We start from the raw sequence: 57671 nt of genomic DNA, 5'->3' as shown, positions 1-57671 counted from the left end.
GCGCCCTTTCGCGCGATGAACCTCGGCAAGCGGAGGTCGGGCAGGAAATCGCGCGCATGAAGCTGGTGATCGTCGGCGGCGTGGCAGGCGGGGCGTCCTGCGCGGCGCTGCTGCGCCTCGGCATGACGGACTACGAGAAGGTCCTTTGCGGCCAGACCCTGAGCCGCGACGCGGCGTGGACGGACAAGCGCATCAGCGCCCTGGCGATGGCAATCCAGATGGGTGCCACAATCGACGACCTGGCCGAGAGTGAGCTCTGCTACGCGCCGCAATTCGGCAGTGCCAAGGACCCGCTGAACTTCGCGGGCATGATGGCGCGCAGCATCCTCGACGGCGACATGCCGGTCGCGCATGGGGCCGCGCGCGGCGACGGTCTGCTGCTCGACGTGTGTGAAGCGCCGGAACTGGCGGTGGAGAGCGTGCCTGGCGCGCTCCACATCCCGCTCGGCCAGTCGCGCGACCGGATTTCGGAGTGCCGCGGGACCGCGAGATCCAGGTCATCTGCCGCTCCGGGCAGCGCGCCTACTACGCGACGCGTCTGCTGCTGCAGAACGGCTTCCGCGCGCGGACGCTGTCGGGCGGCGTGCTCGCGCGCGCCGTGCTGGAGCCTGGCCCGGCAGGGATCGCTCATGCCCTCGATTGACCCTCGGCGGTGAGCGACCTGCCGCTTCTCGCGCTGAAGCTGTCGCTGCTCGTCTTCATGGCGGGCTCGCTGTTGGAGATGGGGCTCAGGCTGCGGTTGAGCGATGCGCTGTCCGGGCTGCGTGATCGCCGTTTTCTCATCTATGGCGTCGGCTTCGGCTTCGTGATCGGGCCTGCCCTTGCGTGGGCGATGACGCAACTCCTACCGCTCTCGCCGCCACATGCGCTGGGGTTGATGCTGCTTGGGCTCACGCCTTGCGCACCCTTCCTGCCGGTCATGGTGAAGCGCGCGCAGGGCGACGTCGCCTGTGTGCCGGCGATGATGCTGCTCGCCGCCGTCGGCACGGTGGTGTTGATGCCCGTGGCGGTACCGTTGCTGGCCACGGGGCTTACTATCGACGCCTGGGCCATCGCGCGCCCGCTCGTGATCATGGTCCTGGGGCCGCTCGCGCTCGGGATGGTCGTATTCCATGTCGCGCCGCATGTCGCGGCGACGGTACGCCCCCATGTCAGGTCCGTGGCGGCGGGGGCGGCCGTGGTCCTGGTGGTGCTCTGCGGGGTGCTGTTCGGACGTGGCTTCCTGGCGTCCTTCGGCAGCTTTGCCGTCGGCTCGCAGGTGCTGTTCCTGGCAATCATGACGACAGCGGGCTATGGACTGTCGCGTGGTGTCCGGCAGCAACGGCGCAGTGTGCTCGGGCTTGGGCTCTGCACGCGCAACGTGGGCGCCGCCATGGCGCCGCTGCTCTCGGCGCCTGGCGTGGATGATGGTGTAATCGTCATGGTGACCCTCGGCGTGCCGGTGCAGATCGCCTGTGGCCTGATCGCCGCGTGGTGGTTCGCGCGGGTCGCGCGGCGGGCGGCCACGGAGGGAGAGGCAGCATGCCTGTCTGGCTGATTCCTATCGCCTATACCGTGGTGAGCATCGTTTGCGGCCTCGTGCTCCCGCGGCTTGAGCACAGTTATGCCGCGTCATTCGACCTGGGCGTCTCCTCGTCGGCGGTGCTGGCGGCACTCTCGGCGATTTCCTCGGGGATGATGGCGCTGACTGGGATCGTCTTTTCGATCGCCTTCGTGATGTTGCAGTTCAGCGCCATCACCTATTCGCCACGCTTCGCGTCGCGCTTTGCGCGCGATCCGGTCCTGTTCCATGCGCTCGGGATCTTCTTCGCGACCTTCACCTATGCGCTTGCCACGACGATGTGGGTGGATCGGTCCGGCGAGGCCAGGGTGCCGACACTCTCCGCCATCGGCGCGATGGTGATGCTCTTCGCAAGCCTGCTGGCGTTCGGACTGCTGATGCGCCGTCTCGGCGACCTGCAGATCGCCAACACACTGCGCTTCATCGGCGACCAGGGACGAGAGGTGATCCGCCAGACCATCATTGCCGGCGGGGTGCGGGCGGCGGTCGTCCCCGACACCACGACGGCCGATCCGGTCGTGCAGAAGCTGCGACACCAGGGACCGCCCCGCTATGTCCAGGCCTATGACATCCCGGCACTGGTCGCACTCGCCCGCCGCGCAGGCGGGGTGATCGACATGGAGGTCGCGGTCGGCGACATGGTGCTGGACGGATCCGTGGTGCTCCGCGTGCTGGGTGGCACGGGAGGGCTGCCGGATTCGGAACTGCTGCGCGCGGTGCGCCTCGGGAACGACCGCACGTTCGAGCAGGATCCGAAGTATCCGTTGCGCCTTCTGGTCGACATCGCGATCAAGGCGCTCTCCCCGGCCATCAACGACCCGACCACGGCGGTGCAGGCGCTCGACCAGATCGAGGACTTGCTTCGGCGCCTGGCCCGACGGCCGCTCGACATCGGGCGCGTGGCGGACCAGGAAGGCGTGCTTCGCCTGACCTTTCCTTCGCCGAATTGGGGCGACTACCTATCCCTCGCCTTCGACGAGATCCGCGTCTTCGGCGCGACCTCCGTACAGGTGCTGCGACGGTTGCGGTCGGCGCTGCTTGGCCTCGAGGAACTCCTGGACGGCGATGTGCGTGCCGACGAGGTCCGGCGCTACCTGACGCATGTTGATTCGGTGATTGATCGGTCCACCTTTGACGACCAGGATCGGCACGCGGCCCGGCAGGAGGATCCGCAGGGGCTCGGACTGACCCGGTAGCGCATCGCCGTCGTACCCGACTGCCATCACTGGTCCGACAACAGCGTGCGGGTCACGGCGCGGAACGTTGGCGCCTCGACGGTCGACATGGCGGCGGCCCCGCGCATTCAGGTCCGGGTCCTCATCCCCGTAGCAGGTATCGTGGACGCAACGCGGTGACGGTATGGCCAGCCGACCTGGCGTCTGTTCAGCAGAGAGCGGCCGGCCAGCATCGGGGACACCAGTATCGTCAGGATGCCGCCCCACCCCCCGGAGCGTCGTTCCCTGCCATGCGGGCATCGCATCCTGCCTGACCGCCAGCGCGGTGATGGCAACCACCAACGGCAACTGCGCCCCCAGATGCAGCGCGAGGGCGGCGCGCGGATCGGGATCGAGGTCCGTCTGGAAACGGCCCCGGTGCAGACCTTCTTCGACCGCGCGGCGCGCCGTGAGTTCTCGCTGTTCATGATAGGCTTCGGCGTGTACCTGCTTGTCCCCCCGCGCGCCGCACAGCGGCCTTGCCATGACACACAGACGGAGAGACACGCACCATGCTGCGCCGCCGACATCTCCTGACCTGCCTGCCTTTGTTCGCTGCGCCGCGCGGGGTGAGCGCGCAGTTCCTGTCGGGCGGGCGACCGTTGCGCCTGATGGTGCCGTTCAACCCCGGTGGCGCGGCCGACGTCCTGGCGCGACACTATGCCGAGGCCATCACGAGCCAGACCGGCCAACAGGTGGTGGTCGAGAACCGCGGCGCTGCGAATGGCATCCTCGCGGTGGAAGCCGTCGCGCGGTCAGCAAGCGATGGTTCGACGCTCGGCGTGCTGAGCGTCACCTTCTTCGCGGCGCTCCCATTCATGATGGACCGACCGCCGTATGATCCGGTGCGAGACCTCATGCCGGTCGCACGCATCGCCAATTCGACGGTGCTCTGCGTGGTGACGCCGGAGCGTGCGCGCGAACGCGGCTGGACCGACTTCCGCAGCATGATCGAATGGGCCAAGCGGCCCAGTAACCGCGTGACGACGGGTTCGGCGCGGGCGACGCCCTCGCACCTGATCAGCGCCACCATTGCAAGCCGCAGCGGCGCGGATATCCAGCACATCCCCTACCGCGGCGGTGCGCCGGCGGTGAGCGATTTCCTGGCCGGCACCATCGACATGATCTTCGACGCCATGCCGCAGCTCATGCCTCACGTCGCCGCAGGCCGCGCGGTGCCCCTCGCCGTGGGCAGCCGGGAGCGATCACCCTTCTTTCCGCAGGTGCCCGGCATGGGCGAATTCGCCGACCTAAACTTGGCCGCGGTCGATTTGCAGAGCTGGTCCGCTCTCGCCGGCCCGTCATCGATGGCGCCGGCCACCGTTGCGCAACTGTTCGAGGGCATTCGCAAGGCGGGCGAGGCCCCGGGACTCGAGGATCGCCTCAAGGCGTCCGGGCTGGTGCTCTCGGTCTCAAGCAGCCCCGCGGAGGTGCAGACCCAGATTCAGCAGGACACGCCGCGCTGGCGGGAGATGGTGGCAGCCTCAGGCGCGCGGCTCGACTGATGGAGCACCTTGTGACCGGTCGCTTCATCGGCCAACTGGTGCCTTCGTCGAACCGCACGGTCGAGCGCACCACTGAGCGACTGCTGTCCGATTATCCCGGCCTGTCGTCGTGTTACTCGCGCATCGCGTATCGGCCCGATGGCAGCGGCCAGCCCGAGATCGGGTACGATGCGCCAGCCGTGCTGGCTGCGGCAGAGATGCTGGCCCACGCGGAGGTCGAGGCGATCTGCTGGAATGGCACCAAGGGCGCCATCGACGGATTTCAGGTGGACCGGGATCTGTGCGCCACGGCAAGCGCGCGGCTCGGTCTACCTGTCACCAGCGTGTCGCTTGACGTGCTCGAGATCCTGCGACGCCTCGGCGCACGACGGATCGCGCTGGTCTCGCAGGGCACCGTGGCGCGCGCGCAGCGCATCGGCGACCGCTTCGGAGAACAGGGTTTTCCGATGACGGCCGTGCGAGGGCTTGGGCTAGGGTCTAACCTTGAGGCGGCGAGCGTATCCCCCGCGACCCTCGGCGAAGCGATCCGCGGCTGTGTGGCGGAAGCCACGACCGACGCCGTGCTGATCTGGGGTACCAATATGCCAGGCCTGCCCGTGGTGGCGGCGCTCGAGGCGGAATGTGGCGTCGTGGTGATCGATTCCTGTTCCGTCGGAATCTGGGGGTGCCTCAAGGCACTCGGGCTGCCGGGCGCGCCACTGCTGGAGCATGGCAAGATCTTCGGGTTTCTGTAGGTCGTCAGGCGGCTTCCGCTGACGCGGCATGACCGTGACGTTGGCAGGATGGCGGCGACCGTTCGCCTTCAGGACGGCCTGCCCGGACTCCAGGCGTTCAATTGGGTCGAAGGCGCCGACGGTCTTGTCGCTGGCAGGCCAGAGGCCGTTGTTGGTCCGCTCGCCGGCTTCCCGCCTGCGGAAGGAACTCTCGATGGGGGAACGACAGGTGGAGCAGGCGAGCGCCAGGGGCTTCGATGGATGCGCGACCGCCAAGATCCTCTATAACGACAGCATCACCGAGCGGCCGGCGCAGCACCGAACCCACTTGCCAGTGCAACAACCACCAGCGGATCGCGCTCGACGCCCCGCCTACGTCGCCGACTTGCGCCGCCGCCCCCTCACGGCGACGTCGACCTTGGCAGGAGTGAGCGAGTCCCGCTTCACGCCGAGTTCCCGCGCCAGGCTGACAAGAGCCTTCAAGGCCGCCGACGGATTGCGCCGGCCGGGATAGTACAGGCAGAGGCCGGGCAATGGCGGTGTCCAGTCCTCCAGCACGCGAACCACGCGTCCGGCCTCGATGTCGGCGTGAACGTCCTGTTCGAAGAAGTAGCCGAGCCCAATGCCCGCCAGCACCGCGCTTCGCGCGAGGCCGGCGTCGTCCAGCGTGATCGGACCGTTCACATCGATCACGGCAGTCCTCCCACCCTTCTCGAAGTGCCACCGATACAGGGCGCCGTTCGGCAGCCGGGCACGGATGCACGGGTGCTTGAGGAGATCGGACGGGACGCGCGGCCTGGCATGCTTCTCGAAATGCGCCGGCGAAGCGACGACGGCAGATCGCCGAGGACGCCCGAGCGAAACCGCGATCATGTCGGTTGGCACGAGGTCGGCCACCCGCGCGCCGAGATCGAAGCCTTCGGCAACGATGTCGACCAACCGTCCCTCGGTGACGATGTCCACATGCACCTGCGGATAGCGACGCAGGAATTCCAGGATCAGCGGAGACAGGATCTCACGCGCTGCCGTCGCGAAAGCATTGATGCGCAGCGTACCGGACGGCGTCGCCTGCTGCGACCGCACCGCGTCCATGGCGCCGTGGATATCGAGCAGAGCCGGACCGACCTGGTCGACAAAGACGCGGCCGGCATCGGTGAGCGAAACGCTGCGCGTCGTGCGATTGAACAGCCGGACGCCAAGGCTCGCCTCCAGCTTTCCGACAGCGACACTGAGCGCCGTCGCGGACATGCCCAAATCCAGCGCCGCAGCACGGAACGAGGCCCGGCGTGCAATCGCGATGATCGCCTCGAGATCACTGAGCCCGGCGCGATACAGTGTTCCGGTTTTCGGCATACCGCATCCCTCTTTATCCCAGTTATCTGAACAGACGTTCATCGCCAGGTGAAGCGCGGACACCAGTCGCCGCAACCCAGGAGACAGCGCGATGCACCTGCCCTTGCCGATCCAAAGATATTTCGACGCCGATGACCGGAATGACTGCGAAGCCCTGTTGATGGCCTTCGCGCCCGATGCCGTCGTGACGGATGAAGGCCGAACCCACACCGGCCGCCAGGCGATCGAAGCATGGTGGCGCGACGCCAAGGCCAGGGCTCAACACAGGAATGAGCCGATCGCTGCGGTCGAGACGGGCGATACCACCGAAGTTCGTGCCCGCGTGTCGGGGCAGTTTCCGGGCAGTCCGGTCACGCTGACCTTCGCCTTCCTGCTCAAGGGCGGCCGGATCGCAGGGTTGGAGATACGCGCGTGACGAACTTCCTCACGCTTGAAGGCAAGCGCGCGCTCGTCACCTCGGGCACGCGCGGTGCCGGCGCGGCGGCCGTCGCCTTGTTTCGAGACCTCGGCGCGCAGGTGTTGACGACGGCGCGCTCCCGTCCGGACACCATCTCCCCGGAGATGTTCGTCGGCGCCGACCTGACGACGCCGGAGGGGTGCGCGACGCTCGCCACCGCCGTGCGCGATCGCCTGGGCGGCGTCGATATCGTCGTTCACATGCTCGGCGGCTCGTCCAGCCCGGCGGGCGGCTTCGCTGCGCTGAGCGACGCTGCGTGGGCGCGTGAGTTCGACCTCAACCTCATGCCCGCCGTCAGGCTGGACCGTGCCCTGGTGCCGGCGATGGTGGCGCAGGGCCATGGGGTCGTGATCCACGTGTCGTCGATCCAGCGCGTGCTGCCGCTCCCGGAAGCGACGACGGCCTATGCTGCGGCGAAGGCCGCCCTCTCGACCTACAGCAAGGGTCTCTCGAAGGAAGTCTCGCCCAAGGGCGTGCGCGTCCTGCGCGTGGCGCCAGGCTGGATCGAGACCGAGGCCTCCGTGCAGCTGGCCCAGCGACTCGCGACCGAGGCCGGTGCCGATCTCGCCTATGGCAAGCGCATGATCATGGAATCCCTCGGTGGCATCCCGATCGGCCGGCCATCGACGCCGGAGGAGGTTGCCAGCCTCATCGCCTTCCTGGCCTCCGATCGCGCCGCGAGCATCACCGGCACGGAACATGTCATCGACGGTGGTACCGTGCCTACGGTGTGACGCCGGAGCGCAACCTGCGTCGGGGCGGCAACAGGCAGAGCGCCGGGCTGCCGACGCCTGCGCAGCGGTCCGCCTAGCGCCGCTGCCGCAAGCGCCCGCCCGGTGCATCCTCGCCACCCAAGAACGCGGCGATGTCGCGGTTGTTGCGCATGACCGTCTCCCCGGCCGCGACCAGCAGCTCGACATCCTCGCGCGGAAGGGTGAGGCCGGTTGGAATCCGCCGCAGGCGATCCCGCAGCACCGGGTCTGGATGGTCGGCCAACGAGACATGGACCAGCCGGCCTTGCACGTCTTCGCAAGGCCGGCCGTCGATGGTCCTGGCATGGCGACAACGATTGGACCGCTGGCGCTCCACCATGCGATCGACCTCGGCCGCGGTCACCGCCAGCGTCTCGAGGTTGTAGTTGTCGATCTGCGCGCCTGAGACGGCATCGAAGATCTGCACGAGGCCGTTGATCATGCGCTGCCGTGACAGGGCGGGGTCGGTCGCGGATTGCCCATCGACGCTGATGATCAGGATCCGTCGCACAGGCTGCGCGCGTTCGACGAAATCCTGCTCGTCGGTGCCGCCGAGGATGGCGAAGTTCAAGGACGCCCGCAGCGCCAGGTTGTCCGAAATGCCGCCATCCAGCAGATGCAGCCAGGGCGTGCGATCCCGGTCGGCCATCCGGGCGACCACCTCGAGCAGCCGGCGGCGATTGTATTCCGCCAACATGGGCATGACCGACAAATTGACCGGCAGCGGCGCGTCGCAGTCGGGGCCGCGATGGTTCGCCAGCGTGATCGGCGTGAAGAGCAACGGAAAGCCGTTCGAGGCGGCCACCGCGCGCGCCACCGAGAAGCGCGCGAGGTCCGAGCAGATGACATCGAAGGCATGCGGCAGGAACGGGAAGGCGGCGCCGCTGGCGAGATCCGTCGCGCTGATCGACAGGCGCGGGCGACCGCGCGCCATGAGGTCGCGGAAGGTGGCGCCGCGGAAGATGTGGTCGTCATAGACCTCGGTCATGCGATCGTTGGTGCCCACCCCGGGACTCGCGAGCCAGCCCCATTGCCAGGGCAGCAGGTAGGTGCCCCAGACATAGGCAGCGATGTCGCGGTGCAGGAAATCCTGCGGAAAGGTCTCGAAGGACCGCTCACCATACAGCGCGTAATGCGCGGCGGAGAAGCTGCCGCCGGAGACGCCGCCGATCTGGTCGATCTCCGCCAGCAGGGTGGAGGGTGGCCCGCCGAGACGAACCGGAACGTGCCGCATGCCGCGCAGCGCACCGTGGCTGAACGCCGCGGATCGCTTCCCGCCTCCCGAGAAGGCGACGAGAATGAGGATATCCGACCGCCCCCCGGAGGCATTGATCTCCGAGAGGTCGTACCCGGAGTTCCGGGTGCCCTGCTGGAGCGGCGGGTTGATGCCGCGATCCACGTCGCTGCATCCGCACAGCGCCGCGAGCACGGCCAACCGCCAAAGCCGCTTGGTCCAGCGGGTCGATGGCCCCGATATCCGCGCCGGGCGATGGCGCCTGCGGCCGTCGCCAACCTGCTGCGGGATCGGTGCCGCCGGTCGTTCGGTCGCCCTGATCCCGTGTGTTCCGTTCATGGCCTGTCTCGCGATCGAAGGTCACGTCGCTGCCTCGGGGCTCCAGGGCGGCGATGTCCGCCGTTCCGGGGCTGCGGGATGATCCAACCACCCCGCAGCGCCAGTTGTCAGGAACGGCCCCGCCGTCAGGGTCGTCCGACGGGCGCCAGCACGGCACGCTCGTCGGCGGCCTCGATGTCGGAACCGCGAAGCCCGGACGCACTGCGCGCCGATCGTGGCCGCAGCTTGTGCGACTGCCTGATGGCCTCTGCCGCGCGCTCGCCGATGATCGCGCAGGGGGCCTGCGTGTTCCCGGTCGTCACCCGCGGCATGATCGAAGCGTCCGCCACCCGCAGCGCGTCCACGCCATAGACCCTGAGGGCGCCGTCCACGACCGACATCGCGTCGCGCCCCATCTTGGCGGTGCAACTCTGGTGCCAGTAGGTCACGGCAGCGTCGCGGATGTAGTCGTCGAGCGCGTCACCCGTCAGCGCACCCGGCATCGCCTCGCTGCGCACGTAGGGGCGGAAGGCGGGCGCATTGCCCAGCGCACGGCAAATCTCGATGCAGGCGCGTGCCGTCGTCATGTCCGTGGGATCCGACAGGAAGTTCGTGTCCACGGTAACCGCCGCGGAAGGATCCGCACCCTCCAGACGCAACCGCCCTCGACTGACGGGCTGCGCCAGCCCGGCGAACATCGTCCAGCCATGCGCCGGCACACCGCGTGCGGCCGTACGGTCGCTCGGCACCGGGAACTCGACCTGGCAGAACAGGAGGTCCGGCGCATCGAGGTCGGGCCGGCTCTTCCAGTACAGCGTCGCTTCGCTGCCGCTATTCCGCGGCGGGATCGGCTCGGCATATTCCCAGGTGCAGCCGAAGGAAACGTGGTCCTGGAAGTTACGGCCAACGCCCGGCAGGTGCTGCCGCACAGGGATACCCACACGCGCGAGCTCCTCGCGATCGCCGATGCCCGAATGCATCAGCACCTTCGGCGTATGGATCGCGCCGAGCGACAGCACGACCTCGGCAGTCGCGCCCACCGTCGTGACCTGCCCATCGCGCAGGAACTCCACCCCGGTCGCACGACGGCCGTCGAAGACGACGCGACGCACCATCGCACCGGTCAGCACGGTCAGGTTGGGCCGGTCGAGCCACGGGTGGAGATAGGCGCGGTACAGCGAGTGCCGGCGGCCGTCGCGGACCAGCATGTCGCTGATCGCGGCGCCGCCTTCGCCCTCCATCATGCGCCCGTTCGGGTGGTCGAAAACCGGGATGCCGATGTCGCTCGCGGCATCCAGCATGGCGTGCGCGACAGGGCTCGGATCGGCCGCGGGCTGCACCCAGACCGGCCCTCCGGTGCCCCGGAACCGTGGGTCCGGCGCGCCCTGCCAGTTCTCGATGCGACGGTAGATGTCGAGGACGTTCTCGTAGCCCCAGGCCGGGTCGCCTGCCTCCGCGGCAAAGTAGTCCCAGTCGCTCCGGTGGCCGCGCGCCCAGACCATCACGTTGATGCTCGAACCGCCCCCGAGGCCCTTGCCCATCGACAGCGATAGCGCGCGCCCCTTCAGGTGCGGGTTCGGCGCGGCCAGGAATCCCCAGTCCCGCTTGCTGCCGAGATTGGTGGGCCACAAGGCGGGGTTGAGCACGGAGTCCGCCTCGTCGCTGCCGCCGGCCTCGAGCAGCAGCACATGGACCTCCGGGCTTTCTGCCAGGCGTCGCGCGATGACAGAGCCGGACGCGCCAGCACCGCAGACAATGAAGTCGTAGCTGCGCCGCAGGCCGGCCGTCCGCTGCGCCTGGTTGTCGCGCGCGCGCGTGGCAAAGTCCCGATCTTCGGTCGTGACAGTGTCGTTCATGTTTGCATTCCTCGATCTGCGTATCCGAATGCCGCGCGCGCGCGGCCCGACGTGGCGCACGCGGCCATCGATCCACCTGCGCCCGCGCCGGGGCGTTCTCGTGCATCGCGCCGAAGCTGCGCCGCCCGGTGCCGGCCAGGCACCGGCACCGGTGCCCCTTTTGCCGTTGCGTCCCGCGGTCAGCGCGCGGCGCGCTGGGCGGTCCTGGCCGCGTCGTCGATCACGTCGGCCACTACGCCGGGCTGGGTCATGAACACCGCGTGGCTCGCGCCGACGTCGGTCACCTTCGCGCCGATGCGGCTGGCCATGTGGCGCAGCATGCGCAGGTCGAAGGCCTTGTCGTCGGTGGCGATGACTGCCCAGCTCGGCCTCGTTCGCCAGGCGGCCTGGGTCAGCCTGGTGCCGAAGGCCGCCATGGCGATCGGGACCTGGGAATCGTGCATGAAGGCCGCATCGGCATCGCTTGCATCGGCCGCAAAGGCCGCCTTGAAATTCTCCGGCTTGAGGAAGCCGAAGCCGTCCTCCTGCACGTCGATGACGAAGATCGGCGGCGTGGTGAAACCGTCATACTGCTGGCCCGTGGTCTCGCCGGCATCTGGCGAGAGGGCGGAGACGTAGACCAGGCCCGCGACCTTCGGATGCGTGCCGGCTTCGGTGATGACGGTGCCGCCCCAGCTGTGTCCGACCAGGATGGCCGGGCCATCCTGCCGGTTGAGCACGCGACGGGTCGCCGCCACGTCATCGGCCAGCGACGTGAGCGGGTTCTGCACGATGCTGACGCGACAGCCGCGTGCAGTCAGGGTGTCGTAGACGCCCCGCCAGCCGGAGCCATCGGCGAAGGCGCCGTGCACAAGGACGACATTGCGCACGGGCTGCGCGCCGGTGGCCTGGTTGGCCGGCTGCGCCCGGGCCGCGCCGGCGATGGTCGTCGCGGCAGCCGCGGCGACGATGTCGCGACGGGTAGCGGGCATCATGGAAGCTCCTTTCGATCGAACGGGATCCGGGCGTGCGGCGCCGTGGCGCTCAGGCCCGCACGAAGGACAGCAGGTCTGGGTTCACGACATCCGGGTGCGTCGTGCACATGCCGTGCGAGAAGCCGTCGTAGACCTTGAGGGTCCCACGCTTCAGCAGCGGCGCCGCGAGCAGCGCGGAGTTGGCGATCGGCACGATCTGATCGTCGCCACCGTGCATCACCAGCGCGGGCACCTCGATGGCCTTCAGGTCCGCGGTGAAGTCGGTTTCCGAGAAGGCCTTGATGCCATCGTAGTGGGCCTTGGCGCCGCCCATCATGCCCTGGCGCCACCAATTCTGGATCGCGCCTGGCGAGACCTGCGCCCCAGCCCGGTTGAAGCCGTAGAAGGGCCCGCTGGCGACATCGAGGTAGAACTGCGCCCGATTGGCCGCGAGTTGCTGGCGGAAGCCGTCGAATACCTCGATCGGCAGGCCACCCGGGTAGTCCTCGGTCTTCACCATGATTGGCGGCACGGCACCGATGATGACAAGCTTCGCCACGCGGCCATTGCCCTGGCCATGGCGTGCGACATAGCGCGTCGCCTCGCCGCCGCCGGTGGAGTGGCCGATATGGACCGCGTTCCTCAGGTCCAGATGCGCGGTCACTGCGGCGACATCGGCGGCATAGTGGTCCATGTCGTGGCCGTCGCCGACCTGGCTCGAGCGCCCGTGGCCGCGGCGGTCATGCGCGATGACGCGGTAGCCCTCGCGCAGGAAGAACAGCATCTGGGCGTCCCAATCGTCGCCGCTGAGCGGCCAGCCATGGTGGAAGACGATCGGCTGGGCGTCCTTCGGGCCCCAATCCTTGAAGAAGATCTGCGTACCGTCCTGCGTGGTGATCATGCCCATGGTCCCGGCTCCTGCGTGATGTGTTGCGGAATGAAGTCCGGCAGCGGCCTGCGCCGCCCCTCGGCGCGGCAGGCCTGCCGCGATGGCGGCTGACGCAAGGGCAAGCCAGGAGACGAGGCTTCGTCGATCAGGATGGATATCCACGGCCGCATCTCCGACATTGCCCGTGCGCCACCCGGCGACGGCGGAGGGACACTCCCATTTCGGGCGCGCGAATTCCTTGTCGCGCCGCCAAAAACTTCCAAGATCTTCGAAGGCGCGCGGGCCTGCGCGCGTCAGGGCGCGTCGGTGCCGGCGAGCATGATCACGAGGTCCAGGTTGCCGCGCACCATCCTGCAATACGGACAGGCCGCACGCGCTGCGCGCAGCAAGCGCTCTGCTGTTTCGCGCGGAAGCGTCGCGAGATGGCAGTGCAGTTCGACCGCGATGGCGAAGCAGCCTTCATCCCCATGGCCGAAGGCGACGATCGCAGTCACGCGCAACGGGTCGACCGCGCAGCCGATCTGCCGTGCCTCGAGATCGAGGGCGCTGCCGAAGCTGGCGCCGAAGGCCGCGGCGAGGAGTTGCTCGGGATTGGTGCCGGCACCACGGCCGCCGAGCTCCGCAGGATGGTCCAACGTCAGCCGGGGCATGCCACCCGGCGCAGCGGCCTGGCCATCCCGGCCCCCAGTCACCTCAACCGTGGCCGCATACAGAACGTCCAATCCGCACCTCGCCATTGCCGCCGCTTCGGGGCGTGTCGGCCGGCCCCGCCGCATGTAGTCTCCGCCCAGCGAATGATGCCCGCCGCCGCTCGGCCTGACGGAGCGAAGAAGTCCAAATTTTTCCAAATGAGGAGTCGCGATGGCAGTTGCTGCAAAGGCCTTCGCCTTCAATTCCTATCGCCTTGTCCCGGAACGCCGCAGCCTGGTTGGCAACGGCAGGGAGGTGCCGATCCGTGGGCGCGCCTTTGACCTCCTTCTCGCCTTGGTGGAGGGCCGCGACCGTATCCTCTCCAAGGACGAGCTCATGGCCCGGGTCTGGCCTGGCCGCGTGGTCGAGGAAGGCAACCTCACCGTCCATGTCGCCGGCCTGCGCAAGCTGCTCGGCAGCGGCATCATCGCGACGGTATCGGGGCGGGGCTACCGGTTCGTGGCGCCCGTCACGGAAATACTGGCCGAGGATGCCCGGCAGACGCCGCCTGCCGCCGCCGTCCTCGCACCTGCCGAGGCGGTGTCGCAGGAACCGGGTGACACCGCGCCATGGCCGGGCGGCCTGCCGCGTCCCCTGACCCGCCTCATTGGCCGCAACGCTGACGTCGATCGCGTGGAGTCGCGGCTGCGCGAAGCGCGGCTCGTCACGGTCGTCGGGGCTGGCGGCGTGGGCAAGACGCGGCTGGCCCTTGCCGTCGCCGACCGCAACCGCAGCTGCTTCCCGAACGGCGCCTGGCTCGCCGATCTCAGCCCTGTGGAAGACCCTCGTCTCGTTCTGCCCACGATCGCTTCTGCTCTTGGCGTCGACGTCGGCGGAGGGGATGCGCTGCGCGTGGTCAGCGCCTGGCTTGCCGATCGGCGTGGCCTGCTTGTGCTCGATGGGTGCGAGCACCTGCTGCGCCCGGCGGCCGATGCCGCCGAAGCCATCCTGCGCAACTGCCCCGGCATCGTGATCCTCGCGACCAGCCGCGAACCCCTCCGCGCCGAGGGGGAACGTCTGCACCGCCTGCTGCCGCTGGTTGCGGCGGCACCCGAGACGGCTGTCACGGCCGTGCAACTCGCTGATTTCCCGGCCAGCGAACTGTTCGTCGAGCGCACCCGCGCCGCGCTCGGCGAATTCGTCCCCGGCGATGCCGACGCCGGCGAGATCATGAGCATCTGCCGACGGCTGGACGGCATCCCGCTCGCGATCGAACTCGCCGCCCCGGCGCTGCAGGCCATGACGCTGGCGGAGCTTCGCGAGCGACTGGAACGCCATTTCGGGCTGCTCACCGCCGGGCGACGGACGGCGCTGGCGCGACAACAGACCCTCAGGGCGGCGATCGGCTGGAGCATCGACCTGCTGGAGCCCGCGGAACGCGCGCTGCTGCTGCGGCTGTCGGTGTTCGGCGGCAGTTGGACATCGGAATCCGCCGCCTTCGTGATGGGCGGGGCGTCGACGGAGGACGAGGTCTGCCGTCTGATCGCCGCGCTGGTCGACAAGTCGCTGGTGCAGGCGGATCTGACAGGCGTGCAGGCGCGCTATCGCCTGCTGGTCCCGACGCGCTTCTACGCCGCTGAGCGCCTGTCGACGACCGATCTGGCCGAGGCGCGCAGGAACCTGGTTCGGTGGCTGGCGCGGGCCTACGAGCGGGCCGAGGTCGATTGGCCCTTCATGGCCGATGACGACTGGTTCGCGCTCTACGCGCCGGAGATCGAGAACCTGCGCGCCGGTCTCGCCTGGGCCTTCGGGACGGATGGCGACATTCGCCTCGGCGTGGAACTCGCAAGCCTCACCGAGCATGTCTGGGGAGAGCTCTCCCTCACCGGCGAGTTGCATGAGTGGTTCAACCTCGCGATCTCCAGGATCGACGAAGCGACCCCGCCAGATGTCGCCGGCCGGCTGTGGCTGGGTCGCTGCGGCTGGGTCGCGCCTCGGGGGGCGACGGCGCTCGATGCCGCGCGCCGGGCCGTTGCGCTGTTTCGCGCGGCGGGCGCGCGGATCGACCTGGGGCGGGCGCTGTGGCGCCTGGCGTGGCAGCACATCCTTGCCGGTGACATCGGCGACGCTGAGCCCCTGCTCGATGAATCGGAAGACCTGCTTCGCCGTGGCAGGGTGAACAAGGCGCTCGTCTCCTGCCTGAGGGCCCGCGCGGTGGCCCGCATGCGCGCGGACCAGCCTGCCGCCGCCCATGCCAACCTGCAGGAAGCGCTCGCCCTCGCGCGGGACTTGCGCAGCCAGCGCGATGTCGCGCTCACCCTGGGCAGCATGGCCGAACTCCATTGCGCCGAAGGCCGGATCGCAGAGGCCACAAGGGTTGCCCAGGACGCGCTGGACTCCCTTGGGCCGGCGCAGGCGCGCTCTGCCTGGGTGCAACATGTGTCCGGCGCCATCGCATCCTACCGCCTGGTCGAGGGCGACATCGCCGGTGCGCGCCCGATCATCGCGGAGCGGCTGACGGCAGCCCGGCTCATGCGACTGCCGCACGAGGTCCTCGCCAATGTCGAGAGACTGGCGCTGATCGCGGCGCTCGAGGGAAATCCCGAAGCTGCGGCGCTGCTGCTGGGATATGTTCAGTCCTGCCTGGCGCAGAGTTCGGTGCTGCGAAGCTTCGGCTCGCAGGCCGTGCACGAGCGGCTGACGGCGGTCCTGCGAGAGAGCCACCGCTCCCAAGTCGAGCTGGATCGGCAGATCGCGCGTGGCGCCCGGCTCGACGAAGACGAGATCGTGGCGCAAGCCCTGCTGATCACGTTGCGGGCATAGATGCTTGGCCGCTGGCTTCGAAGGCGCGGCCGCCCCTCTCGCATGGCGCGACGTCCGATGTGCGACCGCAGCGCCCCTGCGTTCACTGGCCGCCATCTGGTGGTCGTGCCGTGGCGATGCCCTGAACCGTCAGGGCGACTGGCCGACCGGCAGGGAGCGCGCAACGGACACGCCCGGCAGCGTGGCCGCCGCCACCAGACTGCTCGCCAGCACGATCATCGCCGCCGGCGTCGCCCACAGCCACCAGCCGAGGCCGAGCAGGGTGAAGCCGGAGGCGATCATCTGCCCCCAGCTGGTCACCGCCGGATCACCGAGCCCCACGAAGGCAAGCGCGGCCTCGGTCAGGATCGCCCCGCCGAAGACGATGCCCGCCGTGGCGCCGAGCGGCGCGGCGAGATGCGGCAGCAGGTGCCGCCGCGCCACGTGCAATGGTGTCGCCCCCAGTGCGAAGGCCGCGCGCAGATGCGTGCGTCCAAGCACCGCCATCGTCTCGATCCGCACCAGCCGCGCCACCAGCGGCCAGCGCGTCAGCCCGATGACCAGCGCGAGCGCGACCATCGACCCGCCGAACAGCGCGGCCACCAGGACCGCGACCAGCAGTGTCGGCAGGCTCGCCACGATCTCCGCGCCGCGCATCAGCACTTCATCCAGCACGCCGCGCGCAAGCCCTGCGGCCAGGCCCACCATCACGCCGAGCGCGAGTGCGAGCCCGGTCGCCAGCCCCGCGACCAGAAGCGACGTTCTGCCGCCCTGCAACGCCGCCGCCAACTGGTCGCGCCCCAGGTCATCCGTGCCGAAAGGATGCGCGAAGGACGGCGGTAGCAACGGCGGTTGTCGCGGCAGGTCCGGTAGGGCGCCCACCGGCGCGAACACCAGGCAGGCAAGATAGAGCGTGACCAGCGCCAGCGCGGCCAGTAGCCGGCTCATCCTTCCCGGAGCCGCGGGTCGAGCAGCGGCGCGATCGCATCCGCCAGCAGGTTCGCCAGCCACACGAGCGCACAGGCGGCAACGACGCAGCAGATCACCACCGGATGGTCGCGTGCGACCGCCGCCGATACCGCGAGCCGCCCGAGCCCCGGCAGTGCAAAGGCGGTCTCGATCACCAGCGCGCCGCCGACCAGCCCGCCGATGCGCGCGGCCGTCAGCGTCGCGACCGGCAGCGTGGCATTGGGCAAGGCATGGTGCCAGCGCGCGCCGCCACGGCTGCGGCCGCGCGCCATGGCGGCGGTCACATGCGGCAGGTGCATCTGTTCCTGGACGGAGGCGCGGACCAGCAGTGCCGTGAAGCACAGCTGGTGCAGCGCGAGTGCCGCGACCGGCAGCGCGAGATAGCGCAGCCGCTCGACACCGAGCGCCACGCCGCCCATGGCAGGGTCCCGCGCATCGGCAACGCCCTGCACCGGCAGCACCCCGAGGCCGAGCGCGAAGACGAGCACCAGCCCCTGCGCGACGATGTAGCTCGGCACGGCGTGGAAGGCGGCAAGCGCCGCGACTGGCCAGCGCGCCGCGGACGCGGAGGCCGCGACACCCACCAGCGTGCCGGCGATCGCCGCCACCAACGCCGCCGCCGCGGTCAGCGTCAGTGTCAGCGGCAGGCGCTCGAGGATCAGCGACGCGACAGGCGCCTGTTCGCGCCAGGAGGTGCCGAGGTCGCCGCGCAGTAGCCGGCCCATCCATCCGGCCCAGACCTCGATCGCCGGCCGGTCGAGGCCGAGCCGCGCGGACACTTCCTCGACCTGCCCTGCCGCGGCCTGCTCGCCCAGTAGCCCGACCGCAGGCCCGCCGGGCGCGTGCCAGGCCAGCACGAAGGCGAGGCTGGCCGCCACGAGCACCGCCAGCACGCCGAAGGCCAGCCGGCGCAGCAGGAATCCCGCCACGCGGCGCGCCTCAGCGCCGGCGCCAGGCGCGTTCCGCCACCTGGCCCGACCAGGGCGCGAAATCGGCGAAGTCGTCGCGCCAGGCGGCGGTGAAGTCGGTCTCGACCAGCCACCAATACGGCAGGTCGCGTGCCAGGACCGCCTGCGCCGCGCGGTAGGCCTCGCCGCGCGCGGCATCGTCCTGCAGGGACGCCGCGCGGTCGAACAGCGCGTCCACCTCCGCGTTGCGATAGCCGGCCGCATTCGAGAAGGGCACGTTCCCCACTGCCGCGGAATGCACCATGCGCCGCACGCCGATCTCGGGATCGGTGCCGTTGCAGTAGGAAATCAGCGTCAGGTCGAAGTCGCGCCGCGTGAAGACGGCCTGCGAGAGTGCGGCCGGGTCCATCATCCGCGGGCGCAGCGCGACGCCGAGCGGGGCAAGCTGCTGGCGCAGGATCTCCGACCATCGTGCGAAGGCAGGAAAATGCACGATGTCGAGGCTGACGCGCACACCATCCGCACCGCGCACGAGGCCCGCCGCATCCAGCCGCCGGTTCGCCTCCGCCACGTCCTGCCGCCAGCCTGACAGCCCGCCCGGCGCATGTGCCCATCCGATGCCCGAGGCGATCGGCGCTTCCGCCACGCGGCCTTGGCCGAAAACCACGCGCTCCAGCATCTGCGCACGATCGAGACCGAGCGCGAAGGCTTCGCGCAGTGCCAATGTGCCGGTTGCAGGGCGGTCGAGATTGAAGCCGAGCGTCATGATGCAGTTGGACCCGCCGGGGGCGGAACGCATCTCCGCGAAGGTTACGCCGCGGCCGCGCAGACGCGCCACATCGGGTGGGCTGACACGGGCGAGCATGTCCACCTCACCGGCCAGCAGCGCATTCACCTGTGTATTGGCGTCGGGGATGATGCGGAACACGACGCGGTCGAGCCGCGGCAGTTCGGCGCGGAAATAGTCAGGGTTGCGGGTCAGTACCACCTGGTCGTCGCGCCGCCAGCTGTCGAACCGGAACGGGCCGGTGCCGATGGGGCGCTGGTTGGCGGGATTGGTATTCGGATCCGTACCAGCGAAGAGATGCGCGGGCAGGATCGGCGCCTCCGTCACGTCGAGCTGGCGCAGCAGCGCGGGATGCGGGCGGTGCAGTCGGAACACCACGGTGCGCGAATCGGGTGTCTCGATCGCCGCGACCGCCGGGGCGAGGCCGGCACGAGCGCGCGCATGGAAGCGCAGCAGCAGCTGTTCGAAGCTGACCTTCACGTCCTCCGACGTGAACGGGCGGCCATCGTGCCACCGCACACCGTCGCGCAGTCGGAACGTGGCGGTCAGGCCATCCGGCGCGACCTGCCAGGATTCCGCGAGGTCGGGCACGGGCCCGCCCACTTCGTCCAGCGCCACCAGCCCGTTGAACAGCGAACCGGCCACGGCGTGCAACGGCCCGGCGGTGGAGATGGCGGGGTTGAGGTGGCCCGGGTCGCCCGCGACCGCGATCACGGCGGTGCCGCCGCGCTGCTGGCCTAGGGCAGGCGTGGCGCACAGCAGCGCAAGCAGCAGGGCGAGCGTGCGGCGCGGGATCATGGCGGGCTCCGAAAGGGTGCCCCAGCCTAGCCGGTGGTATGACAAAGTCCAACAAAGCGCATACGCGGTGCTGCCGCGGCGGCCTGCCTGTGGCCAGAGCAGATCCCGGTCGGATGAGAACCGCGGTTCGGACGAAGACGCGCGCGAAAGCAAATTGAAGCGAGCCATGGCAAACGAACACGGCGCCCGTGTCGCTCCGGACGGCGAACATCACGCACCTGATGACGATCACCCTTGGGGACGAGGCCGCCGGCGGGCTCGACGCCGTCATGCAGGTGTGCGGCTGCGCGAACCGATCGGGGGCGATCCGCGACCTGCTGCGCGATGCCGGCGCAGACAAGTGCCCGGTGCGCCCCGTCTGGCCGTGATGCCCCGCATCCATGCCCATCGCCCGCGCGACCTTGGGCGGTGGCTGATTCAGGCGGAGCAGGAACACTGCGCGCCGGGCGCCGCCACGCTGCACACGCATCGCGACCACGACACCAGCCCGAAGGTGGATGCTGCGGCGAGGCGCCACGCACCCGCGCGTGCCGCTTCCGCGCCGGCCCCGCGCGAGAAGAACCCGGTGCACCACGCGGCCGCATGTTGCGCGGCCAACACCTGCAATGACGAGCCCAGCGCATTCCGGCCTTGACGCAGAACAATCCGCGCGGTCGAGTAATGGCAATGAACCAATGCGGCTGGCCGCAACCGGCAGGCGGACTCTTCCTCCTGCAGGGTGCCGGTCAAGGCGCGAAATATCTCGGTTCACTTAACAATAGCGCGCAACAACAGCGGGCATTCAGGGAGAAGACGGATGGATTGGAGCAGGAGAGCGGTTCTGGGCGCCGCCGGCGCAGCCGCGGTGGCGACCAACGCTTCGGCGCAGGCGCAACCGCCGATCAAGATCGGCATCCTCGTCGCACTCGAAGGCGCCTTCGCCGCCGGCGGCGCGGACGGTGTCCGCAATGTCGAACTCGCACTACGGCAGGCGGGGAACACGGCCGGCGGACGGCGCGTCGAGACCATCGTCGCACCGTCCGACACTCGCCCTGACACGGCGGTGCGCCAGGCGCGCAAGCTGATCGAGCAGGACCAGGTCGACTTCATCATCGGACCCCTGTCGGGCTCCGAAGGCATCGCCATGCGCGACTATGCCAAGACCATTCCGAACAAGACTGTCATCAACGGCATTTCCGGTGCGTTGGAGACCACCTGGGTCGATCCCGCGCCGAATTTCTTCCGCTTCAACCTGGATGGCGCGCAGTGGGGTGCGGGGCTCGGCACCTTCGCCCTGCGGAACCGGAACTACCGGCGCATCGCCTCCGTCGCGGCCGACTATTCCTTCGGCTACACGAACTTTCTCGGCTTCGCGGTGGATTACTGCCGCGCCGGCGGCAACATCGTGCAGCGCTTCTGGGTGCCGCTGGGCGCCACCGATTTCGGCGGCGTGATCGCCCAGCTGCCCGACAATGTCGACGCCATCTACCTCGGCCTTGGCGGTACGGATTCGATCAACTTCCTCAACCAGTGGCAGCAGGCCGGCGCGGGCACCAAGATCATCGGCGGGTCGATCATGGCCGACCAGACGGTGCTGACGTCGCGCGGGCGGGCGCGGAACGCGCTGATCGGCGCGCTGACCTCCGGCCCGATCGCCGACGACAATCCCGATCCGGCCTGGCGCAACTATGTCCGCGCCTACCAGGAAGGGTTCCCGGCAGCGCAGCGCCTGGCCAGCCCCTCGCTGTTCGGCGTCGGCTACCACATCGCCACCCTGGCCGCGATCGCCGGGCTGAACGCGGTGAATGGCGACCTCAGCGACGGCCAGACCAAGTTCCGCGCGGCGCTCTCGGCGCTGAAGCTGGCCTCCCCACTGGGCGAGATCACGCTCAACGAGAACCGCCAGGCCACCGGCACGGTCTTCGTGAACGAGGTCGCGGAAGGCCCCGGCGGCACGCTGGTCAACAAGATGGTCGGCAAGACCGACGGCGTGACCCAGACCCTGGGCATGTCGGCGGCGCAGTTCCGTGCCATGGGCCTGCCGTCGCGCACCACGCCGAGCGACTGCGCGGCACTCGCCCGCGGCTGACCAGAAGCGGCACCGCACGCATGGCGGCGACGCAACCGGAGGCGACGGTGCCATGGCGCCGGCGCTTCCGGGCAGCCGCCCTTCGCGTCGACCTGCGCCCTCCGATCGAGCACACATGACCGAGTTCGCGCGCCGCAACCCTTTCTGGTCGCTCGTCATCGCGGTGCTGGCCGCCGTGTTCCTCTGGCTGATCCTGGCCCCCTGGAGCCCAGGGCTCGAGGAAGCGCTCGGCCGCAAGCGTGTGTTCCTCAACGCCATCTTCGGCGGGCTGACGCTTGGCGCGCTGTATTTCCTGGTCGCGTCGGGCTTCACGCTGATCTTCGGGCTGATGCGCAACGTGAATCTCGCGCACGGCTCGCTGTACCTGCTCGGCGGGTATCTCGGCTACACGATCTCGACCGCCACCGACCAGTGGCTGCTGACCTTTCCCGCGGTGTTCATCCTGGTCGCACTGCTCGGCCTGCTGATGCAGCACCAGGTGTTCCGCCGCATGCAGGGCGAGGAACTGCGCCAGACCATGGTGACGATCGGCCTTTCGGTGGTGCTTGCCGATGTCATGCTGTGGATCTGGGGCGGGCAGTCCTACACGATCCAGTCGCCCGACTGGCTGTCGGGCCCGGCCACCCTGCCGATCGTCGCCGGGGTGGGGCGCAACGGGGAGGCGATCTACATGCGCTTCCCGCAGGTGCGAATCGCCATCCTGGTCGCCGCGATCGTCATTGGTGTCGGCATGTGGATCGTGCTGAACCGGACGCGGCTCGGCATGCTGATCCGTGCGGGCGTCGACGACCGCGAGATGCTCACCGCCTCGGGCGTGCGAATCAACTACGTATTCTTGGCGGTCTTCGGCTTCGGGGCGGGCCTGGCGGGAATCGCCGGCATGGTCGGCGGCACCTTTCAGTCGCTGTCGCCGGGCGAGGATACGCGGTTTCTCCTTGCAAGCCTTGTCGTGGTGATCGTCGGCGGCATGGGATCGATCCCGGGTGCGGCGATCGGCGCCCTGATCATCGGTCTGGTCGAACAGATCGGCCTGGTCTACGCGCCGACCTATTCGGTCGTGTTCACCTTCCTGATCATGGCGGTGGTGCTCGCCTTCCGGCCGCAGGGCCTGCTCGGGGCCGGGCGATGACCGACGCGCCCCGCAGACCGGCCATGCAGCCCGGCGCCGAATTCGGCGTGTTCTCCCGCGTGCCCGGCGGCGTCTGGGCCGCCGGCTTCGTGCTGCTGTTCATGCCGCTCGTCGCCGGCAATTTCTGGCTGTTCCAGGTCTTCGGCTGGTCCTTCTGTCTCGGCATCATCGCGCTCTCGCTGATGTTTCTGGCCGGCTATGGCGGCATGGTCAGCCTGATCCAGATGACCGTGGCGGTGCTCGCCGGCTACGTCGTGGCGATCCTGGGGTCCTCGGGCGTCGAGCAGATCAGCCTCGGCCTGGCCTGGTGGCTCTACCTGCCGCTCGCCATCCTCATCGCCACCGCCTTCGCGACCCTGGTCGGCGCCCTGGCGGTGCGGACCGAGGGCATCTACACGATCATGATCACCCTCGCGATCGCCAGCGCCTTCTTCTATTTCACCCGGCAGAACTACGGCATCTTCAACGGCTACAGCGGCTTCAACCTGGTGGTCCCACCGCGGCTGTTCGGGATCGATTGGCGCCAGCCGACAGCTTTCTATTACCTCTCGCTGGCCGGTGCGGTGCTCTGCTACGCGGCGGTGGTCTACGTGTCGCGGTCGCCCTTCGGCCTGGCGCTGCAGGGCGTGCGCGACAATCCGCGCCGCATGGCGTCGCTCGGCTTCAATGTCACGGCGCATCGCATCGCGGCCTATGCGTTTGCCGGGGTGATCGCATCGATCGGCGGCATCCTTCTGGTGTGGCAGACCGCACAGGTCGCCCCCTTCTCCGGGGGCATTTCGGCGGTCATCGATATCCTGATCATCGCCGTGGTCGGCGGCATCCGCCGGCCGATCGGCGCTTTCATCGGCGCCTTCATCTTCGTCCTGCTGTCGACTTTCAGCCCGGACATTCTCTCCGCCTTCGGGCTCTCGAACGAACGCTTCAAGCTGGTGATCGGCATCGGCTTCCTGGCGGTCGTGTTCTTCTCGCCGGATGGCGCGCTGGGCCTGTGGGAGCGCTGGCGCGCCCGTCGGCGCAGCGCGGTCGACCCCCTGACCGGCAAGGCGCTCGCGGAGGGGCGGCCATGAGCGCCGCCGCCGCCGACCGCCTGGGCGCGGTGACATCGGGCAGCGCCCTGGAACTCCGCGGCGTCACCAAGATGTTCGGCGCGCTTGCCGCGATTTCCGACGTGACGATGACCGTCGCACCCGGCGAACGGCGGGCCGTTCTCGGGTCGAACGGTGCGGGCAAGACCACTTTGTTCAACTGCGTCACCGGAGGTTTCCTGCCGACCTCGGGAACGATCCGGCTGTTCGGTGAGGATGTCACCGGCTTTCCCGCCCATGAGCGCATCCGCCGTGGCCTGCGGCGAACTTATCAGATCTCGCTGCTGTTCGGCGGGCTGAGCGTGGCGGACAATGTCTACCTCGCCTGCCGCGGCGTGAACCGCTACCGCTTTTCGCTGCTGCGTCCGCGCAGCGGCGACCCGCTCGTGGCGCGCGCCGAGGAACTGGTCGAGGCGGTGCATCTGACGGCGGCACGCAAACGCCTGGTGAGCGAACTCAGCTACGGCCAGCAGCGGCAGCTCGAGATCGCGCTCGCGCTCGCCGGCGCGCCGCGCCTCATCCTGCTCGACGAACCGGCGGCCGGCCTGTCGCCGACGGAACGCGCGGAGCTTATCGCGATCCTGGGCAACCTGCCCGCGCATATCGGCTTCATCATCATCGAGCATGACATGGACGTGGCGCTGCGCGTCGCGACCAAGGTGACGATGATGCACAACGGCCGCGTCTTCAAGGAAGGCACGCCGGCCGAAATCGAGGAGGATCCACAGGTCCAGGAGCTCTATCTCGGCGACGGGACGCATGCCCATGGCTGAGCGCGCCGGCCCCGCGGCCCTGGAGATCCGCGGCCTCAATGTATTCTACGGCGCGAGCCATGCGCTGCAGGGCGTCGACCTGCGGCTCGAGCGCGGGGCATTGTCGGTCGTCGGCCGCAACGGCATGGGCAAGACCACGCTGTGCAAGGCGATCATGGGGCTGGTGCCGATCGGATCGGGTTCGATCAGCTTCAAAGGCAAGCCGCTCGTCGGGCTCAACCCGGCCGAGATTGCCCGCCTGGGCGTAGGCTATGTGCCGCAGGGGCGCCGGCTGTGGCGCTCGCTCACCGTCGACGAGCATCTGAAGCTTGTCGCGCGGCCCGGTGGCGCCTGGTCGATCGAGCGCATCTACGCGACCTTCCCGCGCCTGGCCGAACGTCGCGGCAATAGCGGCGCGCAGCTGTCGGGCGGCGAGCAGCAGATGCTCGCCATCAGCCGCGCGCTGCTGATGAACCCGCAACTGCTGGTGATGGACGAACCGACGGAGGGTCTCGCGCCCGTCATCGTCGCCCAGGTCGAGGAGATGCTGGTCCGCCTGGCCGAGGACGGCGACATCGACGTCCTGGTGATCGAGCAGAACATCGGCGTTGCCTGCGCCATCGCCGACACCGTTGCCATCATGGTGAATGGCAGGATCAACCGCGCGGCGCCGGCGCGCGAGCTTGCCGCCGACCGCGACCTCCAGCAGCGGCTGCTCGGCGTGGGCCGCCACGCCCACGAGGAGACGCCCGCCGTGGCCACCGTCCCCGCCGGTGCCGAGGCAGCGCCGCCGATGCAGGGCGGTCCGACCCGCATCTACATGGCGAACCCCGTGCCGCCGACGCGCTGGTCGCAGCCGGTCGCGGTCGCCACGATCGAGCGCAACGCCAGGCTGCTGACCGTCCAGCCTGCCGCGGCCGAGGGCGCGCAGCTGGACATCCGGCCGTTGGCCGCACCCGGCGCGGAGGTCGTGCTGGTGGTCGGCACGCTCGACACCAAGGGCGACGAGTTGCGCTTCATGCGCGACATCCTGCGCGAGGCGGGCGTGCCCGTGCGGCTGGTCGACCTGTCGACCACCGGTCGGCACACCGGCGCCGATGTGCCGGCCCACCAGGTGGCCGCTTTCCATCCGCGCGGCGCGGCGGGGGTGCTGACCGGCGACCGCGGCACGGCGGTCGCGGGCATGACGGACGCCTTCGCGCGCTGGCTCGCCCGGCAGGGCGGGATCGCGGGCATCCTCTCGGCCGGTGGGTCGGGCGGCACCGCCATGGTCGCGCCAGCCATGCGCGCGCTTCCCATCGGCGTGCCGAAGCTCATTGTCTCGACGGTCGCGAGCGGCGAGGTGCGCCAATATGTCGGCACGGCCGACATTACCATGATGCACGCGGTCGCTGACGTGCAGGGGCTCAACACCATCACCGAGGAGGTGCTCGGCAACGCGGCCCACGCCATGGTCGGCATGGTCCAGGCGCGCCGATCCGGACGACGCGCGCGGTCCTTGCGGCCCGCGGTGGCGGTGTCGATGTTCGGCGTCACAACGAGCTGCGTGCAGCAGATCGCCGGCGCCCTCAAGGAGGACTGGGACTGCCTGGTCTTCCACGCCACCGGCACCGGCGGGCAGTCTATGGAGCGGCTGATCGACGACCGCCGGGTGGCCGGCGTGATCGACGTGACCACCACCGAGGTCGCCGACATGATGATGGGCGGCGTCTTCGGCTGCACCGAGGACCGCTTCGGCGCCGTGATCCGCACGCGCATGCCCTACATCGGCTCAGTCGGGGCGCTCGACATGGTGAATTTCGGCGCGCCCGGGACGGTGCCCGAGCGATACCACGGCCGCACCCTCTACCAGCACAATCCGCAGGTCACGCTGATGCGCACGACGGCGGAGGAATGCACCAGGATGGGGCGCTGGATCGCCGAGCGGCTGAACCTGATGGAAGGGCCGGTCCGCTTCTTGCTGCCGGAGGGGGGCGTCTCCGCGCTGGATGCGCCAGGCCAGGCCTTCCACGATCCGGTGGCGCGCAACGCGCTTTTCCGCGCCATCGAGACGACGCTCCGCCCAAGCGCGAACCGGCAGCTAATCCGACTGCCGCACAACATCAACGACCCGGCCTTTGCCGCGGCGGTCGTCGAGGCGTTCCGACGCCTGCACGGCGCGCAACGAGGCCCACGCAGGAAAGGCGCGGTGCCATGAGCGCCAGGCAGGAAACCCGATCGCAGATCATGGGGCGCTTCCGCGCCATGATCGCCCGGAACGAGCCCATCGTCGGCGGCGGCGCCGGCACGGGCCTGTCGGCCAAGTGTGAGGAAGCCGGCGGGATCGACCTGATCGTCATCTACAATTCCGGCCGATACCGCATGGCCGGTCGCGGCAGCCTCGCCGGCCTCATGCCCTATGGCGATGCCAACGCAATCGTCATGGAGATGGCGGGCGAGGTGCTGCCGGTCATCAAGCGTACGCCCGTGCTGGCCGGGGTCTGCGCCACCGACCCGTTCCGCCGGATGGAGGTCTTCCTCGATGACGTGAAGCGCATCGGCTTCGCCGGGGTACAGAATTTCCCCACGGTCGGGCTGATCGACGGCACGTTCCGGCAGAACCTCGAGGAGACCGGCATGTCCTACGCGCAGGAGGTCGAGATGATCGCCCTGGCGCGCGAGAAGGACCTGCTGACCACGCCCTATGTCTTCAGCGAGGCCGACGCCGCCGCCATGGCGGGCGCCGGCGCGGACATCATCGTCGTGCATCTCGGGCTGACCACCGGCGGCAGCATCGGCGCCGAGACGGCGCTGAAGCTCGCGGACTGCCCTGCGGTGGTGGATCGCCTCGCGGCCGCGGCGCTGGCAGTAAAGCCTGATGCCATCATCCTGGTGCATGGCGGACCGGTCGCGATGCCGGCGGATGCCGAATTCGTCCTCAAGACCGCCGCGATATGCCATGGCTTCTACGGCGCCTCCTCGATGGAGCGCCTGCCGACCGAGATCGCGTTGACCGAGCAGACCCGCGCCTTCAAGCGCATCACGGGCCGCTGAGCAGCAGGGGGCACGACTATGGACGGGCAATTCATCGGCGGACTGATCCTCTGGCTGATTGTCGCGGTCATCGTCATCGCGATCGTCTACTGGGTAATGCAGCGGCTCTATCGCCGCTCCACCAAGGAAGTCGCCTTCGTGCGCACCGGCCTGCTCGGCGAGAAGGTGGTGATCGACGGCGGCGCCTTCGTCTGGCCGATCGTGCACGACATCACGCCGGTCAACATGAACGTGCTGCCGCTGAAGATCAGCCGCACGAAGACCGAGGCGGTGATCACCAAGGACCGCATGCGCGTCGACCTCGAAGCCGAGTTCTACGTGCGGGTGCGGCCGGAGCACACGGCGGTCTCCATGGCCGCCTCGACGCTCGGGCGCCGGACCCTGGAGCCGGGCCTCCTGCACGAACTTCTGTCGGGCAAATTCGAAAGCGCGTTGCGGGCCATCGCCGCCGAGATGGACATGGCGGGCATGCATGAGAACCGCGCGTCCTACGTGACGCGGGTGCGCGAGACGGCGCAGGTCGACCTCGACAAGAACGGCCTCGAGATCGAGAGCGTCGCGATCCTCGACATCGACCAGACCAGCCTCGAATTCTTCAACCCGTCCAACCGCTTCGACGCCGAGGGCCTCACCGCCCTCATCCGGAACATCGAGAGCAAGCGCAAGGAGCGCAACGACATCGAGCAGGACTCGATGATCCAGATCCGCGCCCGCAACCTCGAAGCCGAGAAGATGGCGCTCGATATCGAACGGGACAGCGAGAGCGCACGCCTCGAGCAGGAGCGCGAGATCGAATTCCGCCGTGCCCAGCAGCGTGCGGAACTCGCACGCGAGCGCGCGACGCGCGACGCCGAGGCCGAGGAGGCGCAGATCGCCTCGCGCGAAACGATCGAGAAGGCACGGATCGCCAACGAACAAATCATCGCCGAGGCGCGCATCGCCTCCGAGCGCGAGGTGCGCGCGCGCGAGATCGCGCGCCAGAAAGCGATCGACGCCGACGAAATCGCCGCGCGCCAGGAGATCGAGACCGCGCGCATCCTGCAGGAACGCGCGGTGCGCGAAGCGCGCATCGCCAACGAGCAGGAGACCGAGACGCGCGAGATCGAGAAGCAGCGGTTGCTCCAGGAGGCGGAGATCGCGGCGCGCGAGGCGACCGAACGCGCCCGCATCGCCCAGGAAAGGGCGGTCGACGAGGCCCGCATCGCCAAGGAGCGCGAGACGCAGGCCCTCGAGATCGAACGCCAGCGCGCCACCGAACAGGCGGACATCGCCGCCCGCGAGGAGACCGAGAAGCGGCGCATGGCGCAGACCCTGCTGCTGAACCAGACCCGCATCTCCGGCGAGGAAGAGGTCCGCAAGCAGGAGATCGAACGGCAGAAGACGCTCGACGAACTCGAGATCGCCTCGCGCGAGACGGTGGAGCGCGCGCGCATCGCCCAGGCCGCGGAGGTCAACCAGGCCCGGATCGCCGAGGACCGGCGCATCCGCGAGCTCGAGATCGAACGCCAGAAGGCTGTGGAGGCCGCCGAGATCGCCGCCGGGGAGGCGACCGAGGCCGCCCGTATCGCGCGCGAGCGAAGCCTGGCCGCCGATCGGATCGCCGCCGAGGAGGCGACACGCTCGCGTGAGATCGTCCGCGAAAGGGCGGTCGAGAGTGCCGAGATCGCGCGGCGCGAAGGCATCGAGAAGGCCAGGATCGCGACCGAGCTGGTGCTCGAGCAGGAACGCATCGCCAGCCAGCGCGTGCGCGAGGTCACCGATATCGAGCGCAAGCGGCTCGTGGAATCCGCCGAGCAGGCACGCGTGGTGGCCCTTGCCGAGGAAAAGGCGAAGGCGACGATGGCCGATGCCAGCGTGCGCCAGGCCCAGATTGCCGCCGAGCGCGACGTCGAGACCGCCGCGGTCGAGCGCGAGCGCACGGTGGAGGCCGCGCGCCTCGAACGCCGCCGCGCACTCGAACAGCTGGAGATCGCGCGCGTGCAGAACCTGCGCGAGGCCGAGATCGTCAGCCGCGAGGACATTGAGCGTGCGCGGATCGCGTCCGAGCGCCAGCTCGACGAGATCCGCATCGACCACGAGACCGTACGCCGCCGCCTCGAGGTCGAGCGCGAGCGGACTGTGGAAGCCGCCCAGATGGATAAGGCGGTTGCCATCTACCGCAAGTCGCTGGAGGAATCTGCGGCGCGGGCCGAGGCCGACGCCGCGCGCGCCCTGGCCGCTGTCGCCGAGGAGAAGGTCCGCACCGTCCATGAGACCGAGGCCGCCAACCGTCGCAAGTCGGTCGATGTCGTGATGGCCGAGAAGGCCGCCGCCGAGGCGCGGCTTGCAGCTGAGGCACAGAAGGTGCGCGCCGCGGTGGAGGCCGAGGCGCAGAAGCTGCTCAACGAGGCCGAAAACGTCCTCACCGACGAGGCGCGGCATTCGCTGTTCCGCCGCAAGCTGCTCGAGCATGTCGAAGGCATCGTCGCCGCCAGCGTCAAGCCGCTGGAGAAGATCCAGGACATCCGCATCGTGCAGCTGGACGGTGTCACCGGTGGCGGGGGCGGCACCGGCGGCGGGTCGCCTACCGATGAGGTGATCAATTCGGCGCTGCGCTACCGCGTGCAGGCCCCGCTGATCGACAACCTGCTGAGCGATATCGGCATCGATGGCGGCAACCTCAGCAAGCAGGGCGGGCTGATCCGCGAGGCCTCCGACATGCAGCGCATTGGCGAAGCCGCGCGCAAGGCCCCCAAGAGCGGGGACAAGTGATGGCGCGGGTCTATGTCAGCTCCGTCATCGATGCGCCGGTCGCGCGGGTCTGGGAGAAGGTGCGCGACTTCAACGCGCTGCCGCGCTGGCTGCCGGCTGTGCGCGAAAGCCGGATCGAGAATGGCGAGCCGTCTGACCGGGTCGGCTGCGTACGAGACTTCAGGTTGCAGAACGGCGATCGCCTGCGCGAACAGCTGCTAGCACTGTCCGACTATGACTACTTCTGCACTTATTCGATCCTCGAGAGCCCGATGCCGCTGACCAACTATGTCGCGACGCTTCGCTTCACGCCGATCACCGATGGCGACCGTGCCTTCGCGGAATGGACCGCCGAGTTCGACTGCGCGCCCGATGCGGCGGACGACCTGGTGACAAACATCGGGCAGAACGTGTTCCTTGCAGGATTCCAGGCGCTTAAGCGCCAGATGGCGTCCTGACCATGCCGCAGGTGGTGAAAAGCACCGTGATTGACGCGCCCGTGGAAGCGGTCTGGGACGTGCTGCGCGATTTCAACGGGCACGATAAGTGGCACCCGCCCGTGGCGGAAAGCCAGATCGAGCGCGGCTGGAGCTCTGATCGCGTCGGCTGCGTGCGCCGTTTCCGGTTGCGCGACGGGTCGGAGCTGCGCGAACGCCTTCTGACGCTGTCGGATGCGGACCTGGCCTATAGCTACTGCCTGCTCGATACGCCGATTCCGCTGTTCAACTATGTCTCCCATGTCCGGCTCGCCCCCGTGACCGATGGCGACCGCACCTTCTGGCACTGGGAGAGCCGCTTCGACACGCCGGCGGGCCGCGAGGCCGAACTTGCCCACATGGTCGGCGAGGACATCTACCAGGGCGGCTTCGACGCCATCCGCGCCTACCTGGCGAAGGGAGCGGCGTGATGGCCGTCATGGTGGAGACCCATCCTACTCTCGGCGACGTGCAGCGCGCGCTCGGGTCGGACGGAACCTATCTCGGTGGCGGCACGCTCGTGATGCGTGAAGTGAACGCCGGCGCGCTGCAGGGTCGTATCCTGCGCACGACGGATCCCGCGCTGCGGCAGATCCGGTCCTCGTTCGACACCGCCGAGATCGGCGCCGGCGTGACCATGGCGATGATCCTGGCGGAACGAGACCTGGCGCACCTGCATCCGGTTGCGCGCGCCGTCGGCGGACCGCAGGTGCGCGTCATGGCGACCGTGGGCGGGAACCTCTTTGCCGCGCACCCCTATGGTGACTTCGCGGTCGCGCTGCTGGCGCTGGGCGCGCGTGTCGTCTCAGTCGGTGGTGCGCAGCGTCCGATTGATGACTTCCTGCGCGAACGCGATCGGGCCGGGCTTGTCGCGACGGTGCAGGTGCCAAGGCCGCGCGAACCGCGTGCCTTCGCCTTCCTCAAGGTCAGCCGGGTGAAGCCGAAGGGCGTATCGGTGCTGTCCATCGCCGCCCACCTGCCGCGCGACGCGGGCCGGCTGCGCGGGGTGCGCATCGCCTTCGGCGCCATGGGCACGACGCCGATCCGCGCGCCTGCCGCGGAACGCGTCCTCGAAGGTGCTACGCCCGATCTCGGCGTTCTCGCGCGCGCCGCGGCGGCCGCGGTCGAAGGGCTCGATCCACCGACCGACGCGCTTGCCTCGGCGTGGTACCGGCGCGAAGTGGCGGGCGTGCATCTGAGGCGCCTCCTGGAGCGGATGCTCTGACATGGCGATGAAGCCCGTCACCTTCACCTTGAACGCCGAAGCGAAGGCAGCCTTTACCGAGGACGGCCAGAACCTGCTCGATTTCCTACGCCGCGGCGTGGGCGACCTGTCGCCGAAATATGGCTGCGGCCAGGGCACCTGCGGCGCCTGTACCGTGCTGGTCGACGGCGAACCGCACCTCTCCTGCCTTGTTCTCGCCGAGGCAATCCAGGGTCGACGCGTCGAGACCACCGCGGGCCTCGGCCAGGCGCGCCCGAATCCGCTGCAGGAAGCCTTCATGGAGCGCTTCGCCGCGCAATGCGGCTATTGCACGCCCGGGATGCTGATGAGCGCGAAGGCGCTGCTCGACCGCAATCCACGACCGAGCCGCGAGGAGGTGATCGAGGCCATCGCCGGCAACCTCTGCCGCTGTACCGGCTACGAGCCGATCATCGCGGCCATTCTAGACGTGGCGGAAGGGAGGATCCGGGCATGAGCGCGTCCGACCAGCCGATGATCGACTTCCGCAAGCAGTTCTTTGCCGACGAGCGCAACGACGACCTGAACGAGATCGGCAAGCCGACGCGCCGGCAGGACATAACCGGCCACGTGACCGGGCGGTCGCCCTTCTACGACGACCATCTGTTCGAAGGGCTGCTGCATATGCGGTGTGCGCGCTCGCCGCATCATGCGGCGCGCATCCGGCGCATCGATGCAGCAACGGCCGAACGCATGCCGGGCGTGGTCCGCGTTCTGACGGGCAAGGACGTGCCGCGCAACCTCAACACGCTGCTCTCGCTGCTCGACTTTGGCATCGACGACGAGCCGCTGCTTTCGACCGACCGCGTGCGCTATCGCGGCGAGCCGGTGGCGGCGGTGATCGCCACCAGCGATGCGCGGGCCCGCGACGCGGTCGCAGCGATCCGGGTCGAATGGGAACCGCTGCCGCACGTCCTCGATGTCGAGGAAGCGGTGAAGCCCGGCGCACCGATCGTGCTCGACATCTACCCGAACAACAAATTCGCCTATCACGGCAAATACGACCACCAGAAGCTGCGCTTCGGCGATGTGGAGGCGGCCTTTCGACAGGCCGATCACATCGTCGACGGCCGCTACCAGATGTCGCCGATCGAACAGGCGCCGATTGAAACCTGCGGCGCCATCGCCGCTCCCGAACAGAACGGCCGCTTCGTCTGCCATACTTCGACCCAGACGCTGTTCTTCTCGCTCGCCACGGCATCGAAGACGCTCGAGACCCCGTCAAGCCGACTGCACTTCATCGGTGGCACCGTGGGCGGCGGCTTCGGCGGCAAGGTGGACAGCATCCACGAACCGCTCGCGGTGCTGGGTGCGATGCTGACCGGCCGCCCCGTGAAGTTCATGTGGGACCGCGAGGAGGAAATGCAGGTCGGCGCGCCGCGTGGCGCCGAACGCTGGTACGTGAAGGACGGCGTGATGCGCGACGGGCGGATCGTCGCGCGGAAATTCACCGGCTACTTCGACTCCGGCGCCTATACCCGGCTGTCCTCCTACGCGATCATCAAGGGCGTGGGGCATCTGCCCGGCCCCTACACCATCCCGAACGTGTCGGCTGACGTGTACTGCGTCTACACCAACCGCACGCCGGCCACCGCCATGCGCGGCTTTGGCATCACCGGCGTCGACTTCGCGATCGAGGCGCATATGGACAAGGTCGCGGAGACGGTCGGGATGAACCCGATCGACCTTCGCATCCTGAACGCCTATCGCGACGGCGACATGAAGGCGCATCGGCGCATTGCGAAGAACTGCGCACTGATCGAATGCTGCCAGGTGGTGGCGGAGAAGGCAGGCGTGAAACTCAGCCCGGCCATGCTGGCCGCGGCGTCCACGCGCGATGGCGGCGGCGAGCGCGCGCGCCTGCCGGCGCATACCGCGACCGACGAGAACGGCCGCGTGCAGGGTTTCCAGGCGAGCTCCTACGCCAAGAAGGGCGCACGCCCGGCAGCTCCGCCCGGTGCACCATCGCTGCCCTACGGCTCCGACCTCGACGCGTCTCGAACCGCGCCGGCACGGCGTAGCGATCCCGCGCCCGCACAGGCTCCACCGACCGCGCCGGCGGCGCCGTCAACCCCGCGCGCCGGCTCCATGCGCTTCTCCTCCCTCTCCGGCTTTCGGAGGCGCTGACCCATGGCGCTGCATCGCGGGCGCGGCTTCGCCGCGATCAACTACCCGATCGGCATGAACCTCGGCGGCGATCCGAGCCAGGCGCTGATCCATTCCAACCCGGACGGCAAATTCACCGTGGCGCTCTCCGCCATCGACCTCGGCCAGGGTATGAAGTCGGTCACGCGGCAGATTGCCGCCGAAACCCTCGGCGTGCCGGTCGAGGATGTCTATGTCGACACCGCCGACAGCGACACCGGTCCGCACGACATGGGCAGCTTCGCCAGCCGCGGCACGCATCGCATGGGCAATGCGGTCATCATGGCGGCACGCGAGGCGCGATCGGTCATGCTGGAGGCCGCAGCGGAAGAACTGGAAGTCGACGCGGCGGACCTGGTCACCGACGGGCGCGGCAACATCCATGTGCGCGGCGCGCCGGGGCGCTCCATCACCACCATGGCGGCGTCGCAGGCCGCGCAGTTCAAGCAGGGCCGCACGATCGCCGGGCGCGGCATCTTCCTGATCCCGCTGAGTGACGTCGATCCCGACACCGGCGAGATGACCCCAGTCAGCACCTTCGCCCACGCCGCCATGCTGGTGGAGGTGGAGGTGGATGACGAGACCGGCGAGGTCACCGTCACCGATATGAAATCCGCCTATGAGGTCGGTCGCGCACTCAACCCGCGCCTGGTGGAACAGCAGCTTCGCGGCGGTGCCTGGATGGGCATGAGCCACGCCGCCTGGGAGACGACCGAACCCTACTACCCGCTGCGCGATCACGGCCCGGTGGACTTCAACACTTACCTCATGCCAGGCCCCGGCGACCTCGCGCCGCACCACATCAGCATCCTGGAACGCCCGGCCGAGGACGGCCCCTATGGCGGCAAGGGACCGGGCGAGATGTGCGCGAACCCCGTCCTGCCGGCGGTGGTGAACGCCATCTACGACGCCGTCGGCGTGCGCATCGACGAACTGCCCGCCACGCCCGAGAAGGTGCTGCGCGGCCTGAAGGCCCAGGGCGGCGCGCGGCCGAAGAAGCGGCTCTGACGCATGCCGGTCAGGCGCTCCATCGCCGGCATCGACAGCCCGGAGGCGCTCGCCGAGGCGATGCGTGCCGCGCAGTACATCGCCGATGAGGGACTCTCCACCGCGGCCTATCTCGCGCTCGCACTCGGCAAGCCGCTGCTGCTGGAAGGCGCGCCGGGCGTGGGCAAGACCGAGGCCGCGAAGGCGCTCTCCGCGGTGCTGGGGCGCGAGATGGTGCGCCTGCAGGCCTATGAGGGCCTCGATGCCTCCGCGGCGATGTACGAGTGGAACTTCCCGCGCCAGATGCTCGCCATCCGCCAGGCGGGCGATGCCTACGTCAACCTCTACGGCGACGACTTCCTGATCGCGCGGCCGATGTTGCTCGCGCTGCAGCGCCCGCGCGAAAGGCTTCTGCTGATCGACGAGATCGACCGCTCCGACCATGAGTTCGAAGCGTTCCTGCTGGAATTCCTGTCCGACTTCAGCCTGTCGATCCCCGAACGCGGCACCATACGTGCATCCGAGCCGCCCGTCGTGGTGCTGACGTCCAACCGCACGCGTGAATTGCACGAAGCGCTGCGACGGCGCTGCGTCTATCACTGGATCGGCTACCCGGACCCACAGCTCGAAGCGCAGATCGTGATGATGCGCGCCTCCTCCGTCGCGCGCGACACGGCGCATCGGGTCGTCGCCGCGGTGGGGAAGCTACGCGCGGAGCCGCTGGCGAAGCCGCCCGGCGTGGCCGAGACGGTGGAATGGGCGGAGGCCGCCACGCTGCTCAACGCACAAGGCGCGCCCTGGCCCACCGCCTTCGCGCGCGCCATCGGCGTCGCGCTGAAGGACCAGGACGACCTGGCCTTCGTTGCGCCGCGGCTCGATCGCATCCTGCAGGGGGCGGCATGACGCCGCGCGCGCTCGATCCCTTCCTCGCCTTCCCACGCGCGCTGCGGGCAGAGGGCTTCCGGGCAGCCCCGGCGCAGACCGAGGACTTCCTTGCCGCGGTCGGGTTGCTCGGCCCGCGATCCATCCAGGACGTCCGCCGCGCGGCGCATGCCGTGTTCGGCCCAGGCCCCGAGCGGCGGCAGGACTTCGACGACATCTTCGACATGATCTTCCTCGGCCGCGCCGTCCTCGCCCCTGGCGAGGCAACCAGCGAGGAAGCACCGCAGGCCTTCGATGCCGGCGAGATGGAGGAGTTGCTGCCGCCGGAGGAAGAAGATCCCTCCGGCAGCGACGCGACCCAGCGTGAGCGCCTGTTCGCCCGCGCCTTCGCGCCGGCCGACGACGCCGCGCTGCTCGCCGCCTTCGCCCGCGCGCTGCCGCGCACGCTGCCGCGCCGGCGGTCACGACGCTTCGAGGCGACGGGCGGTGGCCTCGCCGACCCACGCCGCGCCTTTCGCGACATGGCGCGGCGCGATGGCGAGATCCTGGTCCTGCCGACCCGCCGGCGCCGGTCGCGCCAGCGCCGCGTGCTGGTGCTGCTCGACATTTCGGGCAGCATGAAGGGCGGTACGGCGGCCGCGCTCGGCATCGCGCATGCCATGGTCCGGACTGCCGAGCGCGCCGAGGCCTTCACCCTCGGCACGCGGCTGACGCGCGTGACGCGCGCGCTGCGCCGGCGCGACCGCGACCAGGCGCTCGCACTCGCCTCCGGCCTGGTGGCGGACTGGGATGGTGGCACGCGGCTGGGCGAGGCGCTGTCGGTGTTCCTCGCCGTCCCGCGCTTTGCATCCTTCGCGCGCGGCGCGCTGGTGATCGTGGTGTCGGACGGCCTCGAACGCGGCGGGCCGGAGGCGCTGGTGGACGCCATGAGGCGCCTGCGCGCGCTCGCCTGGCGGATCGTCTGGCTCAGCCCGCTCGCCTCCGATGCGTCCTATCGCCCCGAGACTGGGGCGATGCGCGCCATCCTGCCGCTGATCGACCACCTCGACGCCGGCCACGACCTCGCGGCCATGGCCGCGTCGCTGGTTGGTGATCACGCGCTGCGCCGCGCCGGGGCCTTCCGATGAGGGTGATCGACAGCCACTTCCACATCTGGCGCCAAGCCGACCTGCCCTGGCTGTCGGGGCCGGTGCAGCCACGCATCTTCGGTCCCTACGAGCCGATCCGCCGCGACTATCCGATGGCCGAATATCTGGCCGACCTGGCGGGTTCGGGTGTCGAGAAGTCGGTCTACGTACAGGCCAACTGGCCGGTGGATCGCGCCGTCGAGGAGGCCGCCTGGATCGAGACGGTCGCGCTGGAGACCGGCTGGCCACATGGCCTTGTCGCCTATGCCGACATGACGGTCTCGGATGCGCGCCCCGCGATCGATCGCCTGACCCGCTTTCCGCGCCTGCGCGGCATCCGCCAGCAACTCCATTGGCATGCGAACGAGCAATACCGCTTTGCCTCGCGCCCGGATCTCTGCGCCGATCCCGCGCTGCGGCGCAACGTGGCGCGGCTGGCCGATTACGGCCTGGTCTTCGACCTGCAGGTCTTCGCCGGGCAAATGGCGGGCGCGGCGGACCTTGCAGCATCCTGCCCGCGGGTGACCTTCGTGCTGCAGCATGCCGGCATGCTGGAGGACCTCTCGCCCGCCGGCCGCGACGCCTGGCGCACGGGCATGGCGCGACTGGCCGCGCAGCCCAACGTGGTGACGAAGCTCTCCGGCTTCGGGACCTTCATCCATCGCAACGACGCCGACCACATCGGCTGGCTCATCGGCGAGACGGTCGCACTGTTCGGCGCCAATCGCTGCCTCTGGGGTTCCAACTTCCCGATCGAGAGGCTCTGGACCGGCTACGGCGCGCTGCTCGACGCGCATCGTCGCGGCGCTGGTGGCCTCAGCGCCGCCGATCAGGAAGCGATCTTCTTCAACACGGCACGCCGGGTCTACCGGCTGTAGGGAGCGACGTCATGGCCCTGGAGATCAAGCTGCTCGACTATGGCGATATCGAGCTGGAATCGAGCTTCCTCGTGCTCGCGCGCGACTGCGGCCGGGTACGCCGCGTGCCGGTCTACGGCTTCCTGATCCTGGGTGGGCGCTATCCGGTGGTGGTCGACACCGGCTACCGCGACAACGCCATCATGGAGACGCTGGGCATGCGCGGCCTGCAATTCCACGAGAACATGATCGAACGCCAACTCGCCCGCCACAACGTGAAGGTCGGCGATGTGCGCTACGTCCTGCACACCCACCTGCACATCGACCATGCCGGCAAGGACGACCACTTCCCGATGAACACAACGGTGGTGATCAACCGCCGGGAGATGGAGCACTCGGTCTCGGGCCTGATGCACCCGCAATACCCCAAGCCCGATATCCAGCACCTGGTCGAACGCCTGCACACCCGCCACGCACTGCGCTTCGAGGACCTCGAGATCACCGGCCCGATCGAGATCATGCCGGGCGTCGTGCTGGACGCCGCGAACGCACATACCGAAGGCTCGATGAACGTGCATGTCGAGACCGCCGAGGGCCGCGCCACGCTCTGCGGCGACGTGATCTACGACTTCAACGACCAGATCGTCGAACCGCTGTACCAGGTGAACGCGCACGAACCCCAGGTCACGGGCAACCACGCCGGATCGAAGCGCGGGGAGAAGGCGGCGATCAAGAAGCTGCTTGCCACGTCGAAGTTCCTGCTGCCGGTGCACGACAAGCCCGCCAAGATCGAAGGCGGGCAGGTGGTCGGGCGGCTCGACATGCAGGTGCCGGGGCCCATCACCCAGACCGTGCCGCGCCGCGACTGGTTCCCGGCCTGAGAGCGCCGGCGCCATGGCCCATACAGCCCTCGACCCCGCCTTCCGCCGCCTGGTGGACGAGCACGCGCCGGTGCACCAGGCCGGCAGCGGCTTCACCTTCACAGAGGGGCCGATCTGGCACCCAACGGACCACTACCTGTTATTCTCCGACATGCCGGCCGATGTGCGCCGTCGCCTCGACCGCGCCGGCGTGCGCGAGGTGGCGCGCCCGTCCAACAAGGCCAACGGCCTCACCTATGACGCCGACCTCAACCTGATCGCCTGCGAGCACGCGACCTCCTCCCTGGTGCGCATCCGCCCGGACGGCACGCGCGAGGTGCTCGCCTCGCACTACCAGGGCCGCGAATTGAATTCGCCCAATGATGTCTGCGTCGCCGCGGACGGCGCGATCTACTTCACCGATCCGTGGTATGGGCGCATGCCGCATTACGGCGTGGAGCGGCCGCGCCAGCTCGGCTGGCAGGGCGTGTTCCGCATCCGCCCACATGCGCGGCCGGGCGAGGAGCCGCAACTGGTCGTCGAGCGCTACACGCACAGCCAGCCCAACGGCCTGTGCTTCTCGCCCGACGAACGCCTGATGTACGTGAACGACACCGAGCAGGCGAATATCCGCGTCTATCAGGTCGCCGCCGATGGTGCGCTGACCAACGGGCGCATCTTCGCCTCCGGCATTCGCGACGCGCTGCTGCCGGGCCTGCCGGATGGCATGAAGTGCGATGCCGAGGGGAATGTCTGGTGCACCGGGCCTGGCGGCGTCTGGGTGTTTGCGCCGGATGGGCGGCTGCTCGGCAAGGTGTCGATCCCGGAGCCGCCGGCGAACCTGCACTGGGGTGGTGCGGATTGGCGTACCCTGTACGTCTGCGCCAGCACCTCGGTCTACGCGGTACCGGTCAAGGTCGGCCCGCGCAACGAGCCCTTCATGCGCGCACCGCCGGCCGCGCGCAACGCACCGGCCAACGAGGGCGATCCGCTGCGCCTCGACGCGTCGCGCTGCGCGTTGATCATCCAGGACATGCAGAACGACGTGGTGATGGATGGCGGCGCCTTTGCTCCCTCCGGCAGCCCGGACCATTGCCGGCAGCAGAACGCCATCCCGAACATCGCGCGGCTGGCGGCGCGCTGCCGCGCGCTCGGCGTGCCGGTCATCCATGTCTGGTTCCTCCGCCGCGCCGATGCGCGCGACATGACGCTGAACGCCCCGCTGTTCGAAGGCTGCGTGGATGCCAACGCGATGATCGAGGGCACGTGGGGCGCTGAGCCGGTGCCGGGGCTCGAAGCCCAGCCCGGCGACCACGTGGTCCGCAAGGCACGCATGAGCGCCTGGGAAGGCACGTCGCTCGAACGCATCCTGAAGGCCGAGGGGCGGTCCATCATCATCGAGACCGGCGCCTGGACGAACATGAGCATCGAACACACCGCGCGCACCGGTGCCGACAAGGGCTACGTCATGGTGATCCCGGAGGATGGCTGTTCGACCATGAACGCCGACTGGCACCGTGCGTCGATCGACTACGCCATGCGCAACGTGGCCCTGGTCACCACCACGGATGAGGTGATCGCCGCCCTCGGCTAATCGGCGGCGCGCCGCACTTCGCTTGCTCAGCCGAACGCGCGGGCCAGACCCGTGCTGGCCTGTCATCGAAGCTTCACTGGCCCGATCTCATGATTCGATTATCGTCGAAACATGGAATCCGCTGCCGCCGCCTTCGCCTTCGCCGCCCTCGGCCAGGAAACGCGCCTCGACCTGCTGCGCATCCTGCTTGCCGCCGGGCCCAGCGGGCTTGCAGCGGGTGACGTCGCCTCGCGGCTCGGCGTGCCGCCCTCGACGCTGTCCTTCCACCTGCGTGCGCTCGACCAGGCTGGCCTGATCGCTGCCACCCGGCAGGGGCGCAGCCTGATCTACGCCGCGCAGGTCGACCGCCTGCGCGCGCTGCTCGCCTTCCTGGCCGATGCCTGCTGCGACGGCGACCCGTCGCGCTGCGGTGACCTTCACCGCCTGTTCCAACCCTCCAGGGAGTTCGCCCGGATGACACCGGCACCCTTCAACGTGCTGTTTCTCTGCACGCGCAATTCGGCCCGTTCGATCATGGGCGAGGCCATTCTCAACGACATCGGGCGCGGCCGCTTCCGGGCCTTCTCGGCCGGGTCCGACCCAATGCCGACAGGCCCGCTGCCCGAGGTGCTGGGCCAGCTGCGGGGGCTCGGTCACGACGTCTCCGCGCTGCAATCCAAGTCCTGGGACGTGTTCACCGGCCCCGATGCGCCGCGCATGGATTTCGTCATCGCCCTGTGCGACACGCTGAACCTGCAGGCCTGCCCCGATTTCGAAGGCACCCACGTCACCGCCGCCTGGCCGCTGCCAGATCCCGCGAAGTTCACCGGCGGTGCCACCGAGCGCGCGAGCCTGCTGAACGAGCTCTACGCGGCCCTGCACCGCCGCCTGTCCATCTTCACCAGCCTGCCCTTCGGCACCCTCGACCGTATGGCGCTGAAGGCGCGGCTCGACGAACTGGCGCAGCCGCTCGCCGCGGGCGCGCGGGCATGAGGGTCGGCATCAACGGCATGGGGCGCATCGGGCGGCTCGCGCTGCGCGCCGCGATGGGCGCGGCGGAACGGCAGGCGGAGGACCCGCGTGCTGGCAACCGTCTCGACATCGTGCACCTCAACGAGACCAAGGGCGGCACCACCGCGACCGCGCATCTGCTGGAATTCGACAGCGTGCAGGGCCGCTGGCGCGCACCGATCCGCGCCGTGGACAAGGACACGATCGAGATCGGTGATGCCCGCCTCGGCTTCTCCGAACATGCGACACCGGGTGACATCGCGTGGGGCGACCTCGGCGTCGACCTTGTGCTGGAATGCACGGGTAAGTTCCTGTCGCCCGAGACCCTGCAAGGGCATCTCGACCGCGGCGCGAAGCGGGTGATCGTCGCAGCCCCGGTGAAATTCGACAGCGTGCTGAACGTGGTCGTGGGCGTAAACCACGACCTCTACGATCCCGCGCGGCATCCGATCGTCACCGCGGCATCCTGCACCACCAACTGCCTCGCCCCGGTGGTGAAGGTGGTGCACGAGGCGATCGGAATCCGCCACGGCCAGATCACCACCATCCACGACCCCACCAATACCAACGTCGTCGTGGATGCGCCCCACAAGGACCTGCGCCGCGCGCGCAGCGCCATGCTTTCGCTGCAGCCCACCACTACTGGTAGCGCCACCGCCATCGCGCTGATCTACCCCGAACTGAAGGGCAAGCTGAACGGCCATGCGGTGCGCGCGCCGGTGCTGAACGCCTCGCTCACCGATTGCGTCTTCGAGATGCGGCGCGAGACGACCGCGCAGGAGGTCAACGCGCTGTTCCAAGCCGCCGCCGCCGCCGGCCCGCTCGCAGGCATCCTTGGCTACGAGGAACGCCCGCTGGTCAGCGCCGACTACGCGCGCGACACCCGCAGCAGCATCGTGGATGCGCCCTCCACCCTGGTCACCGACGGCACGCTGCTGAAGGTCTATGCCTGGTACGATAACGAGATGGGCTATGCCTGCCGCATGGTCGATCTCGCCTGCCACATGCAGGCTATCGGGATCTGACGGCATGAGCAGCACCACCGCCACCGCATCCCGCGGCACGCGCGACTATGTCATCGTCACGCTTGCCTATTGGGGCTTCACGCTGACCGATGGCGCGCTGCGGATGCTGGTGCTGCTGCATTTCTTCAGCCTCGGCTACAGCCCCTTCACGCTGGCGCTGCTGTTCCTGCTGTATGAGGCCGCCGGGATCGGGGCGAACCTGGTCGGCGGCTGGCTCGCCACGCGCCACGGCATCACGCGCATGCTCGCGGTCGGGCTGACCACGCAGATCGTCGGGTTCGTACTGCTCTCGGCCATGTCGCCGGACTGGGCGGCCGCCGCCTCGGTCGCCTGGGTGCTCGTGGCGCAGGGTGTCTGCGGCGTGGCGAAGGACCTGACCAAGACCGCGTCGAAATCCGCCATCAAGCTGACCGCCGGCGCCGCGTCGGGACGCCTGTTCCGCTGGGTCGCGTTCTTCACCGGCAGCAAGAACGCGATGAAGGGCTTCGGCTTCTTCCTCGGCGGCCTGCTGCTGGAGGCGTTGGGCTTCCGCGGCGCTCTCTGGGCCATGGCCGCGGCTCTCGGCGCGATCCTGGCCGGAGTGGTGCTCTCCCTGCCGCCGCTGATGGGCCGGGCGAAGGCATCGCGATCAGCCCGGGAACTGTTCGCCAAGTCGCGCGGCGTGAACCTGCTCGCCGCAGCGCGGGTGTTCCTGTTCGGCGCGCGCGATGTGTGGTTCGTCGTGGCGCTGCCGGTCTTCCTGTATGCGAATGGCTGGACCTTCACGATGGTGGGCGGCTTCCTCGCACTCTGGACGATCGGCTACGGCATCGTGCAGGCCGTTGCGCCATCGCTGGTGCAGCGCAGCCCGGACGGGCTCTCGGCGGAGGTGCCGGCGGGGCGCCTGTGGTCGGCGCTGCTGGCGCTGGTTCCCGCCGCGCTCGCCGCCGTGTTGCTGGCCGAACCGGCGCGGCCTGACCTTGTGGTCGTCGCGGGCCTCGGGCTGTTCGGCATCCTGTTCGCGGTCACTTCCTCGATCCATTCCTACCTGATCCTGGCCTATGCGGGGTCGGAGAAGGCGGCGGAGGATGTCGGGTTCTACTACGCCGCCAATGCGACAGGGCGGTTCGCCGGCATCCTCGCATCCGGTTTCGTCTTCGGCCTGGGCGGGCTGTCCGCCTGCCTTGCCGCGTCAGCCGCGATGCTTGCGGCGTGCTGGGCGCTGACGCTCGCGCTGCCCGAATACGGGCGGGGTGCGGAGGGGCCATAGCCATCGCTCTGCCGTTGCACACGATCCGGCGCAACGGCCTTGCGGTCGGTCAGGCTTGCAATTGTCCTGGTGCCCAAACACGCGCTGTCGCCGGCCGCATCAATCGTCGCGCTGCGCCATGATCCAGGCCGCGGCGGCCAACAGCAGCGCCTCGTCGCCCGGGCGTGCCAGGAGTTGCGCTCCGACCGGCAGGCCAGAGGCGCCCGCCATCAGCGGCAGGGAGATCGCCGGCACACCGAGCATCGTCCAAAGCGCGCAGAAGGCGAAGTCGCCGGTGGCGGTGCCGACCGGCGCCTCGCCTGCCGCGGAGGCCGCAAGCAGCACGTCATGCGAGCCGAACATCTCGTCGATGCGCGCCTGCGCCGCCGCGGCCAGGGCGCGCGCGGTGCGATACTGGTCATGCGTGCAGGCCAGCCCATGGCTGATGCGTCCCTCGCGCAGCGTCGTGCTGATCCTCTCCCAGTGGTTCTCGATCTCGTAGGCGAAGTTCCGCACGAATTCGAAGCTCGAGACCCAGCGATGCTCGTCGGTCAGCCGCGCAAAGTCCGCCGGAACCGCGCAATCGGCCACCGCGGCCCCGGCCTCGTCCAGCCGCCGCGCCAGCCGTAGCAGCCCATCCTGCGTGCCGGGATCCATCCGCTCGGCCAGGAAATCCGCGCAGAGGCCGATGCGCGGCGCGAAGGTCCGGCGCGACGGTGCCTCGGCCCGCGGAATGCCGCGCAGTACATCGAGATACAGCGCGATTTCGTCAACCGAGCGCGCGAACAGGCCGATGCGATCGAGCGATCCCGCCGCTGCCCGAACGCCCGAGACGCTCACCGCCCCCTGGGTTGGCACGAAGCCGATGACGCCGCAGAAGGATGCCGGGCGGATCGTGGAGGACGTGGTCTGCGTGCCGAGCGCGAGCGGCACCATCATGGCCGCGACCGCCGCCGCCGACCCCGATGACGACCCCCCCGGCGTGCGCTGCGCGTCATGGGGGTTGCGCGTGCGGCCTGGATGCACGTTGGCGAATTCGGTGGTGACCGTCTTGCCCAGCGCGATGCCGCCGCCCTTGCGCGACAGGGCGACGCAGGCCGCATCCGCACCAGGCCGATGGCCGGCATGGATCGGCGATCCATAGCCGGTCGGCATGTCGGCGGTGTCGATGATGTCCTTCACGCCGAAGCATGCGCCGGCGATCGGCAGGTGCCGCGCCGTATCGCGCGCGTCGATCGCATCGGCCGCGCGCCGCGCGCCGTCCGCGTCGAGCCACTCGAAGGCCATGACCTCCGTCTCGCGCCGCGCCACCTGTTCGAGGCAGGCCTCGACCACCGCGCGCGCCGTGGTCTCGCCCTGCGCGATGCGCCGTGCGGTCTCGGACGCCGAGATCTCGTTCAGCCGCGCGTCTGCCATCAGATCATCCTTCCTGGGCGGCTGGGACGCCGGCCGTCGTTGTCAATCCGGTCGCGCGCCCGAGGCACGGACCACTGGCGCCCACTTGATGCTCTCGGCTTCGATGAAGGCAGCGCAATCCTCGGGTGTCGAGGGTGTGGCCTCGATGCCGCGCTGTCCGAGCGCGGCCACCAGTTCCGGGTCGCGCAGCGCCGTGGTGGCCGCGCCATGGAGCGCGCGCAGCACGGGCGCGGGCAGGCCGCGCGGCGCCATCATCGCGCTCCAGTCGGCCATGTCGAAGCCGGGCAGGTTGGCACTCTCGGCCAGCGTCGGCACCTCCGGCAGCAAGGCGCTGCGATCCTTCGTGGACACCGCCAGGATGCGCAGCCGCCCCGCATCGGCCTGCGGCTTCGCCCCGGAGGATGGCGCGAAGGCAAAGTCGATCCGTCCGCCGATCAGATCGGTGATCAGCGGCGCGCCGCCGCGATAGGGCACGTGGATGTTGCGCAGCGCGGCCATCATGTTGAGCTGCTCGCCCGCCAGGTGCCCCGCGCCGCCCGATCCGGAGGAACCGAAGGTGAGCGGCGTGCCGCGCGCGGCCGTGACCAGTTCCGCCGCGCTGCGCCAGGGCCGCTCCGCCGGGATCGCCATCACGTTCAGGATCATGCCCACGCGCGTGACGGGCATCAGGTCGGTGCGCGGGTTGAAGGTCAGGTTCCCATAGAGCACCGGGTTGATCGCCAGCCCGCCGATCGTGCCCATCAGGATGGTATGGCCATCCGCCGGCGACCGCACGACATGCTCCGAGGCAATGTTGCCATGCGCGCCGGCGCGGTTCTCGACCACGACGGGCTGGCCGAGCAGCGCCTGCATCTTCGGCGCCATCAGCCGCGCCGCGACATCGGTGGTGCCGCCCGGCGGGAAGCCGACGATGAAGCGGATGGTGCGGCTGGGGAAGGCATCCTGCGCGCGCACCGCAGGTGCTGCGAGCAGCGCCGGCAGCCCGGCCAGCAGCGTGCGGCGGAAGGTCATCGGTCCGTCTCCCCTGTCATGCGTTGTCGGTCAGCAGCGTGTCGCGCACCCAGCCGGCAATGGCGCAGGCCTCGGCATCGCGCTCGGCGAAGCCTGCGACCTGGAGGCCAAGCGGCAGGTCGTCCGCGACCAGCAACGGCAATGCGAAGGCGGGCGCGCCTACCAGCGTCCAGGGCAAGGCGTAGTTACGCGACCCTGTGAAGCCATGGTCGGCGATGGCCGGGCCGCTCGAGCACAGCATCACGAAGCCGTTGGCGCGCCCGGCGAAACCCGCGACACGGTCGCGCAGTCGCTGCCGGTCGGCCAGTGCGCGCGCATAGGCGGCGCGATCGACGCGCGCGGCGCGTGCCAGCAGGTCGTGGATGCGCGCACCGACCATGTCCTCGCCCTGCGCGCGATAGGCGGCGAGCGGCCAGCGCGCCTCCCAGGCCAGCAGGTCGTTTGCGAAGTCGCCGATGCCCGATAGCTCGACCTCCAGCGCCGCGACCTCGGCGTCGCTGTCAGCGTCCAGGATACGCACGCCCGCCGCGCCCAGCCTTGCGACCGCGTTCTCGAAGGCATCGCGCGATGCCGGTGGCGTCTCGGCCCAGCCAAGCGTGTCGAGGCGCACCAGCGTGGCCGGGCGCCGTGGCGAGGGCGCCGTCTGCGGTCCTGCCATGCCGGGATGCGGCGGCGTGCCGCCGACGATGCGCGAGATCGCCATGCCTGCCGCCCAGACATCCTCGAGGCTCGCGCCGATCAGCCCCAGATGGTCGAGCGTCGCGGCGAGCGGCGCGAGGCCGCCCACATGCAGCGCGCCATGCGTGGGCTTCAGCGCATAGGCGCCGCAATATCCGGCCGGGCGGATGGTCGAACCATGCGTCTGCGTGCCGAAGCCCAGCGCCGCCATGCCCGCGCCGACGGCTGCGGAGGACCCGCTCGATGACCCGCCCGGTGTGCGCGCCGTGTCGTAGGGGTTGCGCGTCGGGCCCGAATTGCCGCAGGCGAATTCGGTGGTCACGGTCTTGCCCAGCACCACCGCGCCGGCCTCGCGCAGCGCGAAGACGCAGGCGGCATCCACGCGCGCATCCCAGCCTTCGAAGATCGGGCTGTTCATCTGCGTCGGCAGGCCGGCCGTGGCGATCATGTCCTTCACCACGATCGGCATGCCATCCACCGGCGACAGCGGCTGGCCGGCACGCCAGCGCGCGGTCGCGGCATCGCTCGCATGCCGCGCGGCGGCAAGGTCGTGGCACACGAAAGCGCGGATCGCTGGTTCATCCGCATCGATGCGCGCAATGGCTTGTTCCAGCAGGTCGCGCGGCGTGGTGCGGCCGGCGGCGATGTCGTTCGCGCGCGGCACGAAGGGCAGCAGCAGCGGGTGGCGCGGGTCATAGGCACGCCGGCGTTGCGGCGCTGTGGGGTCGAGCGGAACGACGGGCAGCATGGTTGGTGCGTGGCTCCGGTCGGTATCGCCGGACGTCCGGCGCGACGCCATGCGACAATCACGCCGGTGCCGTGTCAACGAAGCCAAGGCGGCAATTCCGCGCCCATGGCCTGGGTTTGCCCATGCGCGCGGCACTGCCGCCCATCGGTGCGGCACTGACGAGGCTGCCGAACCGCACGCACCCTGCATGCCCGGCGATCCATAAGGTGGCTTCGGTCCGCGGTCATGCGCCCCTTGCGCCGCGTGCGCCGTACGCACGGCACGCGCCTTGCTGCCCTCCGGGTCGCACCGAGAAGGCCGTCACCATGCCCGTGATCCCGCGACATCGCCTGATGCTGCTCAGCCTCGCCGCCGCACTCGCGCTGCTGCCGGGCCCTGGCGGGGCGCAGCCCGCACCGGCGCTGCGCATGGCGGTGGAGGCCGAGATCACCTCGACCGATCCGCATTTCCACAACCTGGCGCCGAACAAGGCGGTGACAGCGCATGTCTTCGATGCGCTCATCCTGCAGGATGCGCAGCAGCGCCTGGTGCCGGGCCTGGCGGTATCGTGGCGCGCCATCGATGACGTGACCTGGGAATTCAAGCTGCGCGAGGGCGTCACCTGGCACGACGGTTCGCCCTTCACCGCCGAGGATGTCGCCTTCACCATCGCCCGCGCGCCAACGGTGCCCAACAGCCCGTCCTCCTTCGGGCTGTACATCCGCCAGATCGCGGAGACCACGGTGGTGGATGCGCATACCATCCGCTTCCGCACGCGCTCGGTCTTCCCGCTGATGCCGGTCTATTTGTCGACCTTCGGCATCGTGTCGCGCCGCCACGGCGAGGGTGCGACCACCGCGGATTACAACAGCGGCCGCGCCATGATCGGCACCGGGCCGTTCCGCTTCGTCTCCTGGACGCAAGGCGACCGCATCGTGTTCGAACGAAACCCCGCCTACTGGGGCGGCGCCTCGCCCTGGGGCAGCGTGACCACGCGCTTCATGCGTAGCCCGGCCTCGCGCGTCGCGGCGCTGCTGTCCGGCGATGTCGATATCATCGACGCGCTGCCCACCGGCGATATCGGCCGTGTCGAGAACGACCCGCGCACGCAGGTGAGCCGCGCGCTGTCCAACCGCAACATGTATGTCTTCGTCGATCACCTGGATCGCGCCTCGCCGCATGTGACTGACCGCCAGGGCCGTCCGCTGCCGCAGAATCCCTTCCGCGACCTGCGCGTGCGCCAGGCGGTCAATCACGCGATCAACCGCGATGCCATCGTCAGCCGCGTGATGGACGGCGCTGCGGAAGCCACCGGGCAGCTCATGCCGCGCGACTGGTTCGGATGGACGGCCACGCTGCCGCCGCCGGCCTACGACCCCGCCCGCGCGCGCGCCCTGCTGGCCGAGGCCGGCTTCCCGAACGGCTTCAACCTGACCATCCACTGCTCGAACAACCGCTACGTGAACGACGACCGCATCTGCCAGGCGCTGGGGCAGATGCTCACACGCGCCGGCATCCAGACCACCGTGCAGGCGCTGCCCTTCGCCACCTGGATCGCGGCGGCCAGCCGGCAGGATTACAGCATGATCTTCGGCGGCTGGGGCATCGATACGGCGGAAGCCTCCTCGCCGCTCGGCTCGCTGCTCGCGACTTTCGACCGCGCCACTGGGCAGGGTGCGTCGAACCGCTCGCGCTATTCGAACCGCGACGTGGACCGGCTGGTGGCCGAGGGGCTCGCGACGCTCGACGACGAACGCCGCCGCCAGATCTTCATCCGCGCGACCGAGATCGCCGTGCGCGATGTCGGCCTGGTGCCGATGCATCATCAGGTCAATCTCTGGGGCCTTCGCCGCGGGTTGCAGCATGCGGCGCGCGCCGATGAATGGACGCTTGCGACGAGCGTGCGGCCCGGCCAGTGACGTGCGCGGTGCCGTAGCCCGCCGCATCGCGCCGTGGTGGCATGTCTCTTGCTGCACCGGAGCCACGATGGCGTCCCGCGGGGCGCCGCTGACCCCGGGCTGGAGCCGCCGCGCATGAGCACCGCCGTCACCACCGAACCGCTTGTCGCCGGCCTGTTCCACGTTGCGGTCAAGACCAACAACATCGAGGCGACGGTCGCCTTCTACACGCGCATCCTCGGCCTGCGGAACGGCTTCCGGCCGGATTTCGGCTATCCCGGAGCCTGGCTGTACGTGCCCATCGCGGGCGGGCCGGCCATCCTGCACATCTATGCCGGCGGGCCTGCCCTCGGCGCCGAGGGGCGTGCGCCGGCTGGCACCGCGGCGATCGACCATGTCTCGCTGGCCTGCCGCGGCTACCGCGGCTTCGTTGAGCGCTTCCGCGCCGCCGGGCTCGACTGGCGCGAATTCCTCGTGCCCGGCACCACGCTCTGGCAGTTGTTCGTCTACGACCCGTCGGGCGTGCAGTGCGAACTCACCTTCGAGGGTGCGGGCGAGGACGGCCCGCCGCCCGACATGTCGCCCGGCCGCGCCTATGTGGCCGGCGCGACCTTCTTCGATCCCGCGACTTACCCCAGGCTTGGCTGAAGGAGGCCCCATGATCCAGCGCCGCCCGCTGCTGCTCGGTACGCTCGCCGCGCCCTTCGTGATCAACGAGGCCCGCGCGGCCGACACCGTGAAGGTCGCGATCTTCGAAGCAGCGTCCACGCTGCCCTATTTCGTGGCACTGGCGCGCGGCTTCTTCACCGAGGCCGGCATCGCGCCACAAGGCTTCGCGCTGGCGAACCACCCGCTGATCGTGCAGGCGCTGGTCGCCGGCGATGCCGAGGCTTGCACCAACCTCGTCACCCTCGAGGGGGCGAATATCAACGTCCGCCGCCCCAACACGGTGTTGTATTTCGGCCTGAACGGCCAGAATGCGCGCCACCAGATGGAGCAATTCGTGGTGCGCGCGAACAGCACCGCGACGCGCCTCGCCGATCTGCGCGGCGCACGCATCCTCTCTGCCCCCGGGCCGGCCAACATGGCGGCCGCGCGCGGCGTACTCGCGGCCGTCGGCCTGCAGGACGGGCGCGACTACACGCTGGTGGAACAGCCGATGGGCATGCATATCGGCGCCATGCAGTCCGGCCAATTCGACGCCGCCTACACGCTCGAACCGGTCGCCACCATCGGCGAACGCGCGGGGGCGATGAAGCGGCTCGAAGCGGGGGTGATCGCAACCTACCTGCTCGGCCGGCCTGACGCGCAGGCCTATGCCGGCGGTCCTGGCTTCTCCGGGCGCTTCCTCGACAGCCGCCGCGATGTCGCGAACCGCTTCGCCCAGGCCTGGGCCCGCGCGATTGAGGCCATCCGTACCGACCCCACGACACGTCAGGTGCTGACCAGCAACCTCAACACGCCCGCGGACCTGGCCGCCGTGATGCCGCTGCAGGCGTTCACGATGATCCGCGACTTCACCCCGCAGGATCGCGCCGACCTGCAGAAATTCGTCGATATCGGCGTGCAGATGGGCGTGGTGCGCAGCGCCATCGATGTCGGCACCTTCATCCGCCCGCTCTGAACGGATGGAAGGCCCCGCCATCGCCCCACGCGAGGCCGCGATGTCGATCCGCGGCCTGCGCAAGGCGTTCGGCGGGCAGCCGGTCTATTCGGGCTTCGACCTCGATGTGCGGCGCGGCGACATCCTCGCTATCTTCGGCCCCAACGGCTGCGGCAAGTCGACGCTGATCAACATGGCGGCGGGGCTGCTGCCGGTGGATGGCGGCACCATCCTGTACGATGGCCGCGACGTGCGCGACGTGCGCGTGGGCTACGTGTTCCAGAACTACCGGGAGGCGCTGTTCCCCTGGATGCGCGCGGCCGACAACATCCGCTACCCGATGCGCCGCATGGGGCTGCCGAAGCGCGAGATCGAAGCGCGCGTCGAACGCCTGAAGGCGGAGTTCCGCGTCCGCTTCGACCTGGCGCGCTACCCCTACGAACTCTCGGGCGGGCAGCAGCAACTCGTCTCCGTGATGCGCGCGCTGGCGGTCGAACCCGAAGTGCTGTTCCTCGACGAACCGTTCTCCGCGCTGGATTTCGAGACCACGCTCGACCTTCGCGCGCTGCTGCAGGATGTGCTGAAGCGCCTCGGTGTCACGACGCTGCTCGTCTCGCACGACCTCGAGGAAAGCATCGCGCTGGCCGACCGGCTGCTGATGCTCACCCGCCGCCCCACCACGGTCGCCGACGACTTGGCGGTGCCGCTGGCCTGGCCCCGCACTTCGGCGACATTGTCCGAACTCGATTTTGTTGCCCTGAAGCGCCGCTGCCTCGCCGTGTTCGAAGCCGCCGTCGCCGGCCGGCCGGTGGCGGCATGAAGGGGCTGGTCGCGCCCGTGCTCGGCGCGGTGGGATTCATCGCGCTATGGTGGTTCGCCACGCTGGTGGAACTCGCCGACCCGGTGCTGCTGCCCAGCCCGGCCGAGACGTTCCGCGACACGCTGGCCGCGTTCCGGACAGGTCCGCTTGGCCATGACCTGACGCGCACCATCCTGCGCACGGTGCAGGCCTTCCTGATCGCGACCGCCATCGGCGTGCCGCTGGGCATCGCGCTGGGCGCGAAGGAATCAGTCTATCGCAGCGTCGAATTCGTGGTGGATTTCTTCCGCTCGACACCGGCCTCGGCGCTATTCCCGCTGTTCCTGATCCTGTTCGGCGTGGGTGAGGGCACCAAGATCGCGGTCGCGGCCTTCGGCGCGGCGCTGGTGATCCTGTTCAACGCCGCCTATGGCGTGATGAATGCGCGGCGCACACGCGTGCTGGCGGCGCGCGTGATGGGGGCCGGTGAGGCGCGCATCCTGTGGGATGTGCTGCTGTGGGAAGCGCTGCCGCAGATCCTGGTGGGCATGCGCGCGGGCATCTCGCTCGCCCTGGTCATCGTGGTGGTGGCGGAGATGTTCATCGGCAGTTCCGACGGGCTTGGCCAGCGCGTCATCGTCGCGCAGTCGCTGTTCGAAAGTGGGCTGATGTATGGCGTGATCTTCCTGGCCGGCGCGCTGGGCTACGTGCTGAACCTCGCCTTCCTGTTGATGGAAAAGCGCTTCGTGCACTGGTCCGGCCGCTGATCAGGCGAAGGCCTCGGGTCCCGGGACATCGGTGTAGGTGCGGCGCAGCTTCGTCAGGAAGTCCGGCGCCATCTTCGCGCGCGACCCCGCCACGGGATCGCCGCCTGGCAACATGGTATCCGACGCCTCAAGGCTGAAGGCGCGCACGAATTCCACGCGCGGGTCGCGCAGCGCGGCGACCGCGGCCGCATCGCCGCCGGCGCGCAGCACCGCGCCGGCCAGCACCCCGTCCTCGATCGCCTGCGTCGCGCCCTGTCCGAGTGTCGGTACCATCGCATGTGCGGCGTCGCCCAGCAGCAGGACGCGCCCGCCTGCCGCGCTGCGGCTGAGCGGCGAGGACTGCAGCCGCGCCCAATGCAGCGCACCGGCATGTTCGCCGAGCTTGCGGCTCATCCAGGCCACCGCCGGGCAGGGCGCGCGGTCCTTGGGCAGGTAAAGGCTCGCCTGGAAATCTGCGCCCCGGATACGCGCATCGATCTCGGCGGTCGGTGTCTCGAGCGGCACCGCGCCCGCGATATACGCGGCGCCGCCGGGAAGCCGGTACGACAGCAGCCGCGCGCGCCCCTCGAACCACTGGCCGTAGTCGTCGTACGGGCAATCCTGCGCATCCGGCACGAGCAGGCGCGACATCGCGACGCCATGGAAGATCGGTTCGGGCACGCCGGCGGTCAGCGCGCGCAGGCGCGAATAGCGGCCATCGCCCGCCACCAGCAGGTCGAAGCCGCCGAAGCGATGCAGCGCGTCCGTCGCATCGCGCAGCACGGGCACCAGGCGACCGGCGGCGTCCTCCTCCAGCGCCTCCAGCGCGAGGCCGAGGCGCGTCAGCGGGGCGACTGGTGCGCGAAGGACGCGATACAACTCGGACCAGCGCAGCCTGATGCCCGGCTCCTCGGCCACGTCCAGCAGGTCGAGATCGAACAGGCGCTCGCCCGCCGCGGTGTCGATGAACCACCGCCGCCAGGGCAGTGCCGCCGCACGCACTGCATCGTGCCGCGCCGGCAGGTGCAGCCGCAGCGCCTTCATCGCATTGGGGCCGACATTCAGCCCCGTCCCGGCTTCCCCCGCATCATGCTCGGTCATGCGGTCGAAGGCGTCGATGGTGAGCCCCGGCGTGTCTGCCAGCATCTCCGCCAGCACGCTGCCGGCAACGCCGGTGCCGATGATGCCGATCCTCATGTCGTCTCCGCGATCGCCGAGGCCGACAGTGGTCCTTGTCCTGCCACCGTGGCATCGCGCGGAGCTCGCGGGTGGGACAGCGGTTCGGTCGCGGTGGTGGATGGCACGGGCTGTTGGGCAGCAAGAAGCGGACCATCCGCGCGCGGCCACGCTGGCGCACCACCGTTGAGCGGATTGGCCGCATGTTGGCGCATGCGCCCTGCGCGTCGGCGGGGACGCGTGGATGGTTGACACATCTCGGCGCAGGCTGCCCCGCCAATGGGCACCGCGCTGCCGCGTGCCGGTGCTTTCGTGGCCACCAGGGCTTGCCGCGGCGGCCTGCGCGGGTTTCAGTTGCCGCCACGACATCCGTTCCGGGGAGAACCGCGCCATGGGCTTCCGTCGACTGCGTGCCGCCATGCTCGCCGCTGCCGTCGCAACGCTGCCCATCGCGGCCGCGCCGTTGCCGGCCGCCGCGCAGCAGCGCCCCCTGGTCTGGGGCGATACGCTGCCGGCGACGCTCGACCCGCACGCAATCTTCGACGTGCCGAGCCAGTTCGTGCTGCTCAACGTCTATGACGGGCTGTACCGCTACCAGGGCAACCCGCCGCAACTCGTGCCCTGGCTGGCCGAGAGCCACACCACCAGCGCCGACGGCCTGACCTGGGACTTCACCCTGCGCGAGGGCATCAAGTTCCACGACGGCAGCGACATGACGGCGGAGGACGTCGTCTATTCCTTCCGCCGCCTGCTCGCGATGAACCGCGCGCCGGCCGCCGCCTTCTCGCCCGTACTGCGCGCCGAGAACGTCACCGCGACAGGCCCGCGAACCGTGCGCTTCGTGCTCTCCAGCCCCTACGCGCCTTTCCTGTCGGCGATCCCGCTTGTGGCCATCGTCAACCAGCGCGCCATCGCGCCGAACGTCGCTAATAACGACTGGGGCGCGGGCTGGCTTGCTGTGAACGGCGCGGGGTCGGGTGCCTACCGGGTCGATCCCGCCACCTACCAGGCGCGCGTCTCACTCGACCTCGCGCGCTTCCCGCAGCACTTCATGGGCTGGTCGCACACCCAGCGCCCGATCGACACTGTGCGCGCGCGCCCGGTGATGGAGACGTCGACCCGCGTGCTCGCGCTGCTGCGCGGGGAGATCGACGCGACCGATTCCTACCTGCCGACCGACCAGGTGGAGCGTGTGGATCGCAACGCCCGCACGCGCGTGGCGCGCGACGAGAGCATGCGCGTCTTCATCATCCGCATGAACAACCGCAAGCCGCCCTTCGACAACCGTGATGCCCGCCTGTGCTTCGCCCACGCCTTCAACTACCAGGGCTTCAACGACGTCATCCTGCGCGGCCTGGTGGTGCGCAACGGCGGGCCGAACCCGAACAACCTCTGGGGCAATCCGCCCGACCTCGTGCCCTACGCCTTCGACCTGAACCTCGCGCGCCAGCATTGCGACCGCGCGCGCGCCGCCGGCGCACCGATCGGTCGCGAGATCGAGATCCACGTCCAGAACGAGCTCGAGCAGACCGTGCAGGCCGCGCAGATGTTCCAGGCAGACCTGCGCCGCGTCGGCATCAACCTGCGCATCGTGCCCAACACCTGGGCCGGCATCACCGGCGCCACGGGCCAGCCGCAGACCACGCCCGACATGTGGGTGCACTGGGTCTCGACCTATTTCGTCGATCCGGAGAACTGGGTCGGCCAGATGTACGACAGCCAGTTCCACGGCACCTGGAAGGCGAGCGCCTGGTATTCGAACGCCGAAGTCGACACCTTGCTGCGGCGCGCCCGCGCCAGCCTCGACCGCGCCGAGCGTGAGCGCCTGTACCAGGCCGCGACGCGTCAGGTGGTCGCCGATAGCCCGGACATCTGGGTCTACAACACGCTGAACCTGCGTGGCCTCGCGCGGCGGGTGCAGGGGTATTCCTTCTCGCCGGTTGGTTCGGGCGGCGAGTTGCGGCTGATGTCGTTGGAGAACTGAGCGCGGCATCATGGCGCGCTACATCCTGCGGCGCCTGCTGCTGGCGCTGCCCGCGTTGCTCGGGCTGGTGGTTCTGACCTTCGTGCTGTCGCGCGTCGTCCCGGCAGACCCAGCGGCGACGCTGGCGGGCGATGCCGCGACGCCCGCGCTGATCGCCGAGATCCGCGCGCAATACGGCCTGGATCGGCCGATCCTGGAGCAGGCGGTGATCCACCTCCGCCAAGTCCTGACTGGGGATTTCGGCCGCAGCGTCTTCTCGGGCCGGCCGGTCGCGGAGGAGATACTGCAGCGCCTGCCCACCACGCTGGAACTCACCTTCGCCGCGCTGTTCATCGCGACCGTGCTCGGCATTCCGCTCGGGCTCGTGGCCGCACTTCACCACAACGGCGTCGTCGACAACCTGGTGCGGGTGCTCTCGGTCGGCGGGCTTGCCATCGCGTCCTTCTGGCTCGCCATCATGCTGCAGCTGGTGTTCTCGATGGAGCTCGACATCCTGCCGCTGCGCGGGCGCGTCGATGTCGCGATGGGGATGCCGCCGCGCGTGACCGGCTTCGTGCTGATCGATAGCCTCATCGCCGGGCGCCCCGAATTGTTCGTCGATGGCTGCCGGCACCTGGTGCTGCCGGCTGTCACGCTCAGCCTGCCGGGGATCGCCACCATCGCGCGCTTCACGCGGTCAGGCGTGCTCGAGACGCTGCAGAAGGACTTCGTCCTCTACGCCCGCGCCGCCGGCTATGGCCGCGTGCGCCTGGCCGCGATCTACGTGCTGCGCAACGCGGTCACGCTGGTGGTGACGCAGGTCGGGCTGCTGTTCGGCGCGCTGATCTCGGGCGCGGTGGCGGTCGAGGCGATCTTCGACTGGCCGGGCCTGGGCACTTATGCCGTACAGGCCATCCTGTCGGCCGACTACAAGGCACTGCTGGCGGTCACGCTGGTGGTCGGCGTGGTCTACGCGGTGGTGAACGTGCTGGTGGACGTGGCGCAGGTGGTGATCGACCCGCGCGTGGCGGAGGAAGGGCGATGACCGCGCTTCGCCTTCTGCTGCGCGATCGAGTCGCCGCCTTCGGCGGGCTTATCGTGCTGTTCGCGCTGGTGGTCGCGATCTTCGCGCCCTGGATCGCCCCCTATCCGGACGACGCGTTCGAAAGCCACATCATGCAGCGGCTGCGGCCGCCCTCGGCGGAGTTCCCCTTCGGCACGGACAATCTCGGCCGCGACATCCTCTCGCGCGTCATTCTGGGCACGCGCAATGCGCTGCTGGTCGCGGTCGCGGTCGTCTTGGCGGCGATGGCGATCGGCGTGCCGATCGGCCTGGCGGCCGGCTGGCGCGAAGGCTGGCTGTCCGAGACGCTGATGCGCGTCACCGACGTCTTCCTCGCCGTCCCGCAGCTGATTCTGGCACTGGCGCTGGGGCAGTTGATCGCGCCGGGTATCGGCGCGGCGATGGTTGCGCTTGCACTCACCTACTGGCCCTTCTTCGCCCGCACCGTTTTCGCTGAAACGCGCAGGCTGCGCAGCGCATTGTTCGTCGACGCGCTGGCCGGCATCGGCGCCAGCCCCGCGCGCATCCTGCTGCTGCATGTGCTGCCGAATGCGGCGCCGGCGGTGCTGGTGCGCGCGACCATCGGCATGGGATTCACCATCCTGACGGCGGCGATCCTCGGCTTCCTTGGTGTGGGCGCCGCGCCGCCCTCGCCGGATTGGGGGCTCGCAGTGTCCG

At 69.4% G+C, this 57671-nt stretch carries 53 protein-coding genes (1 of these 53 running past the window's edge); 39 read left to right on the top strand and 14 right to left on the bottom strand.

All coding sequences use genetic code 11. The features are described 5' to 3' along the window. The first annotated feature begins 56 nt into the window (after positions 1–56). From MWM08_RS21200 to MWM08_RS21175, 6 genes are all read left to right on the top strand, one after another. Positions 57–656 (top strand): rhodanese-like domain-containing protein, encoded by a 600-nt coding sequence (locus MWM08_RS21200; RefSeq protein ID WP_244408497.1) that lies wholly within the window; start codon positions 57–59, stop codon positions 654–656. Continuing rightward, positions 653–1537, top strand: a complete 885-nt coding sequence (locus MWM08_RS21195; RefSeq protein WP_244408496.1) for a bile acid:sodium symporter family protein — start codon at positions 653–655, stop codon at positions 1535–1537. The genes MWM08_RS21200 and MWM08_RS21195 overlap by 4 nt, the downstream gene beginning before the upstream one ends. Continuing rightward, entirely contained in the window at positions 1471–2757 is a 1287-nt protein-coding gene (locus tag MWM08_RS21190; protein ID WP_244408495.1) for a DUF2254 domain-containing protein, read from the top strand. Before MWM08_RS21195 ends, MWM08_RS21190 begins: the two co-directional genes overlap by 67 nt. Positions 2758–3096: 339 nt before the next feature. Continuing rightward, positions 3097–3312 carry a hypothetical protein gene (locus tag MWM08_RS21185; protein ID WP_244408494.1) on the top strand — a complete coding sequence of 72 codons (216 nt, stop codon included), beginning with the start codon at positions 3097–3099 and terminating at the stop codon, positions 3310–3312. Then, on the top strand, positions 3288–4280 hold the full coding sequence (locus tag MWM08_RS21180) for a Bug family tripartite tricarboxylate transporter substrate binding protein (protein WP_244408493.1): 993 nt from the start codon (positions 3288–3290) through the stop codon (positions 4278–4280). Before MWM08_RS21185 ends, MWM08_RS21180 begins: the two co-directional genes overlap by 25 nt. Beyond that, complete coding sequence (locus MWM08_RS21175; RefSeq protein ID WP_244408492.1) at positions 4280–5014, top strand: maleate cis-trans isomerase family protein; 735 nt, start codon at positions 4280–4282, stop codon at positions 5012–5014. Before MWM08_RS21180 ends, MWM08_RS21175 begins: the two co-directional genes overlap by 1 nt. 351 nt (positions 5015–5365) lie before the next feature. On the opposite strand, the gene MWM08_RS21170 is transcribed toward MWM08_RS21175, so the two are convergent. After that, the gene (locus MWM08_RS21170) at positions 5366–6409 is read right to left on the bottom strand and encodes a LysR family transcriptional regulator (protein ID WP_244408491.1); all 1044 of its coding nucleotides are present in this window, start codon (positions 6407–6409) and stop codon (positions 5366–5368) included. A 28-nt stretch (positions 6410–6437) separates the two neighbouring features. Between MWM08_RS21170 and MWM08_RS21165 the strand changes: the two genes are divergently transcribed. Next, a complete protein-coding gene (locus tag MWM08_RS21165; RefSeq protein ID WP_244408490.1) occupies positions 6438–6761 on the top strand; it encodes a nuclear transport factor 2 family protein in 324 nt (107 codons plus the stop codon). After that, entirely contained in the window at positions 6758–7537 is a 780-nt protein-coding gene (locus MWM08_RS21160) for an SDR family oxidoreductase (protein WP_244408489.1), read from the top strand. The genes MWM08_RS21165 and MWM08_RS21160 overlap by 4 nt, the downstream gene beginning before the upstream one ends. 73 nt (positions 7538–7610) lie before the next feature. On the opposite strand, the gene MWM08_RS21155 is transcribed toward MWM08_RS21160, so the two are convergent. The 5 genes from MWM08_RS21155 to MWM08_RS21135 form a co-directional block, all read right to left on the bottom strand. After that, positions 7611–8954: a patatin-like phospholipase family protein gene (locus MWM08_RS21155; protein ID WP_244408488.1), complete on the bottom strand. Its 1344-nt coding sequence runs from the start codon at positions 8952–8954 to the stop codon at positions 7611–7613. Positions 8955–9253: 299 nt separating this feature from the next. Next, positions 9254–11023, bottom strand: a complete 1770-nt coding sequence (locus MWM08_RS21150; RefSeq protein ID WP_244408487.1) for a GMC family oxidoreductase — start codon at positions 11021–11023, stop codon at positions 9254–9256. A gap of 119 nt (positions 11024–11142) precedes the next feature. Further along, a complete protein-coding gene (locus MWM08_RS21145) occupies positions 11143–11937 on the bottom strand; it encodes an alpha/beta fold hydrolase (protein ID WP_244408486.1) in 795 nt (264 codons plus the stop codon). A 49-nt stretch (positions 11938–11986) separates the two neighbouring features. After that, positions 11987–12823, bottom strand: a complete 837-nt coding sequence (locus tag MWM08_RS21140) for an alpha/beta fold hydrolase (protein ID WP_244408485.1) — start codon at positions 12821–12823, stop codon at positions 11987–11989. 275 nt (positions 12824–13098) lie between these two features. Next, entirely contained in the window at positions 13099–13542 is a 444-nt protein-coding gene (locus tag MWM08_RS21135; RefSeq protein WP_244460002.1) for an Ohr family peroxiredoxin, read from the bottom strand. A gap of 124 nt (positions 13543–13666) precedes the next feature. Between MWM08_RS21135 and MWM08_RS21130 the strand changes: the two genes are divergently transcribed. Further along, a complete protein-coding gene (locus MWM08_RS21130; protein ID WP_244408484.1) occupies positions 13667–16258 on the top strand; it encodes an ATP-binding protein in 2592 nt (863 codons plus the stop codon). Positions 16259–16387: 129 nt separating this feature from the next. Here the strand turns inward: MWM08_RS21130 and MWM08_RS21125 are convergent, their stop codons facing one another. Genes MWM08_RS21125 through MWM08_RS21115 form a run of 3 tightly spaced genes read right to left on the bottom strand, consistent with a single transcriptional unit; the run spans position 16388 to position 19699 of the window. Further along, complete coding sequence (locus MWM08_RS21125) at positions 16388–17185, bottom strand: ABC transporter permease (RefSeq protein ID WP_244408483.1); 798 nt, start codon at positions 17183–17185, stop codon at positions 16388–16390. Next, positions 17182–18135, bottom strand: a complete 954-nt coding sequence (locus tag MWM08_RS21120; RefSeq protein ID WP_244408482.1) for an ABC transporter permease — start codon at positions 18133–18135, stop codon at positions 17182–17184. Before MWM08_RS21120 ends, MWM08_RS21125 begins: the two co-directional genes overlap by 4 nt. A 10-nt stretch (positions 18136–18145) precedes the next feature. Next, a complete protein-coding gene (locus MWM08_RS21115) occupies positions 18146–19699 on the bottom strand; it encodes an ABC transporter substrate-binding protein (protein WP_244408481.1) in 1554 nt (517 codons plus the stop codon). A gap of 221 nt (positions 19700–19920) precedes the next feature. Between MWM08_RS21115 and MWM08_RS21110 the strand changes: the two genes are divergently transcribed. Then, entirely contained in the window at positions 19921–20067 is a 147-nt protein-coding gene (locus tag MWM08_RS21110; protein ID WP_244408480.1) for a hypothetical protein, read from the top strand. A gap of 49 nt (positions 20068–20116) precedes the next feature. On the opposite strand, the gene MWM08_RS21105 is transcribed toward MWM08_RS21110, so the two are convergent. Continuing rightward, complete coding sequence (locus tag MWM08_RS21105) at positions 20117–20428, bottom strand: hypothetical protein (RefSeq protein WP_244408479.1); 312 nt, start codon at positions 20426–20428, stop codon at positions 20117–20119. On the opposite strand from MWM08_RS21105, the gene MWM08_RS21100 reads away from it, so the two are divergent. The 21 genes from MWM08_RS21100 to arsJ all read left to right on the top strand — a co-directional run bounded on the left by MWM08_RS21100 (position 20418) and on the right by arsJ (position 43934). Beyond that, a complete protein-coding gene (locus MWM08_RS21100) occupies positions 20418–21767 on the top strand; it encodes an ABC transporter substrate-binding protein (RefSeq protein WP_244408478.1) in 1350 nt (449 codons plus the stop codon). The two genes, MWM08_RS21105 and MWM08_RS21100, sit on opposite strands and share 11 nt — an antisense overlap. Before the next feature lie 115 nt (positions 21768–21882). Then, positions 21883–22896: a branched-chain amino acid ABC transporter permease gene (locus MWM08_RS21095; RefSeq protein WP_244408477.1), complete on the top strand. Its 1014-nt coding sequence runs from the start codon at positions 21883–21885 to the stop codon at positions 22894–22896. A 23-nt stretch (positions 22897–22919) separates the two neighbouring features. Then, entirely contained in the window at positions 22920–23966 is a 1047-nt protein-coding gene (locus MWM08_RS21090; RefSeq protein ID WP_244408476.1) for a branched-chain amino acid ABC transporter permease, read from the top strand. Then, on the top strand, positions 23963–24757 hold the full coding sequence (locus MWM08_RS21085) for an ABC transporter ATP-binding protein (RefSeq protein ID WP_244408475.1): 795 nt from the start codon (positions 23963–23965) through the stop codon (positions 24755–24757). The genes MWM08_RS21090 and MWM08_RS21085 overlap by 4 nt, the downstream gene beginning before the upstream one ends. Continuing rightward, complete coding sequence (locus MWM08_RS21080) at positions 24750–26933, top strand: Tm-1-like ATP-binding domain-containing protein (protein ID WP_244408474.1); 2184 nt, start codon at positions 24750–24752, stop codon at positions 26931–26933. Before MWM08_RS21085 ends, MWM08_RS21080 begins: the two co-directional genes overlap by 8 nt. After that, a complete protein-coding gene (locus MWM08_RS21075; RefSeq protein ID WP_244408473.1) occupies positions 26930–27769 on the top strand; it encodes a phosphoenolpyruvate hydrolase family protein in 840 nt (279 codons plus the stop codon). Before MWM08_RS21080 ends, MWM08_RS21075 begins: the two co-directional genes overlap by 4 nt. A gap of 18 nt (positions 27770–27787) precedes the next feature. Continuing rightward, on the top strand, positions 27788–30520 hold the full coding sequence (locus MWM08_RS21070; RefSeq protein WP_244408472.1) for a flotillin family protein: 2733 nt from the start codon (positions 27788–27790) through the stop codon (positions 30518–30520). Further along, entirely contained in the window at positions 30520–30957 is a 438-nt protein-coding gene (locus MWM08_RS21065; RefSeq protein ID WP_244408471.1) for an SRPBCC family protein, read from the top strand. The genes MWM08_RS21070 and MWM08_RS21065 overlap by 1 nt, the downstream gene beginning before the upstream one ends. Before the next feature lie 2 nt (positions 30958–30959). Then, a complete protein-coding gene (locus MWM08_RS21060; protein ID WP_244408470.1) occupies positions 30960–31406 on the top strand; it encodes an SRPBCC family protein in 447 nt (148 codons plus the stop codon). Continuing rightward, entirely contained in the window at positions 31406–32200 is a 795-nt protein-coding gene (locus MWM08_RS21055) for an FAD binding domain-containing protein (protein ID WP_244408469.1), read from the top strand. The genes MWM08_RS21060 and MWM08_RS21055 overlap by 1 nt, the downstream gene beginning before the upstream one ends. Position 32201: 1 nt before the next feature. Then, entirely contained in the window at positions 32202–32675 is a 474-nt protein-coding gene (locus tag MWM08_RS21050) for a (2Fe-2S)-binding protein (RefSeq protein WP_244408468.1), read from the top strand. Further along, positions 32672–34345, top strand: a complete 1674-nt coding sequence (locus MWM08_RS21045) for a xanthine dehydrogenase family protein molybdopterin-binding subunit (protein ID WP_341482870.1) — start codon at positions 32672–32674, stop codon at positions 34343–34345. Before MWM08_RS21050 ends, MWM08_RS21045 begins: the two co-directional genes overlap by 4 nt. Before the next feature lie 3 nt (positions 34346–34348). Next, complete coding sequence (locus MWM08_RS21040) at positions 34349–35371, top strand: xanthine dehydrogenase family protein molybdopterin-binding subunit (protein WP_244408467.1); 1023 nt, start codon at positions 34349–34351, stop codon at positions 35369–35371. 3 nt (positions 35372–35374) lie between these two features. Then, positions 35375–36253, top strand: a complete 879-nt coding sequence (locus MWM08_RS21035) for an AAA family ATPase (RefSeq protein WP_244408466.1) — start codon at positions 35375–35377, stop codon at positions 36251–36253. Further along, a complete protein-coding gene (locus MWM08_RS21030; protein WP_244408465.1) occupies positions 36250–37359 on the top strand; it encodes a VWA domain-containing protein in 1110 nt (369 codons plus the stop codon). Before MWM08_RS21035 ends, MWM08_RS21030 begins: the two co-directional genes overlap by 4 nt. Next, positions 37356–38237: an amidohydrolase family protein gene (locus MWM08_RS21025; protein WP_244408464.1), complete on the top strand. Its 882-nt coding sequence runs from the start codon at positions 37356–37358 to the stop codon at positions 38235–38237. The genes MWM08_RS21030 and MWM08_RS21025 overlap by 4 nt, the downstream gene beginning before the upstream one ends. Before the next feature lie 11 nt (positions 38238–38248). Further along, entirely contained in the window at positions 38249–39097 is an 849-nt protein-coding gene (locus MWM08_RS21020) for an N-acyl homoserine lactonase family protein (protein WP_244408463.1), read from the top strand. A 13-nt stretch (positions 39098–39110) separates the two neighbouring features. Next, positions 39111–40670, top strand: coding sequence for an isochorismatase family protein (locus tag MWM08_RS21015; RefSeq protein WP_244408462.1), 1560 nt, complete (start codon positions 39111–39113; stop codon positions 40668–40670). Positions 40671–40781: 111 nt separating this feature from the next. After that, positions 40782–41642 (top strand): metalloregulator ArsR/SmtB family transcription factor, encoded by an 861-nt coding sequence (locus tag MWM08_RS21010; protein WP_244408461.1) that lies wholly within the window; start codon positions 40782–40784, stop codon positions 41640–41642. After that, positions 41639–42685, top strand: a complete 1047-nt coding sequence (locus MWM08_RS21005) for an ArsJ-associated glyceraldehyde-3-phosphate dehydrogenase (protein ID WP_244408460.1) — start codon at positions 41639–41641, stop codon at positions 42683–42685. The genes MWM08_RS21010 and MWM08_RS21005 overlap by 4 nt, the downstream gene beginning before the upstream one ends. A gap of 4 nt (positions 42686–42689) precedes the next feature. Next, on the top strand, positions 42690–43934 hold the full coding sequence (arsJ, locus tag MWM08_RS21000; protein ID WP_244408459.1) for an organoarsenical effux MFS transporter ArsJ: 1245 nt from the start codon (positions 42690–42692) through the stop codon (positions 43932–43934). Between the two features lie 99 nt (positions 43935–44033). On the opposite strand, the gene MWM08_RS20995 is transcribed toward arsJ, so the two are convergent. The 3 genes from MWM08_RS20995 to MWM08_RS20985 are packed head-to-tail and all read right to left on the bottom strand — an operon-like array spanning position 44034 to position 47766. Then, complete coding sequence (locus MWM08_RS20995) at positions 44034–45329, bottom strand: amidase (RefSeq protein ID WP_244408458.1); 1296 nt, start codon at positions 45327–45329, stop codon at positions 44034–44036. A 42-nt stretch (positions 45330–45371) separates the two neighbouring features. After that, the gene (locus tag MWM08_RS20990) at positions 45372–46340 is read right to left on the bottom strand and encodes a Bug family tripartite tricarboxylate transporter substrate binding protein (protein ID WP_244408457.1); all 969 of its coding nucleotides are present in this window, start codon (positions 46338–46340) and stop codon (positions 45372–45374) included. Between the two features lie 16 nt (positions 46341–46356). Further along, positions 46357–47766: an amidase gene (locus MWM08_RS20985; RefSeq protein WP_244408456.1), complete on the bottom strand. Its 1410-nt coding sequence runs from the start codon at positions 47764–47766 to the stop codon at positions 46357–46359. Between the two features lie 305 nt (positions 47767–48071). Between MWM08_RS20985 and MWM08_RS20980 the strand changes: the two genes are divergently transcribed. The 5 genes from MWM08_RS20980 to MWM08_RS20960 all read left to right on the top strand — a co-directional run bounded on the left by MWM08_RS20980 (position 48072) and on the right by MWM08_RS20960 (position 52812). Continuing rightward, positions 48072–49664: an ABC transporter substrate-binding protein gene (locus tag MWM08_RS20980; RefSeq protein WP_244408455.1), complete on the top strand. Its 1593-nt coding sequence runs from the start codon at positions 48072–48074 to the stop codon at positions 49662–49664. A 114-nt stretch (positions 49665–49778) separates the two neighbouring features. Continuing rightward, complete coding sequence (locus tag MWM08_RS20975; RefSeq protein WP_244408454.1) at positions 49779–50291, top strand: VOC family protein; 513 nt, start codon at positions 49779–49781, stop codon at positions 50289–50291. Positions 50292–50301: 10 nt separating this feature from the next. Continuing rightward, entirely contained in the window at positions 50302–51267 is a 966-nt protein-coding gene (locus MWM08_RS20970) for an ABC transporter substrate-binding protein (protein ID WP_244408453.1), read from the top strand. 4 nt (positions 51268–51271) lie between these two features. After that, positions 51272–52066 (top strand): ABC transporter ATP-binding protein, encoded by a 795-nt coding sequence (locus MWM08_RS20965; protein ID WP_244408452.1) that lies wholly within the window; start codon positions 51272–51274, stop codon positions 52064–52066. Further along, the gene (locus tag MWM08_RS20960; RefSeq protein ID WP_244408451.1) at positions 52063–52812 is read left to right on the top strand and encodes an ABC transporter permease; all 750 of its coding nucleotides are present in this window, start codon (positions 52063–52065) and stop codon (positions 52810–52812) included. The genes MWM08_RS20965 and MWM08_RS20960 overlap by 4 nt, the downstream gene beginning before the upstream one ends. On the opposite strand, the gene MWM08_RS20955 is transcribed toward MWM08_RS20960, so the two are convergent. Beyond that, complete coding sequence (locus tag MWM08_RS20955; protein ID WP_244408450.1) at positions 52813–53988, bottom strand: FAD-dependent monooxygenase; 1176 nt, start codon at positions 53986–53988, stop codon at positions 52813–52815. A 370-nt stretch (positions 53989–54358) separates the two neighbouring features. Here MWM08_RS20955 and MWM08_RS20950 point away from each other — a divergent pair, with 370 nt between their 5' ends. The 3 genes in view from MWM08_RS20950 to MWM08_RS20940 are tightly spaced (at most 10 nt apart) and all read left to right on the top strand, a layout consistent with a single transcriptional unit that may run on beyond the window. Next, entirely contained in the window at positions 54359–55951 is a 1593-nt protein-coding gene (locus MWM08_RS20950; protein ID WP_244408449.1) for an ABC transporter substrate-binding protein, read from the top strand. A 10-nt stretch (positions 55952–55961) separates the two neighbouring features. After that, on the top strand, positions 55962–56975 hold the full coding sequence (locus MWM08_RS20945) for an ABC transporter permease (protein WP_244408448.1): 1014 nt from the start codon (positions 55962–55964) through the stop codon (positions 56973–56975). Continuing rightward, positions 56972–57671 carry the 5' portion of an ABC transporter permease gene (locus tag MWM08_RS20940; RefSeq protein ID WP_244408447.1) on the top strand. The gene runs 143 nt beyond the window's last position, so 700 of the gene's 843 nt are visible here — the first part of the coding sequence; it begins with the start codon at positions 56972–56974; its stop codon lies beyond the right edge, outside the window. The genes MWM08_RS20945 and MWM08_RS20940 overlap by 4 nt, the downstream gene beginning before the upstream one ends.

This window comes from Roseomonas fluvialis (assembly GCF_022846615.1).
Classification (GTDB): Bacteria; Pseudomonadota; Alphaproteobacteria; order Acetobacterales; family Acetobacteraceae; genus Neoroseomonas; species Neoroseomonas fluvialis.
Note: the sequence above shows the minus strand (reverse complement) of the source record. Positions and strands in the feature narration are given on the sequence as shown.

Coding starts and splice junctions, on each gene's coding strand:
- MWM08_RS21200 (WP_244408497.1), top strand. CDS start 57: ATGAAGCTGGTGATCGTCGGCGGCGTGGCAGGCGGGGCGTCCTGCGCG.
- MWM08_RS21185 (WP_244408494.1), top strand. CDS start 3,097: ATGCAGCGCGAGGGCGGCGCGCGGATCGGGATCGAGGTCCGTCTGGAA.
- MWM08_RS21180 (WP_244408493.1), top strand. CDS start 3,288: ATGCTGCGCCGCCGACATCTCCTGACCTGCCTGCCTTTGTTCGCTGCG.
- MWM08_RS21175 (WP_244408492.1), top strand. CDS start 4,280: ATGGAGCACCTTGTGACCGGTCGCTTCATCGGCCAACTGGTGCCTTCG.
- MWM08_RS21165 (WP_244408490.1), top strand. CDS start 6,438: ATGCACCTGCCCTTGCCGATCCAAAGATATTTCGACGCCGATGACCGG.
- MWM08_RS21145 (WP_244408486.1), bottom strand. CDS start 11,937: ATGATGCCCGCTACCCGTCGCGACATCGTCGCCGCGGCTGCCGCGACG.
- MWM08_RS21140 (WP_244408485.1), bottom strand. CDS start 12,823: ATGGGCATGATCACCACGCAGGACGGTACGCAGATCTTCTTCAAGGAT.
- MWM08_RS21135 (WP_244460002.1), bottom strand. CDS start 13,542: ATGGCGAGGTGCGGATTGGACGTTCTGTATGCGGCCACGGTTGAGGTG.
- MWM08_RS21130 (WP_244408484.1), top strand. CDS start 13,667: ATGGCAGTTGCTGCAAAGGCCTTCGCCTTCAATTCCTATCGCCTTGTC.
- MWM08_RS21125 (WP_244408483.1), bottom strand. CDS start 17,185: ATGAGCCGGCTACTGGCCGCGCTGGCGCTGGTCACGCTCTATCTTGCC.
- MWM08_RS21115 (WP_244408481.1), bottom strand. CDS start 19,699: ATGATCCCGCGCCGCACGCTCGCCCTGCTGCTTGCGCTGCTGTGCGCC.
- MWM08_RS21110 (WP_244408480.1), top strand. CDS start 19,921: ATGACGATCACCCTTGGGGACGAGGCCGCCGGCGGGCTCGACGCCGTC.
- MWM08_RS21095 (WP_244408477.1), top strand. CDS start 21,883: ATGACCGAGTTCGCGCGCCGCAACCCTTTCTGGTCGCTCGTCATCGCG.
- MWM08_RS21090 (WP_244408476.1), top strand. CDS start 22,920: ATGCAGCCCGGCGCCGAATTCGGCGTGTTCTCCCGCGTGCCCGGCGGC.
- MWM08_RS21085 (WP_244408475.1), top strand. CDS start 23,963: ATGAGCGCCGCCGCCGCCGACCGCCTGGGCGCGGTGACATCGGGCAGC.
- MWM08_RS21080 (WP_244408474.1), top strand. CDS start 24,750: ATGGCTGAGCGCGCCGGCCCCGCGGCCCTGGAGATCCGCGGCCTCAAT.
- MWM08_RS21075 (WP_244408473.1), top strand. CDS start 26,930: ATGAGCGCCAGGCAGGAAACCCGATCGCAGATCATGGGGCGCTTCCGC.
- MWM08_RS21070 (WP_244408472.1), top strand. CDS start 27,788: ATGGACGGGCAATTCATCGGCGGACTGATCCTCTGGCTGATTGTCGCG.
- MWM08_RS21065 (WP_244408471.1), top strand. CDS start 30,520: ATGGCGCGGGTCTATGTCAGCTCCGTCATCGATGCGCCGGTCGCGCGG.
- MWM08_RS21060 (WP_244408470.1), top strand. CDS start 30,960: ATGCCGCAGGTGGTGAAAAGCACCGTGATTGACGCGCCCGTGGAAGCG.
- MWM08_RS21055 (WP_244408469.1), top strand. CDS start 31,406: ATGGCCGTCATGGTGGAGACCCATCCTACTCTCGGCGACGTGCAGCGC.
- MWM08_RS21050 (WP_244408468.1), top strand. CDS start 32,202: ATGGCGATGAAGCCCGTCACCTTCACCTTGAACGCCGAAGCGAAGGCA.
- MWM08_RS21045 (WP_341482870.1), top strand. CDS start 32,672: ATGAGCGCGTCCGACCAGCCGATGATCGACTTCCGCAAGCAGTTCTTT.
- MWM08_RS21040 (WP_244408467.1), top strand. CDS start 34,349: ATGGCGCTGCATCGCGGGCGCGGCTTCGCCGCGATCAACTACCCGATC.
- MWM08_RS21035 (WP_244408466.1), top strand. CDS start 35,375: ATGCCGGTCAGGCGCTCCATCGCCGGCATCGACAGCCCGGAGGCGCTC.
- MWM08_RS21030 (WP_244408465.1), top strand. CDS start 36,250: ATGACGCCGCGCGCGCTCGATCCCTTCCTCGCCTTCCCACGCGCGCTG.
- MWM08_RS21025 (WP_244408464.1), top strand. CDS start 37,356: ATGAGGGTGATCGACAGCCACTTCCACATCTGGCGCCAAGCCGACCTG.
- MWM08_RS21020 (WP_244408463.1), top strand. CDS start 38,249: ATGGCCCTGGAGATCAAGCTGCTCGACTATGGCGATATCGAGCTGGAA.
- MWM08_RS21015 (WP_244408462.1), top strand. CDS start 39,111: ATGGCCCATACAGCCCTCGACCCCGCCTTCCGCCGCCTGGTGGACGAG.
- MWM08_RS21010 (WP_244408461.1), top strand. CDS start 40,782: ATGGAATCCGCTGCCGCCGCCTTCGCCTTCGCCGCCCTCGGCCAGGAA.
- MWM08_RS21005 (WP_244408460.1), top strand. CDS start 41,639: ATGAGGGTCGGCATCAACGGCATGGGGCGCATCGGGCGGCTCGCGCTG.
- arsJ (WP_244408459.1), top strand. CDS start 42,690: ATGAGCAGCACCACCGCCACCGCATCCCGCGGCACGCGCGACTATGTC.
- MWM08_RS20995 (WP_244408458.1), bottom strand. CDS start 45,329: ATGGCAGACGCGCGGCTGAACGAGATCTCGGCGTCCGAGACCGCACGG.
- MWM08_RS20990 (WP_244408457.1), bottom strand. CDS start 46,340: ATGACCTTCCGCCGCACGCTGCTGGCCGGGCTGCCGGCGCTGCTCGCA.
- MWM08_RS20985 (WP_244408456.1), bottom strand. CDS start 47,766: ATGCTGCCCGTCGTTCCGCTCGACCCCACAGCGCCGCAACGCCGGCGT.
- MWM08_RS20980 (WP_244408455.1), top strand. CDS start 48,072: ATGCCCGTGATCCCGCGACATCGCCTGATGCTGCTCAGCCTCGCCGCC.
- MWM08_RS20975 (WP_244408454.1), top strand. CDS start 49,779: ATGAGCACCGCCGTCACCACCGAACCGCTTGTCGCCGGCCTGTTCCAC.
- MWM08_RS20970 (WP_244408453.1), top strand. CDS start 50,302: ATGATCCAGCGCCGCCCGCTGCTGCTCGGTACGCTCGCCGCGCCCTTC.
- MWM08_RS20965 (WP_244408452.1), top strand. CDS start 51,272: ATGGAAGGCCCCGCCATCGCCCCACGCGAGGCCGCGATGTCGATCCGC.
- MWM08_RS20960 (WP_244408451.1), top strand. CDS start 52,063: ATGAAGGGGCTGGTCGCGCCCGTGCTCGGCGCGGTGGGATTCATCGCG.
- MWM08_RS20955 (WP_244408450.1), bottom strand. CDS start 53,988: ATGAGGATCGGCATCATCGGCACCGGCGTTGCCGGCAGCGTGCTGGCG.
- MWM08_RS20950 (WP_244408449.1), top strand. CDS start 54,359: ATGGGCTTCCGTCGACTGCGTGCCGCCATGCTCGCCGCTGCCGTCGCA.
- MWM08_RS20945 (WP_244408448.1), top strand. CDS start 55,962: ATGGCGCGCTACATCCTGCGGCGCCTGCTGCTGGCGCTGCCCGCGTTG.